This window comes from Enterococcus avium ATCC 14025, from assembly GCF_000406965.1.
Taxonomy (GTDB): Bacteria; Bacillota; Bacilli; order Lactobacillales; family Enterococcaceae; genus Enterococcus_A; species Enterococcus_A avium.
Window position 1 is genome coordinate 87,445 of sequence record NZ_KE136366.1, and the last position, 57,671, is coordinate 145,115.

56 protein-coding genes (1 of these 56 running past the window's edge) are annotated in these 57,671 nt (G+C 40.0%); 47 read left to right on the top strand and 9 right to left on the bottom strand.

Going from position 1 to position 57,671, the window contains the following annotated elements; all coding sequences use genetic code 11:
- From OMU_RS23210 to OMU_RS18025, 31 genes are all read left to right on the top strand, one after another.
- A partial coding sequence (locus tag OMU_RS23210; protein ID WP_155857591.1) for a transposase occupies positions 1 to 120 on the top strand: 120 nt, incomplete at its 5' end.
- A 132-nt stretch (positions 121 to 252) separates the two neighbouring features.
- On the top strand, positions 253 to 1,557 hold the full coding sequence (locus OMU_RS17880; protein WP_016181261.1) for a DEAD/DEAH box helicase family protein: 1,305 nt from the start codon (positions 253 to 255) through the stop codon (positions 1,555 to 1,557).
- Positions 1,558 to 1,750: 193 nt separating this feature from the next.
- Complete coding sequence (locus OMU_RS17885; protein WP_227132166.1) at positions 1,751 to 2,212, top strand: ComF family protein; 462 nt, start codon at positions 1,751 to 1,753, stop codon at positions 2,210 to 2,212.
- A gap of 138 nt (positions 2,213 to 2,350) precedes the next feature.
- Positions 2,351 to 2,896 carry a ribosome hibernation-promoting factor, HPF/YfiA family gene (gene hpf, locus OMU_RS17890; RefSeq protein WP_034876815.1) on the top strand — a complete coding sequence of 182 codons (546 nt, stop codon included), beginning with the start codon at positions 2,351 to 2,353 and terminating at the stop codon, positions 2,894 to 2,896.
- Between the two features lie 267 nt (positions 2,897 to 3,163).
- The gene (gene secA, locus OMU_RS17895; protein ID WP_016181264.1) at positions 3,164 to 5,695 is read left to right on the top strand and encodes a preprotein translocase subunit SecA; all 2,532 of its coding nucleotides are present in this window, start codon (positions 3,164 to 3,166) and stop codon (positions 5,693 to 5,695) included.
- 185 nt (positions 5,696 to 5,880) lie between these two features.
- Positions 5,881 to 6,991 (top strand): peptide chain release factor 2 gene (gene prfB, locus OMU_RS17900; RefSeq protein ID WP_176746215.1). Its coding sequence is split into 2 segments (ribosomal slippage): positions 5,881 to 5,952 and positions 5,954 to 6,991, totalling 1,110 coding nucleotides; the frame shifts between segments, so codons are not numbered across the junction.
- A 97-nt stretch (positions 6,992 to 7,088) separates the two neighbouring features.
- Positions 7,089 to 7,778, top strand: a complete 690-nt coding sequence (gene ftsE, locus OMU_RS17905; protein ID WP_016181267.1) for a cell division ATP-binding protein FtsE — start codon at positions 7,089 to 7,091, stop codon at positions 7,776 to 7,778.
- Positions 7,771 to 8,655 (top strand): permease-like cell division protein FtsX, encoded by an 885-nt coding sequence (ftsX, locus tag OMU_RS17910; RefSeq protein ID WP_016181268.1) that lies wholly within the window; start codon positions 7,771 to 7,773, stop codon positions 8,653 to 8,655. Before ftsE ends, ftsX begins: the two co-directional genes overlap by 8 nt.
- 318 nt (positions 8,656 to 8,973) lie before the next feature.
- Positions 8,974 to 9,294: a DMT family transporter gene (locus tag OMU_RS17915; RefSeq protein ID WP_016181269.1), complete on the top strand. Its 321-nt coding sequence runs from the start codon at positions 8,974 to 8,976 to the stop codon at positions 9,292 to 9,294.
- Between the two features lie 47 nt (positions 9,295 to 9,341).
- A complete protein-coding gene (locus OMU_RS17920) occupies positions 9,342 to 9,779 on the top strand; it encodes a GNAT family N-acetyltransferase (protein ID WP_016181270.1) in 438 nt (145 codons plus the stop codon).
- A gap of 60 nt (positions 9,780 to 9,839) precedes the next feature.
- On the top strand, positions 9,840 to 11,288 hold the full coding sequence (gene cls / locus OMU_RS17925; RefSeq protein ID WP_016181271.1) for a cardiolipin synthase: 1,449 nt from the start codon (positions 9,840 to 9,842) through the stop codon (positions 11,286 to 11,288).
- 260 nt (positions 11,289 to 11,548) lie between these two features.
- Positions 11,549 to 12,397 carry a phosphate ABC transporter substrate-binding protein PstS gene (locus OMU_RS17930; RefSeq protein WP_016181272.1) on the top strand — a complete coding sequence of 283 codons (849 nt, stop codon included), beginning with the start codon at positions 11,549 to 11,551 and terminating at the stop codon, positions 12,395 to 12,397.
- A gap of 70 nt (positions 12,398 to 12,467) precedes the next feature.
- Positions 12,468 to 13,244 carry an AraC family transcriptional regulator gene (locus OMU_RS17935; protein WP_016181273.1) on the top strand — a complete coding sequence of 259 codons (777 nt, stop codon included), beginning with the start codon at positions 12,468 to 12,470 and terminating at the stop codon, positions 13,242 to 13,244.
- Between the two features lie 68 nt (positions 13,245 to 13,312).
- Positions 13,313 to 13,705 carry a VOC family protein gene (locus tag OMU_RS17940; protein WP_016181274.1) on the top strand — a complete coding sequence of 131 codons (393 nt, stop codon included), beginning with the start codon at positions 13,313 to 13,315 and terminating at the stop codon, positions 13,703 to 13,705.
- A 6-nt stretch (positions 13,706 to 13,711) separates the two neighbouring features.
- Entirely contained in the window at positions 13,712 to 13,966 is a 255-nt protein-coding gene (locus OMU_RS17945) for a helix-hairpin-helix domain-containing protein (RefSeq protein WP_016181275.1), read from the top strand.
- 249 nt (positions 13,967 to 14,215) lie between these two features.
- A complete protein-coding gene (gene pstC, locus OMU_RS17950) occupies positions 14,216 to 15,148 on the top strand; it encodes a phosphate ABC transporter permease subunit PstC (RefSeq protein WP_016181276.1) in 933 nt (310 codons plus the stop codon).
- Positions 15,141 to 16,028: a phosphate ABC transporter permease PstA gene (gene pstA / locus OMU_RS17955; RefSeq protein WP_016181277.1), complete on the top strand. Its 888-nt coding sequence runs from the start codon at positions 15,141 to 15,143 to the stop codon at positions 16,026 to 16,028. The genes pstC and pstA overlap by 8 nt, the downstream gene beginning before the upstream one ends.
- A gap of 72 nt (positions 16,029 to 16,100) precedes the next feature.
- The gene (pstB, locus tag OMU_RS17960) at positions 16,101 to 16,901 is read left to right on the top strand and encodes a phosphate ABC transporter ATP-binding protein PstB (RefSeq protein ID WP_016181278.1); all 801 of its coding nucleotides are present in this window, start codon (positions 16,101 to 16,103) and stop codon (positions 16,899 to 16,901) included.
- A gap of 315 nt (positions 16,902 to 17,216) precedes the next feature.
- A complete protein-coding gene (gene pstB / locus OMU_RS17965; RefSeq protein ID WP_016181279.1) occupies positions 17,217 to 17,972 on the top strand; it encodes a phosphate ABC transporter ATP-binding protein PstB in 756 nt (251 codons plus the stop codon).
- Positions 17,973 to 17,991: 19 nt separating this feature from the next.
- Positions 17,992 to 18,669, top strand: a complete 678-nt coding sequence (gene phoU, locus OMU_RS17970) for a phosphate signaling complex protein PhoU (RefSeq protein WP_016181280.1) — start codon at positions 17,992 to 17,994, stop codon at positions 18,667 to 18,669.
- 181 nt (positions 18,670 to 18,850) lie between these two features.
- On the top strand, positions 18,851 to 20,398 hold the full coding sequence (gene liaX, locus OMU_RS17975) for a daptomycin-sensing surface protein LiaX (protein WP_016181281.1): 1,548 nt from the start codon (positions 18,851 to 18,853) through the stop codon (positions 20,396 to 20,398).
- 25 nt (positions 20,399 to 20,423) lie between these two features.
- Positions 20,424 to 20,744, top strand: a complete 321-nt coding sequence (locus tag OMU_RS17980; RefSeq protein WP_016181282.1) for a PspC domain-containing protein — start codon at positions 20,424 to 20,426, stop codon at positions 20,742 to 20,744.
- Positions 20,744 to 21,106, top strand: coding sequence for a phage holin family protein (locus OMU_RS17985; protein ID WP_016181283.1), 363 nt, complete (start codon positions 20,744 to 20,746; stop codon positions 21,104 to 21,106). Before OMU_RS17980 ends, OMU_RS17985 begins: the two co-directional genes overlap by 1 nt.
- A 243-nt stretch (positions 21,107 to 21,349) precedes the next feature.
- The gene (gene hprK, locus OMU_RS17990; protein WP_016181284.1) at positions 21,350 to 22,285 is read left to right on the top strand and encodes an HPr(Ser) kinase/phosphatase; all 936 of its coding nucleotides are present in this window, start codon (positions 21,350 to 21,352) and stop codon (positions 22,283 to 22,285) included.
- 1 nt (position 22,286) lies between these two features.
- Positions 22,287 to 23,117: a prolipoprotein diacylglyceryl transferase gene (gene lgt, locus OMU_RS17995; RefSeq protein WP_016181285.1), complete on the top strand. Its 831-nt coding sequence runs from the start codon at positions 22,287 to 22,289 to the stop codon at positions 23,115 to 23,117.
- A 162-nt stretch (positions 23,118 to 23,279) separates the two neighbouring features.
- A complete protein-coding gene (locus OMU_RS18000) occupies positions 23,280 to 24,299 on the top strand; it encodes an NAD(P)H-dependent glycerol-3-phosphate dehydrogenase (RefSeq protein ID WP_016181286.1) in 1,020 nt (339 codons plus the stop codon).
- A gap of 19 nt (positions 24,300 to 24,318) precedes the next feature.
- Positions 24,319 to 25,212, top strand: a complete 894-nt coding sequence (gene galU / locus OMU_RS18005; RefSeq protein WP_016181287.1) for a UTP--glucose-1-phosphate uridylyltransferase GalU — start codon at positions 24,319 to 24,321, stop codon at positions 25,210 to 25,212.
- 166 nt (positions 25,213 to 25,378) lie between these two features.
- A complete protein-coding gene (locus OMU_RS18010; RefSeq protein ID WP_016181288.1) occupies positions 25,379 to 25,939 on the top strand; it encodes a TetR/AcrR family transcriptional regulator in 561 nt (186 codons plus the stop codon).
- Positions 25,940 to 26,057: 118 nt separating this feature from the next.
- Positions 26,058 to 26,495, top strand: a complete 438-nt coding sequence (locus tag OMU_RS18015) for a DUF948 domain-containing protein (protein WP_016181289.1) — start codon at positions 26,058 to 26,060, stop codon at positions 26,493 to 26,495.
- A gap of 4 nt (positions 26,496 to 26,499) precedes the next feature.
- Positions 26,500 to 27,066, top strand: coding sequence for a YtxH domain-containing protein (locus tag OMU_RS18020; protein ID WP_016181290.1), 567 nt, complete (start codon positions 26,500 to 26,502; stop codon positions 27,064 to 27,066).
- Positions 27,067 to 27,562: 496 nt separating this feature from the next.
- On the top strand, positions 27,563 to 28,045 hold the full coding sequence (locus OMU_RS18025; RefSeq protein WP_016181291.1) for a helix-turn-helix domain-containing protein: 483 nt from the start codon (positions 27,563 to 27,565) through the stop codon (positions 28,043 to 28,045).
- Between the two features lie 50 nt (positions 28,046 to 28,095).
- On the opposite strand, the gene OMU_RS18030 is transcribed toward OMU_RS18025, so the two are convergent.
- Positions 28,096 to 29,196 (bottom strand): M24 family metallopeptidase, encoded by a 1,101-nt coding sequence (locus OMU_RS18030; protein ID WP_016181292.1) that lies wholly within the window; start codon positions 29,194 to 29,196, stop codon positions 28,096 to 28,098.
- A 195-nt stretch (positions 29,197 to 29,391) separates the two neighbouring features.
- Here OMU_RS18030 and ccpA point away from each other — a divergent pair, with 195 nt between their 5' ends.
- Positions 29,392 to 30,396 (top strand): catabolite control protein A, encoded by a 1,005-nt coding sequence (ccpA, locus tag OMU_RS18035; RefSeq protein ID WP_016181293.1) that lies wholly within the window; start codon positions 29,392 to 29,394, stop codon positions 30,394 to 30,396.
- Positions 30,397 to 30,445: 49 nt separating this feature from the next.
- On the opposite strand, the gene treR is transcribed toward ccpA, so the two are convergent.
- Positions 30,446 to 31,168 (bottom strand): trehalose operon repressor, encoded by a 723-nt coding sequence (treR, locus tag OMU_RS18040; RefSeq protein WP_016181294.1) that lies wholly within the window; start codon positions 31,166 to 31,168, stop codon positions 30,446 to 30,448.
- Between the two features lie 372 nt (positions 31,169 to 31,540).
- Between treR and treP the strand changes: the two genes are divergently transcribed.
- Complete coding sequence (gene treP / locus OMU_RS18045) at positions 31,541 to 33,487, top strand: PTS system trehalose-specific EIIBC component (protein WP_034876808.1); 1,947 nt, start codon at positions 31,541 to 31,543, stop codon at positions 33,485 to 33,487.
- Between the two features lie 16 nt (positions 33,488 to 33,503).
- A complete protein-coding gene (gene treC / locus OMU_RS18050; RefSeq protein ID WP_016181296.1) occupies positions 33,504 to 35,126 on the top strand; it encodes an alpha,alpha-phosphotrehalase in 1,623 nt (540 codons plus the stop codon).
- A 32-nt stretch (positions 35,127 to 35,158) separates the two neighbouring features.
- On the opposite strand, the gene OMU_RS18055 is transcribed toward treC, so the two are convergent.
- The 4 genes from OMU_RS18055 to OMU_RS18070 all read right to left on the bottom strand — a co-directional run bounded on the left by OMU_RS18055 (position 35,159) and on the right by OMU_RS18070 (position 39,249).
- Positions 35,159 to 35,665: a QueT transporter family protein gene (locus OMU_RS18055; protein ID WP_016181297.1), complete on the bottom strand. Its 507-nt coding sequence runs from the start codon at positions 35,663 to 35,665 to the stop codon at positions 35,159 to 35,161.
- A gap of 119 nt (positions 35,666 to 35,784) precedes the next feature.
- Positions 35,785 to 36,537, bottom strand: coding sequence for a 3-oxoacyl-ACP reductase (locus OMU_RS18060; protein WP_016181298.1), 753 nt, complete (start codon positions 36,535 to 36,537; stop codon positions 35,785 to 35,787).
- Complete coding sequence (locus OMU_RS18065) at positions 36,534 to 36,755, bottom strand: DUF2829 domain-containing protein (protein ID WP_016181299.1); 222 nt, start codon at positions 36,753 to 36,755, stop codon at positions 36,534 to 36,536. Before OMU_RS18065 ends, OMU_RS18060 begins: the two co-directional genes overlap by 4 nt.
- Before the next feature lie 121 nt (positions 36,756 to 36,876).
- Positions 36,877 to 39,249, bottom strand: a complete 2,373-nt coding sequence (locus tag OMU_RS18070) for a transglycosylase domain-containing protein (protein ID WP_016181300.1) — start codon at positions 39,247 to 39,249, stop codon at positions 36,877 to 36,879.
- A gap of 331 nt (positions 39,250 to 39,580) precedes the next feature.
- Here OMU_RS18070 and tyrS point away from each other — a divergent pair, with 331 nt between their 5' ends.
- From tyrS to OMU_RS18085, 3 genes are all read left to right on the top strand, one after another.
- Positions 39,581 to 40,843, top strand: a complete 1,263-nt coding sequence (gene tyrS, locus OMU_RS18075) for a tyrosine--tRNA ligase (protein WP_016181301.1) — start codon at positions 39,581 to 39,583, stop codon at positions 40,841 to 40,843.
- A gap of 93 nt (positions 40,844 to 40,936) precedes the next feature.
- Positions 40,937 to 41,842, top strand: coding sequence for an AEC family transporter (locus tag OMU_RS18080; protein ID WP_016181302.1), 906 nt, complete (start codon positions 40,937 to 40,939; stop codon positions 41,840 to 41,842).
- A gap of 21 nt (positions 41,843 to 41,863) precedes the next feature.
- The gene (locus OMU_RS18085) at positions 41,864 to 42,754 is read left to right on the top strand and encodes a deoxyribonuclease IV (RefSeq protein WP_016181303.1); all 891 of its coding nucleotides are present in this window, start codon (positions 41,864 to 41,866) and stop codon (positions 42,752 to 42,754) included.
- Positions 42,755 to 42,883: 129 nt separating this feature from the next.
- On the opposite strand, the gene OMU_RS18090 is transcribed toward OMU_RS18085, so the two are convergent.
- Positions 42,884 to 44,131 carry a glutamate-5-semialdehyde dehydrogenase gene (locus tag OMU_RS18090; protein WP_016181304.1) on the bottom strand — a complete coding sequence of 416 codons (1,248 nt, stop codon included), beginning with the start codon at positions 44,129 to 44,131 and terminating at the stop codon, positions 42,884 to 42,886.
- Positions 44,124 to 44,933 (bottom strand): glutamate 5-kinase, encoded by an 810-nt coding sequence (gene proB, locus OMU_RS18095; protein WP_016181305.1) that lies wholly within the window; start codon positions 44,931 to 44,933, stop codon positions 44,124 to 44,126. The genes OMU_RS18090 and proB overlap by 8 nt, the downstream gene beginning before the upstream one ends.
- A gap of 301 nt (positions 44,934 to 45,234) precedes the next feature.
- On the opposite strand from proB, the gene OMU_RS18100 reads away from it, so the two are divergent.
- The 10 genes from OMU_RS18100 to OMU_RS18145 all read left to right on the top strand — a co-directional run bounded on the left by OMU_RS18100 (position 45,235) and on the right by OMU_RS18145 (position 57,289).
- Positions 45,235 to 45,453, top strand: a complete 219-nt coding sequence (locus OMU_RS18100) for a YneF family protein (protein WP_010740033.1) — start codon at positions 45,235 to 45,237, stop codon at positions 45,451 to 45,453.
- Between the two features lie 290 nt (positions 45,454 to 45,743).
- Positions 45,744 to 46,658, top strand: a complete 915-nt coding sequence (trxB, locus tag OMU_RS18105; RefSeq protein WP_016181306.1) for a thioredoxin-disulfide reductase — start codon at positions 45,744 to 45,746, stop codon at positions 46,656 to 46,658.
- Positions 46,659 to 46,824: 166 nt separating this feature from the next.
- Positions 46,825 to 49,212, top strand: a complete 2,388-nt coding sequence (locus OMU_RS18110) for a DEAD/DEAH box helicase family protein (RefSeq protein WP_016181307.1) — start codon at positions 46,825 to 46,827, stop codon at positions 49,210 to 49,212.
- Positions 49,213 to 49,390: 178 nt separating this feature from the next.
- A complete protein-coding gene (locus OMU_RS18115) occupies positions 49,391 to 51,115 on the top strand; it encodes a phospho-sugar mutase (protein WP_016181308.1) in 1,725 nt (574 codons plus the stop codon).
- Between the two features lie 18 nt (positions 51,116 to 51,133).
- The gene (locus OMU_RS18120; RefSeq protein WP_016181309.1) at positions 51,134 to 51,421 is read left to right on the top strand and encodes an ArsR/SmtB family transcription factor; all 288 of its coding nucleotides are present in this window, start codon (positions 51,134 to 51,136) and stop codon (positions 51,419 to 51,421) included.
- A gap of 126 nt (positions 51,422 to 51,547) precedes the next feature.
- Positions 51,548 to 52,837 (top strand): homoserine dehydrogenase, encoded by a 1,290-nt coding sequence (locus OMU_RS18125; protein ID WP_016181310.1) that lies wholly within the window; start codon positions 51,548 to 51,550, stop codon positions 52,835 to 52,837.
- A gap of 2 nt (positions 52,838 to 52,839) precedes the next feature.
- A complete protein-coding gene (thrC, locus tag OMU_RS18130; protein ID WP_016181311.1) occupies positions 52,840 to 53,898 on the top strand; it encodes a threonine synthase in 1,059 nt (352 codons plus the stop codon).
- The gene (gene thrB, locus OMU_RS18135) at positions 53,895 to 54,758 is read left to right on the top strand and encodes a homoserine kinase (protein ID WP_016181312.1); all 864 of its coding nucleotides are present in this window, start codon (positions 53,895 to 53,897) and stop codon (positions 54,756 to 54,758) included. The genes thrC and thrB overlap by 4 nt, the downstream gene beginning before the upstream one ends.
- Positions 54,759 to 55,084: 326 nt before the next feature.
- Positions 55,085 to 56,356, top strand: a complete 1,272-nt coding sequence (locus OMU_RS18140) for an O-acetylhomoserine aminocarboxypropyltransferase/cysteine synthase family protein (protein ID WP_016181313.1) — start codon at positions 55,085 to 55,087, stop codon at positions 56,354 to 56,356.
- Positions 56,357 to 56,359: 3 nt separating this feature from the next.
- Complete coding sequence (locus tag OMU_RS18145; protein ID WP_016181314.1) at positions 56,360 to 57,289, top strand: homoserine O-succinyltransferase; 930 nt, start codon at positions 56,360 to 56,362, stop codon at positions 57,287 to 57,289.
- A 2-nt stretch (positions 57,290 to 57,291) separates the two neighbouring features.
- On the opposite strand, the gene OMU_RS18150 is transcribed toward OMU_RS18145, so the two are convergent.
- On the bottom strand, positions 57,292 to 57,671 hold the end of the coding sequence (locus OMU_RS18150; protein WP_016181315.1) for a pyruvate, water dikinase regulatory protein. 475 nt of this gene lie beyond the right edge of the window; only the last 380 of its 855 coding nucleotides appear in the window; its start codon lies beyond the right edge, outside the window; it ends in the stop codon at positions 57,292 to 57,294.

Below are 57,671 nucleotides of genomic sequence, written 5' to 3' on the forward strand. Positions count from 1 at the left end.
AAACTTGAAGGGAAGAATAACTTGATTAAAGTGATTAAGAGAGTGGCATTCGGTTTTAGAACCTTTCGCCACCTTCGTATGCGAATTCTGATTCAACAGAATCTTTGCGACATTATTTGAGCAAAAAAACAAAAAGAAAAAAGGAAACGCCGAAGCATTTCCTTTCAGTGATTTAATGAGAACAACACGATTTGACTTAGAGCCAAAACTTAGAGTCGTTTGCGTATCTTTCTGAAAAAGAGGGGGAGACAAATGGAAATAACAGGTCAGCGTTTATTATTAGAGGAGTGGCGTACATTTTACCCTAAGATTGATCTGACTCAAGCTGAAAAAATTCCTGCAATGGTGCAGATTGATAAGAACTGGGTGTGTCAGCGATGTGGTGAAGTCTCTCAAGAAAAGGTACCCGCAGGATTTTTTTATTGTCCGTCTTGCTTGGCCTTGGGACGTGTGGATAGTAATAGTTCACTGTATTTCTTTCCTATTAAAAAGGCCGTTCCGAAAAAAGTGGTTCTCACGTGGTCGGGAAAACTTTCAACTGCGCAACAGAAAATTGCTGATGGCTTACTTGAGGATCAACTTAAAAAGCGTTCCTTTCTACTTTGGGCAGTCACTGGTGCGGGGAAAACAGAGATTCTTTTTCCGCTTTTAAAGAGTCTTTTGGAGAAAGGCAAGAAAATTGCTGTGACTTCTCCGCGGGTAGATGTTTGCAATGAGGTCTTTCTTCGTTTTCGCCAAGCCTTTCCTGATGAAAAAATCAGTCTTTTTCACGGACAGGAACGAAAAGATGCAGGTGATCAGTTTGTCGTGTGCACCGTTCACCAGCTTTTACGTTACCACGAATTTTTTGATTTAGTGATTGTTGATGAAGTCGATGCCTTTCCTTACGCTGAGGACCCTTTGCTGCATCGAGCAGTGGACATCGCGCAGAAAAGAGAAGGAAAACGTGTATATTTAAGTGCGACACCGGATAAGGTGTTAAAAAAGACAGTTGACCGGGTTTATTATTTGCCAGCACGTTATCATCGCCGCAAGCTGCCCGTTCCGCAAGTATTGTTTTCTTGGTGTTTAGAAAAACATTTACTTGCAGGACAGTTGCCAAAGAAGGTTTTAGCTAAAATAACGGATTTACTAGAGAAAAATAATGTTTTATTTTTTTGTCCCAACATCTCCTTATTAGCAAAAATAGCAGCGTTTATCCAAGGTGTATACTCAGATATTCGATTGACGACGGTTTTTTCACAGGATCAGGAGCGTCTAATTAAGGTCGAAAACATGCGTGCAGGAAAGTATCAATTACTTTTAACAACGACCATTCTAGAACGTGGAGTAACCTTTGAGAGGGTATCGGTCATCGTATTGCAGGCTTCTCATCGGGTCTTTAAAAAATCCGCACTGGTGCAGATTGCTGGTCGAGCGGATCGTAAAGGAGAGTATTCTCAGGCAGAGGTGATTTTTGTTACCAGTGAACGAACCACAGCAATCAAATCAGCAATTAGGGAAATTAAAAAGAACAATCAGCAAGCGTTGAAAGAAGGATTGATCAATGCGCTGTAGCTGTTGTCAAAAAGAGTTAGTGAGAAATCTCACCCTACGAGAATTGTTCCACTCTGCAAATTTGAGATGTTATCATTGTGAGAAATTATTTACAAAAATCGATCAAGCCACTTCTTGCCCTGGTTGTGGAAGAGCAGATTCATCAAAACTCTGTTCGGATTGTCGATTATGGCATCAAGAGCTTGGATTTGTCATGAAAAATAGGAGTCTCTTTCATTATGATGAGGGATTTCGCAAATGGATCGAAGCCTATAAATTTACTGGAGATTACCGATTGCGAGGGGCGTTTGTCAATGAGCTTGCACAAATTTTACAAAACTATCGTGACTATTTAATCTGTCCGCTGCCTCTTTCGAAGGAACGATTTGAACAAAGAGGGTTTAATCAAGTTCGCGGCTGTTTAGAACTGACGAAAATGCCCTTGAAAGATTTGTTGCGACGCAAGGAGTTAACTCCACAGTCAGAAAAATCACGTAAAGCTCGCTTGGAAATGGAGCAGCCATTTGAGTTAAGGGTAGCAAATGGAAAAATTAGAAATCAAAAAGTTTTATTAGTTGATGATGTTTATACAACGGGGCGAACCCTTTTTCATGGTGCCGAACTGCTTTATAAAAATGGTGTGGAAGCGGTAGAAAGCTTGACTTTTGCTCGTTAAAATGCATCATTTAGGATTATGAAATTGATAGCGATTTACTTTGCAAAAGGATTAGATTTCGATATAATAGAGTTAAGAAGAAGAGGTAAGAGTGGTCCTTCCTTCTCTTCAGTTGGCAAGACGAAAGGGGCAATACGTATGTTCAAATATAATGTTCGTGGGGAAAACATCGAAGTTACTGAGGCTATCCGCAATTACGTTGAAAAGAAAGTAGGAAAGTTAGAACGCTACTTCACTGATGTTCCGGACGCAACTGCTTATGTCAATTTGAAAGTATACACAGAAAAAACGGCAAAAGTTGAAGTAACGATTCCATTACCTTACTTAGTTCTTCGGGCGGAAGAAACTTCACCAGATTTATATGCAAGTATTGATTTGGTTGTGGATAAATTAGAACGTCAGATTCGCAAATTTAAAACAAAAATTAATCGCAAAGCTCGTGAAACGGGCATGCCTGAGCGTGAAGTAGAAGTGTTAGTGAACGCAGAAGATTCAGAAGAATCTGAATTAGAAATCGTTCGTACAAAACGCTTATCATTGAAACCAATGGGTAGCGAAGAAGCTGTTTTACAAATGAACATGCTTGGACACAACTTCTTTATTTTTGAAGATGCTGAAACAAATGGTACAAGCATTGTTTACCGTCGTAAAGATGGCAAATACGGCTTAATTGAAACAGATTAATAAGCGTTTATCGCCTTCCAGCTGATGCTGGAAGGTTTTTTATTTTCAATAAAAATAAAGTTTTGGGAGATAGAACTGTTTATTGTAAGAATTGTTCCTTATTCGACTTGGTCTTAAAGAAAATCACAAAAAAAGATTAATCATTATATAAGACGCGCTTTATTCGCCGCGAGAAGTTTCTTTTCTCAAGGACTAATGATAAAATATACTAGCGGGTTTCTATCAAAAAATAGAAAATGAAAAGAAATAAAGGAGTAAGGTAAACGAATGGCAAACTTTCTGAGACGAATGATTGAAAATGATAAAAAAGAATTAAAACGATTGAGCGGGATTGCTGACAAGGTCGAAGAATATTCTAGCGACATGGAAAAATTGTCTGATGGACAATTACGTGGCAAAACCGAAGAATTTAGAGGACGTTATCAAGCGGGGGAAACGCTAGATGACTTATTGCCAGAAGCTTTTGCGGTGGTCCGTGAAGCAGCTAAGCGTGTTCTAGGCTTGTATCCATACCACGTTCAGTTAATGGGCGGGATCGTTTTACATGATGGGAATATTCCTGAAATGAAAACCGGTGAAGGGAAAACGTTGACAGCAACGATGCCGGTTTATTTGAATGCCTTGACTGGAGAAGGAGTCCACGTCGTAACTGTTAATGAATATCTAGCTACACGTGACTCCACAGAAATGGGTGAATTGTATAACTTCTTAGGTTTAAGCGTTGGTTTAAATATCAATTCAAAAACTTCTGAAGAAAAACGTGAAGCGTACAATTGCGACATCACCTACAGTACAAATAATGAACTAGGATTTGACTATCTGCGTGACAACATGGTAGTTTACCAAAGCCAAATGGTTCAACGTCCATTAAATTATGCAATTGTCGATGAAGTAGACTCAATCCTGATTGATGAAGCGCGGACACCGTTGATTATCTCTGGTGCGGCTGAAAAATCGACAGCTCTTTATACACGAACTGATAATTTTGTGAAGCGTTTGAAAGAGGATGAAGATTTCAAAATCGATATCCAATCGAAAACGATCGGGCTGACTGAACAAGGGATTGAAAAAGCAGAAGAAAACTTTGGTTTAGAAAACTTATACGATTTAGACAATACTGCGTTGACCCATCACTTAGATCAAGCATTGCGCGCAAACTTCATTATGATTCGCGATATTGATTACGTTGTGCAAGAAGGCAAGGTTTTAATTGTTGACCAATTTACTGGGCGTATCATGGATGGACGTCGTTATTCTGACGGTCTGCATCAAGCAATTGAAGCAAAAGAAGCGGTTGAGATCGAAGACGAAACGAAAACGATGGCGACTATCACCTTCCAGAACTATTTCCGTATGTATAAAAAATTAGCCGGAATGACTGGTACTGCTAAAACGGAAGAAGAAGAATTCCGCGAAATTTATAATATTGAAGTTATTCAAATTCCAACAAACCGTCCGATTATCCGGGAAGACCATGCAGATTTGTTGTATCCAACTTTGGAAAGCAAGTTCCATGCAGTGGTACAGGACATTAAAGAACGTCATCGCAAAGGCCAGCCGATCCTAGTTGGTACAGTTGCTGTTGAAACGTCTGAGCTGCTTTCAAATATGCTGGATCGTGAAAAGGTGCCTCATGAAGTCTTGAACGCGAAAAATCACTTTAAAGAAGCAGAAATTATCATGAACGCCGGACAAAAAGGCTCGGTAACGATCGCTACCAATATGGCCGGTCGAGGAACTGATATCAAGTTAGGCCTAGGGGTCGTTGAATTAGGCGGTCTAGCTGTAATTGGTACCGAACGTCATGAATCTCGTCGTATCGATAATCAGCTTCGTGGACGTTCAGGTCGTCAAGGAGATCCAGGGGTTTCACAATTCTACCTTTCATTGGAAGATGATTTGATGAAACGTTTTGGTTCTGAACGGATCAAAGCCTTCTTGGATCGTATGAAGGTAGAAGACGAAGATGCCGTGATTCAAAGTAAAATGCTGACTCGCCAAGTAGAATCTGCTCAAAAACGAGTAGAAGGAAATAACTATGACACGCGTAAAAATGTCTTGCAATACGATGATGTGATGCGGGAGCAGCGGGAAGTCATTTACAAACAACGTCAAGATGTTATTATGGGCGAAAAGGATTTGTCTCCGCAATTGTTGAACATGGTGCGTCGGACAATTTCTCGTGTGGTTGACAGCCATACTCAATTAGATAAAGATAATTGGAATCTTGAAGCTTTAGCGGATTTTGCTGGAGCAACATTGGTTCATGAGGATTCTGTTTCAAAGGCTGATTTTGAAGGCAAAACACCAGAAGAAATGAAAGATTATCTATATGGTCGCGCCAAAGAAGTATTTGATACAAAAGCGTCACAATTGCAAAGTCCAGAACAATTGTTGGAATTTGAAAAAGTGGTCATCTTGCGTGTGGTGGATACGAAATGGACAGATCATATTGATGCGATGGATCAATTGCGTCAATCAGTCGGCTTACGGGCTTATGGACAAAATAATCCGTTGGTAGAATACCAAACAGAAGGCTACAAGATGTTTGAGGATATGGTTGGAGCCATCGAGTTTGAAGTAACACGTCTATTCATGAAAGCGGAGATTCGTCAAAATGTTCAACGAGAGCAAGTTGCTCAAAATCAACAAGAACATCCTGTAGAAGCAGATGGAGATCCGAAGAATTTGACCCATACTAAGCAAAAACCGGTTCATGTGGAAAAGGTTGGTCGGAATGATCCATGTCCATGCGGCAGTGGTAAAAAATATAAAAATTGCCACGGTAAGGGACAATAATTTTCTACGATAAGTAAGGAACCTTTTGAACGGGACATAGCCGCTATGTCTCGTTCTTTGCGAGTTCGTGACGCTGTTCTATTTCTACAAGTTGTCACAGAAGCTTAAAAAATGTATATAATAAGAGTTAGTTTTAAATGTTTGGTTTTACGGATTGTTTTATCCGCAAGAAAGAAGGAATAGATTTGGAAAATGCAGAAATACGTAATTTTTTAGATACGATGCAAGAGCAAGTCGCAAGCTTCAGGGGGTCTCTTTGACCTAGAGCAGTTAGAAGAGGATATCGCCGAAGCAGAAAATCAAATGTCTGCACCAGGATTTTGGGATGACTCGGAAAAAGCTCAAGCTTTAATTAATCGCAACAACGCAGCGAAAGAAACATATGATCAATTTCAAGCGATTGCTAACGAAACAGATGAGTTAAATCTGATGTGGGAAATGCAACAAGAAGAGTTTGATAGCGATTTGCAAAAAGAGCTGGAAGAACGCTTAGTACAATTGCAGGAAAAGATTTCTGGCTTTGAGTTATCGCTGTTACTTGATGCTCCCTATGATAAAAACAATGCAATTGTTGAATTGCATCCAGGTGCTGGTGGAACAGAATCACAGGATTGGGGATCAATGCTTTTACGAATGTATACGCGCTGGTCAGAGCAGCACGGATTTTCAGTTGAGACGATTGATTATCAATCAGGTGATGAAGCAGGAATCAAGAGTGTTACACTGATGATTAAAGGGACGAATGCGTATGGTTATTTAAAATCAGAAAAAGGTGTCCACCGATTAGTGCGAATCTCGCCGTTTGATTCTGCGAGTCGCCGTCATACTTCATTTTGTTCCGTTGAGGTCATGCCTGAATTAGATGAAAATATTGAAGTTGAGATTAATCCAGATGATTTGAAGGTCGACGTTTATCGGGCAAGCGGAGCAGGTGGTCAGCATATCAATAAAACCTCATCAGCTGTACGGATTACGCATTTGCCTACGGGAACGGTTGTTGCTAGTCAAGCACAGCGTTCGCAATTTCATAATCGCGAGACAGCCATGCAAATGTTAAAGGCGAAACTCTATCAGTTAGAAATTGAGAAGAAAGAGCAAGAAGCTGCTGCCTTGCGAGGGGAACAAAAGGAAATCGGTTGGGGCTCACAAATTCGCTCTTACGTTTTTCATCCATACTCTATGGTAAAGGATCACCGTACCGAATATGAGACGGGAAATGTCCAAGCAGTAATGGATGGCGACTTGGATCCTTTCATCGATGCTTATCTGAAATGGCGTCTGGCACAAGAGTCCTAAGTTTAAAATGAAATCAAATTGTAAAGTAATGAAAGCCTGTTGCAATGTTGGCATGCTATAATAGCAAAGAATTTAAGAGGATTTGGAGAGATAAAGCATGATTGAAATGCAGGATGTAACAAAAAAATATCCTAATAAGACAACAGCTGTGCGTGGGATTTCGGTCCGTATCGATCAAGGTGAGTTCGTCTATGTCGTTGGTCCCTCTGGTAGCGGAAAATCTACCTTTATTAAGTTGATGTATCGTGAAGAAAAAGCCACATCCGGGAAAGTATTAGATGTTGCCCGTCATGATTTATTAAAGATCAAGAATAAAGAAGTGCCTTATTTACGTCGTGATGTCGGCGTTGTGTTCCAGGACTTCAAATTATTGCCCCGAAAAACTGTTTATGAAAATGTTGCTTACGCTATGCAAGTAATCGGTCGTAAACCACGGGATATCAAAAAACGTGTTATGGAGGTTTTAGACCTTGTTGGTTTGAAACACAAAGTCCGCGTATTCCCAAGTGAATTATCCGGAGGAGAACAGCAACGGGTCTCGATTGCACGTGCGATTGTAAATACACCAAAAGTCCTGATTGCTGATGAACCAACTGGTAATTTGGACCCAGATACTTCTTGGGAAATCATGCATTTATTAGAACGAATCAATAATCAAGGTACAACGATCGTTATGGCGACTCATAACAAAACGATCGTAGACACCATGCGCCATCGTTTAATCGCGATTGAAAATGGCTTGATCGTTCGAGATGAAGCGGAAGGAGAATACGAGTTTGATGATTAGAAATTTCTTCCGACACCTGTTGGAAAGTATCAAGAGTGTGAAGCGTAATGGCTGGATGACTCTGGCATCAGTCAGTGCGGTAACGATCACGTTAACAATGGCGGGAATTTTCCTGGCTGTGATTATGAATGCAACCAAGTTAGCTCAAGATGTTGAGGGCAACGTTGAAGTGACAGTCTTTGTTGATATCGGTACAAAAGATAAAGAATTAAAAGAATTGAAGTCTGAATTACAGGATATCAATCATGTGGACAAAGTGACTTTTTCTAGCAAACAAGATCAATTGAAGAAGTTGCAAAAACAAATGGGCGATGCATGGGACCTTTTCGAAGGCGACAGTAATCCACTCTATGATGTATATGTAGTAAAGGCGACCGATGCACAATATATTCGTCCGGTGACTCGAGAAGCCAGTCAATTAAGTAATGTCTTTCGTGCAAATTACGGCGGAAATTCAGCTGACCGAATCATCCAGATGGCAAAAGTTGTCCGGACTTGGGGCTTAGCAGCCGCTGCCTTATTAGTTTTCGTAGCAATTTTCTTGATTTCGAATACGATTCGGATCACGATCATTTCACGTAAAACGGAGATTCAAATCATGCGTCTGGTAGGTGCGAAAAATGGTTATATTCGTTGGCCATTCTTCCTCGAAGGCGGATGGATTGGATTGATTGGTTCCATTGTGCCAATCTTGATCTTAACTTATGGCTACTCGCAAGTTTATGGCTTAGCTGCCCCTTATCTATTGCAATCAAACTTAGAATTGCTGCGTCCAAACCAAATCGTATGGATATTAGATATCACGATGGCGGTCGGCGGCTACTTGATTGGTTCATTAGGATCAGTTATCTCGATGCGTCGTTTCTTAAAAATCTAACAAATCAAAGCTTCTTCGAAAAATTTCGAAGGAGCTTATTTTTTGCCAGAATTAGTAAAGAATTCTATCCCTTGATTTTTTTAGTAAAAGCTCCTAGAATAAATATCAATTAAATAAAACGCTACCGAGCAAGGGAGCCAATTTCGTTAGGTCATTGAAGAAATTGGACTTCCTTGTTTTGCGTGTTCAACTTCTTCCAGTTTAATCATGTATGAATTGAAGATTAAACCCAATTATTAATATTAAATGTTTAAACGGTTTCGTTGAACTGTATGCGTAGCGCCTATTTAGATTATTAATCGAGGAGGAATATTGATTATGGCATGGGTATCATTGATTGTGGCAGGAGTTTTTGAAATGTTTTGGGCGACGATGATGAAATTGAGTGAAGGTTTTAGTAAAATGAATTATTCGCTTTTGACGATAATTGGCATGATAGCCAGTTTTTATTTTTTGTCGAAGTCGTTACATTCGTTACCGATGAGTTTAGCTTATCCTATTTGGACAGGAATTGGCGCTGTCGGCTCTATTTTAATTGGGGTTCTTTTATTTAAAGATCATTTGTCGCTTTTAACTAGTTTCTTTGTTGTACTTTTGGTAGCAGGAATTATTGGAATCAAGATTACTAGCGGACATTAAGCCAAAATTAGGTTAAACTATTTTTAGCAAAAGCTCAGGAGGATCTTATGATTAAAAGAACGGATGAACTAACACCACAAGAATTATTGACAATATTGCAGGCTCGTACGGCGGTTTTTGTTGTAGAGCAGGAGTGTCCTTATCAAGAAGTCGATGAAGCTGATCGGTCGGCGTTACATGTGTGGATCGAAGAAAATGGCAGATTGCAGGCCTATGCGCGAATTCTAGCCGAAGAAGAAACGATCCATTTTGGGCGTGTACTAGTCGTTAAAGAATATCGTGGACAGCAATTAGGACGAACAATCGTATCGAAAACGCTAAAAGAAATTGAGACTCGCTATCCAAAGCGTCCGGTGGTCATTTCGGCACAGGCCCACTTAGTTGATTTTTATCACTCATTTGGGTTTGAAAAAAACTCTGGAATCTATTTAGAGGATGAAATCCCTCACATTGAGATGATTTTGAGAAATGAAAAAAATCACTAAGGTCCATTGTTTACAATCAACATTATCTCGGCTATCCTTTAGTAGAAGGAGTGTGGGAGAATGTCATTTGTGACAGGGCACTTGGGATTACTTTTCCTAATTATCAATACTATTTTATCATTTATCATTGTTTTTCGAGAACGTAAGGATACGGTTAATACGTGGGCATGGCTATTAGTTTTGACTTTTATCCCCATTCTCGGCTTTATTTTATACGTTTTTTTTGGAAAGGGAATCTCCAAGGAACGGATCTTTGATTTAAAGATGCAGACCAAAATCGGGATGAACGTAGAGGTCCAGCAGCAACAAAGAGCACTAGCACGAGGACTTTTTCCAAAACCGACAACAAACCAAGTCGATCCGAAACAGTTGATTTATATGCTGACGATGTTTGAGAGTTCGTTGTATACCACCAATAATGAAGTCATTCTATATACCGATGGACGTGAGAAGTTCGATGCTTTAATTAAGGATATTAATCGGGCAAAGTACCATATTCATATGGAATACTATATTTATCGCGCAGACGACTTGGGTCTTGAGGTTCGAGAGGCATTAGTAGCGGCTGCTTTACGTGGTGTAAAGGTCCGTTTGCTCTTAGATGCTTGGGGCTCAACACAAGTAAATCGCCGGTTTCTCTCTCCGCTGATCGAAGTCGGTGGAGAGGTCGATTTTTTCTTTCCGCTGTTTTTACCGTATTTGAACCCACGAATGAATTATCGCAATCATCGAAAAATCGTCGTAATTGATGGAGAGATTGGGTATACGGGCGGCTTTAACGTTGGCGATGAATATCTTGGCTTAGTCGAAAAATTTGGCTATTGGCGGGATAATCATTTACGGATTCACGGCCATGCTGTGTACACATTGCAGAACCGATTTTTAATGGATTGGAATTCTCAGCAGAAACACGAGCTGGTCTATCAGCCTGATTATTTTCCTGAGATTAAATCAGAAGGAAAATTAGCGTTGCAAATGGTGAGTAGCGGGCCAGACAGTGAGCATGAACAGATTAAATTGACTTATTTAAAAATGATCAATTTAGCAAAAAAAGAAATTTTGATTCAGACACCCTATTATATCCCGGACGCACCAATTCATGAGGCTCTAAAGCTGGCATTATTATCAGGTGTAAAGGTACGGATGCAAATTCCGAATAAGCCGGATCATATTTTAGTTTATTGGGCAACTTACTCCTTTGCGGCTGAGTTACTGGAATATGGCGCAATTATCGAAACCTATGAAAATGGTTTTATTCATGCGAAGACGATGATCATCGACGGTGGTATTGCTTCGGTAGGGTCAGCCAATATTGATGTTCGTTCATTCAAGTTGGATTTTGAAGTAAACACGATTGTTTATGATGCAGAATTTGCTGAGGAATTACGAGACGCCTTTTATAAAGATTCGATGAAATCTGAACTTCTTACCCAGGAAAAATATGATCAGCGCGGAATCGTTATTAAGTTCAAAGAAGGAATTGCACGTCTGATTTCACCACTTCTGTAAAAATCATTTGCGCTTTCATGGGTTGATAGTATAAAATGAACTAGCTTGTTTAGTAAGACTATCGTTTAGAAAATGATTACGTTAAAATGAATAAGGATGCCAGTTCAACTTTTCGCAGTATACTCAGAAGTATAAGCTAATTAAAATGAACAAGTGAACTCAAAAAATAGTCGCTAGTTGAATGGTATACGGCATGAAAATAAGTATCATTTTTCGTTTTTTGAAAAATGATTACGTTAAAATGAATAAGGAGATTTTTCATGAAGAAATGGTTAATTCCTCTTTTAGGTACGCTTTTACTTTTGTCCGGTTGTTCGAAATGGATCGACCGCGGCGAATCAATTACTGCTGTCGGTTCATCGGCCTTGCAGCCTTTGGTTGAAACGGTAGCTGAAGAATATCAAAGTAAAAATCCCGGCAGATTTATCAATGTCCAAGGCGGAGGAAGCGGTACTGGATTGAGTCAGGTTCAATCAGGGGCAGTTGAGATCGGAAATTCTGATTTATTTGCGGAGGAAAAAAGTGGCATCGATGCAGATAAGTTAGTTGATCATAAAGTAGCAGTTGTTGGGATCACGCCTATTGTTAACAAAGGTGTTGGCGTAACCAATATTTCGTTAGAGAATCTGCGTAAAATTTTTCTCGGTGAAATCACAAACTGGAAAGAGCTTGGCGGAAAAGATCAGGAAATCGTTATTCTAAACCGAGCAAGCGGAAGTGGGACGCGCTCTACTTTCGAACAATGGGTCTTAGATGGAAAAACAGCGATACGTGCGCAGGAACAAGACTCAAGCGGAATGGTTCGCCAAATTGTTGCTGACACACCTGGTGCTATCAGTTATACAGCTTTTTCATATGTTACAAAAGAGGTTCAAACACTGAATATTGACAATGTTGAACCGACAGATGAGAATGTGACGACTAATCATTGGAAAATTTGGGCTTATGAGCACATGTATACCAAAGGAAAGCCAACAGAACTAGTTGCCGATTTTCTTGATTATATGCTTTCAGATGAGGTTCAAGGAAAAGTCGTTTCACAGCTTGGGTATATTCCGATCTCTGAAATGAAAGTTGAACGTGATTGGCAAGGTAATGTAATAAAATAAGTTGAAATACCGTTTCGAATGTTTTCGAGGCGGTGTTTTTTTATAATAGATGCAATAGGAGGGATGAAAGATGTACTATCCAATTCAACTGCCTTTTTTGTTAAATGAAGAGTTTACGCGCGTCATGAGTTATCATGAAAAAGTAGTGCCTGAATGCAAGGAGTTTGTCTTGTGTTTTTGGTCGATGTGGTCGAAAACACAGGATCAAGTTCGTGTGAAGAACGTCATCATCGCAGATGGCTGTATTGATCTGATTGTGGACTTCGACCAAAAGCTGATTTTTTTCACAGGAAATCAACAAACAGATTTTGATTATGAAATTGAGGTACCGGCACGCTTTTTTGGCGCACGCATGATGCCAGGGGCTTTTCATCAATTAACTGGTTTATCAGCAGAAGCGGCAATGGATACCTTCATTTTACTACAGGATATTTTTGATGATTTTGATCAGAAACAGTTTTTTACAAATATGTTTGAGAATGCGCAAGAAATTTTTCAAAGCTATTTGATAAAAAAATTTAAAGAGCTAAAGCCAAATGAGTTTACTCAGCTTTTTCCGCGATTGTCTCAAGCAATCCCACAAACCACAAAAAATTTGTATGAGCTACTTTATTTTAGTCCGCGTCAATGCCAACGTGCTTTTATGAAAAATTTTGGATTAACACCTAAAATGGTTTTAAGCATTCTGCGTTTTCAAAAATGCTTGGAGATACTGACCTCGGAGCAAGCAAAGCCAGCAGATATTTTAACCGTCACCAATTATTATGACCAACCGCATTTTAACAAAGATTTTAAGCATCATTTAGGAATCACACCGCTGGAATTGGTGGATCGATATAAAAATTGACGCATTTTTACAATACGTTTCGACCTGTCCTTGATAAAATTAGCCTATAAATTGAGGAGGCGGTTAGAATGTACAAAAATATTACAACGAATTTAATGGTGGCAAGTGTGGATGCATCGGTGAAGTTCTATCAAGAGATTTTAGGACTAGAAGTGGTGGCTTCTGTCCCAGCGAAGGATCAGACATTGCAATTTGCAATTATCGCTAAAGAAGCCATGACATTGATGCTGCAGGAAAAAGAGAATTTGAGTGAAGAGTATCCGATATTAGCCGCGGAAAAAATCCAACCATCCATCACATTATATATTACAGTTGAAAATTTTGAGGAGTTCTATACGACTATTAAAAGTAACTATCCAATTTATACTGAACCTCATAAAACCTTTTATGGAGCCAATGAATTTGCTATTACAGATCCGGATGGGTATGTGTTGACCTTTACTGAATATAAAGAAGGATGATCAAAGATGAAAAGTGATCTACAAGTGATTCCGGGGATTGGAAAAAATATGGCTCAACATTTAATAAACGCGGGTTATCCGACTGTTGAGTCATTGAAAAAGCAAGATCCGGAGGAAATCTACCTAAAGGATTGTGTGAATATGGGGGAGAAGGTCGATCGTTGTGCTTTGTATGTTTATCGTTTAGCCGTACATTATGCGAATCATGATGGTGTACTGCCACAGGATAAGCAGAATTGGTGGGATTGGAAGGATAACTAAACAAAAAGAAAAAATCTCGTGAGACATCACGATCAAACTTTGCCAGTCTTTGGCTTAGCTTGATCGTGTTTTTTTGTTTTCAAGCAGTTCAGTTGCGGTGATGCTCTCATCTGGTTTACACTTTCTTTACAAATGTCATGGAAGCGTTACAGGAGGTTAAAAAGAAATTGATTTTCAACAGGTAAAATGATTTTGTTGGTTTGTAAAAAACCGAATGGATTAGTTTGTAGGAATCAGGAGGAGTAGGCCTTGGAAAATGAAGATGTAAAAAAAGCGCTGACGACAAAATCAAAGCGCGCGAGAATCGAACAACGAGGACGTTTTGTTAGTTTTATTTGTATCGCGTTGATCGTGTTTGTGGTTGGAGCGATTTTCTATTTTGTAGCAAGCAAAGGGTTATCAACCTTTTTTGTAGATAAGATTAATGTTTTTGACTTTTTATTTGGTACAGTCTGGAATCCTAGTGCAACAGGACCAGATGGCAAGCCGCTAGTTGGTGCTTTACCGATGATCTTAGGATCGTTTATGGTTACCTTTTTATCGGCTATTGTAGCAACGCCTTTTGCAATCGGGGCGGCGGTCTTCATGACTGAAATTTCTCCAACCAAGGGACAGCGATTTTTACAGCCGGTCATTGAGTTACTTGTAGGGATTCCTTCGGTTGTATATGGGTTTATTGGTTTAACAGTGATCGTACCGTTTATTCGTTCGATTTTTGGCGGCACGGGATTTGGGATCTTATCTGGGACATTTGTTTTGTTCGTCATGATTTTACCAACTGTAACTACGATGACCGTGGATACGTTAAAATCAGTACCACGTCATTATCGGGAAGCCTCACTGGCTCTTGGCGGCACACGCTGGCAAACGATTTACAAAGTTGTCTTGCGTGCGGCAATACCAGGAATTTTGACGGCGGTCGTTTTTGGTATGGCTCGTGCCTTTGGTGAAGCCTTGGCCATTCAAATGGTTATCGGGAATGCGGCATTGATGCCAACAAGCCTGACCACTCCAGCATCAACATTGACTTCGATTTTGACAATGGGAATCGGAAATACGATTATGGGCACAGTAGAAAATAATGTTCTGTGGTCATTGGCACTGATCCTATTATTCATGTCTTTAGTTTTCAATATCTTGATTCGCTACATTGGAAAGAAGGGGGAGATCAGCAATGGATAAAGCAAAACGTGCAGATAAAATCGCAACGGGTATTCTATATGCCGTCTCTGGCCTGATTGTCGCAATCTTAGCTTTTCTATTACTTTATATTTTAATTCGCGGCTTGCCGCATGTTTCGTGGGAGTTCTTGACCTCGCCTTCGAAAGCTTATCAAAAAGGCGGCGGGATTGGTATTCAATTATTTAACTCGATCTACTTATTGCTGATAACGATGATTATTAGTCTACCTATCTCATTAGGTGCAGGTATTTACTTATCTGAATATGCGAAGAAAAATTGGGTTACTAATCTTATTCGTACCTCAATCGAAATTCTGAGCTCGCTACCTTCAGTGGTTGTCGGTTTGTTTGGCTTCTTGATTTTTGTTATTCAGTTTGGTTACGGCTTTTCAATCCTTTCAGGTGCGTTGGCTCTAACATTGTTTAACCTACCATTATTAACAAGAAATATCGAGGAATCACTAAGAGCGATTCATTATACTCAACGGGAGGCAGGCTTGGCTTTAGGCTTGTCACGTTGGGAAACTGTTACAAAAATTGTCGTACCGGATGCTTTACCAGGAATTTTAACAGGGGTTATTCTAAGCTCTGGCCGAATCTTTGGCGAAGCGGCAGCCTTAATCTATACAGCAGGACAAAGCGCACCAGCTTTGGATTTTACCAACTTCAATCCATTAAGCGTTTCGAGCCCGTTAAGCATTTTCCGGCAAGCAGAGACCTTAGCAGTGCACATTTGGAAGATTAACACTGAAGGCACGATGCCTGATGGAACTTCTGTTTCAGCAGGGGCTTCAGCGGTCTTAATCTTAGCAGTTTTATTGTTTAATTTTGGAGCACGGGCAATCGGTAAACGACTGCATCGAAAAATGACTTCAGCTTAAAATAGTTACATTAGTGTGAACTAGGATGTCAGTTCTGCTTTTCGCAGGAAATATCGAACTAGGAGAAATTCAATGAAAGAATACAATTGGGAAGAGCGTAACATCATCAGAATGCCTGGTGAAATCGCCTTGCATACGGAAGATTTACATGTTTATTATGGAGATAATGAAGCCATTAAGGGTGTTGATCTTGAATTTGAAAAAAATAGAATCACCGCTTTAATTGGACCTTCTGGTTGTGGAAAATCAACTTATCTACGTTCGTTAAATCGGATGAATGATGGAATTGCTAGTGCCAGCGTGACTGGAAAAATCGTATATAAGGATGTTGATGTCAACGCCTCAAATATCGATGTTTATGAAATGCGCAAACGTATCGGCATGGTGTTCCAGCGTCCGAATCCTTTTAGTAAATCGATTCGCGACAACATCACTTTTGCGTTAAAGCAGCACGGAATGCGTGATAAACAGCAATTAGAAGAAGTGGTTGAAACAAGTCTGAAGCAAGCGGCTTTATGGGATCAAGTAAAGGATAATTTAGATAAAAGTGCTTTGGCTCTATCTGGGGGACAACAACAACGTCTATGTATTGCACGAGCAATTGCGATGAAGCCGGATATTTTACTATTAGATGAACCCGCTAGTGCGCTGGACCCAATCTCAACAGGTACCGTTGAAGAAACCCTGGTTCAATTAAAAGAAAACTATACCATCATCATTGTGACCCATAATATGCAGCAAGCTGCTCGGATCAGTGACTATACTGCCTTTTTCTATTTAGGTCATGTTATTGAGTACGACGAAACAGCCAAAATCTTTACGCGACCGAAAATCCAAGCTACAGAAGATTATGTATCAGGTCACTTTGGTTAATATCAGTTCCTCTTTTGCAGTTGGTAATAATTGAGTAAATTACTTTATAAGTAGCCGAACCATACAAAAAGCAACGTAGAGGAATGATATACGGCTTGAAGATCAGACTAATTTTTCTGACAAGAAAAATTAATTCCTAAATATGAAAAAGGATGTCAGTTCCTCTTTTCGCAGTTTGTAATAGTTGAAAGAGGTATATATTGAGTAGCCGAACCATACAAAAACCAATCTAGAGGAATGATATACGGCTTGAAGATCAGACTAATTTTTCTGACAAGAAAAATTAATTCCTAAATATGAAAAAGGAGCGAACGAATGTCGAAGATTATTACTTCCAAAGACCTTCATTTGTATTATGGTAAAAAAGAAGCCTTGAAGGGCATCAACATGGAAATAGAAAAAGGCGAGATTACAGCGATGATCGGACCATCGGGTTGCGGCAAATCAACCTATTTGCGGTCACTAAATCGCATGAATGACTTAATTCCAGGTGTGACGATCACAGGCAGTGTGATGTATAAAGACAAAGATATTTATAGTCCGAAAACAGATACTGTAAAGTTGCGTAAAGAAATCGGCATGGTGTTCCAACAACCGAATCCTTTTCCATTTTCGATTTACGAGAATGTCATCTATGGGTTAAAATTAAAGGGTGAAAAGGATAAAAGCAAGCTCGATCAAGTCGTGGAAGAAAGCTTGAAAGCTGCTTCGGTTTGGAACGATGTCAAAGATAAGCTGCATGAGAGTGCGTTATCCTTATCAGGCGGACAGCAGCAACGAGTTTGTATCGCACGAGTATTAGCGGTCAATCCGGAAGTGATTCTGATGGATGAACCGACAAGCGCATTGGACCCAGTTTCAACAGGAAAAATCGAAAACATGCTATTGGAATTAAAAGAAAATTACACTATCATTATTGTTACCCACAATATGTCACAGGCATCACGGATCTCAGACCGCACTGCTTTCTTCTTGCAGGGTGAGCTGATTGAATTTGACAAGACCAAGAAGATATTTTTAGACCCAGCAAAACAAGAAACCGAAGACTATATTTCAGGAAAATTTGGTTAGAGATAGAAGGAGGGCAACGATGTTACGTACACAATTTGAAGAAGAGCTGTTGAATCTTCACAATCAGTTTTATGAAATGGGCATGATGGTCTCAAGCGCTGTGCACAAATCAGTCCGTTCATATATTGATCATGATAAGAAATTAGCACAAGAGGTTATTGATCATGACATTGAAATCAATGACATGGAAGTTCGTTTGGAGAAAAAAAGTTTCGAAATGATTGCCCTGCAGCAACCAGTTACGACTGACCTGCGTACGATCATTACAATCATGAAAGCCAGCTCTGACTTGGAACGTATGGGAGACCATGCGGTGTCAGTAGCAAAATCAACAATTCGCCTAAAAGGCTTGCCGCGAATATTAGAAGTTGAAAAAGAAATTAATGAAATGTCTAATTACGTAAAAAAAATGGTAGACAATGTTTTAATTGCGTACGTGAAGACAGATGAAAAAGATGCTCGTATGATCGCAAAAATGGATGAGCGGGTCAATGATTATTTCCAAAAAATCTATGATATGACGACCAATACGATGGAAAAAGAATCTGATACCATTATCAGTGGAACGGATTATCTGCATGTTGCCGGCTACTTAGAACGTGTGGGAGATTATGTGACAAACATTTGTGAGTGGATCGTTTACTTAGCGACAGGAAAAATTACTGAACTGAACAGTAATCGTAACGAAACATTTTAAAGTAAGTGCCAGTTAGAGAATTTTCTAGCTGGTTTTTTTCATTTTAAATAGGAAGAAACACAATCTTCAAAAAGTCGGATAAAAAGATGGGTCTTTAGTCCTATGACAAATACCCAAAAACATTGCATAATATGAATGTAACCAAAAGTAATGTATTTGCTTTTTGAAGGAGGCAATTTCTATGAATGAAAGACAACGAATTTTAGAATTAGTTAAAAAAGGTATTTTATCAACTGAAGAAGGTTTAGATTTATTAGAAAGCATGGCGAAGGCGAAGGATGAAGCGCAGATTAAACAAGCTGCGGATAAAGTGGATTCTTATCACCGCGACCAAGCAACCAATTTAGTTGATGAGTGGGAAACAGGACAAGATACAGAAGAAGCTAAAGGTTCTGAAAAACAGGACTTGGAAGACCTTGAGGCTTACTTCGATGATTTAGCGACAGAAGCGAATCAGATTTCTGCTCGAATTGATGAAATCAATCAAAAGAAAAATGAATTGAAAGCCGCGCTTCATGAAAAACAAGAAGTTTTGATGGAGTTGGACACGAAAGAAGAATTAGATACATTATCAGAAGAAGATGATGACATTCGTGAAGCAGTAGAAGATGAAATCGATGACTTGAAAGAAAAAATCGCTAAGTTAGAAGAAAAAGTTGCTGAAGAAGAAGAACTGAAAAATGTTCAAGACAACCAAAGTGAAAATCGCAAAGAACGTAATCGTACACGTTTTGATATTCCAGACGATTTGAAGGATCAAGCAAGCGAAACTTTCTCGCAAGTTGGTGAAAAATTGGGAGAAGCCGGCGTTCAATTGAGCCGCTTGATGAAAAAGACCTGGAAAACCGTTTCTGATACGGTAGAAGAAAATGTTGATTGGAAAGACTTCAACGTCAAAGTTCCTGGTTTAGTAACGTCTAAGTTTGAACATCAATTCTTATATACTGATGTTGAACCAACCTTGATCGATATCAAATTAGCAAATGGTAAAGTTACCTTAAAAGCTTGGGATGATGCGGCTATTAAAGTAGATGCCAAAATCAAACTTTATGGTAAAATGAATGAAGCAACGCCATTACAATCATTAATGGAACGCAGCCAGATCGAAGTGAATGATGAACATATCTCATTCCAAATCCCGAATAAACGTGTTCAAGCAGAATTAGTCTTCTACTTGCCAAGACGGACATACGATCACGTTGCAGTAAAATTACTAAATGGTGATTTGAACGTTGAAGAGATGGATGCCAAGGATGTATATGCCAAATCAACTAACGGCAATATCACCTTCAAACATATTGATGCGACAATGCTTGAGATCCAAGGGGTCAACGGCAACATTGAGATTCGTGAAGGCGCGATCCTAGATTCGATTATCGAAACCGTTAATGGAAATATCGTTACGAAAGCAGCGATTCAAAATTATGGCATTTCGTTAGTCAATGGCGATGTGAAATTGACGGCTGGTCATGATAGCCTACAAAAAATCAAAGCCAGCTCAGTGAATGGTAATGTTAAAGTTTCTTTAGGAAAAACAATCGGCTTGGAAGGCTTGGCCAAGACAAGTTTAGGCAGTATCAATGATCGCTTATCAAACTATGAAGTGATCAGAGAGAAAAAAGAAAAGACCAATCGTTTATTACAATTCCGTCGAGTTGCCGATGACATGGCGAAGATCGATGTTTCGACAACGACTGGTAGTATTTTCTTGAAAGATTTCGACAATTAGGAAATAATAAGGAAGGAAGATTCATATGCAAAAGAGATTACAAAAGTCACGAACAAATGTGGTACTTACAGGTACCTTAGCCGGGATCGCCGAATACTTCGGGATCGATCCAACAATCGTGCGTGTGATTTATGTTTTCTTAAGTTTCGGCTTAATCGGCGCACCGGTTGTATTATATGTCTTGTTAGCATTGGTGATTCCCGCAGCTCCAAGAGGGGGACGGGATTCATATGGACACAATAATCCATACTATGGAAACAACGACTACAACAATTATGAGAAAAAAGCGTCACGCCAACGTAAGAAAGCGGACAAAATCGACGATGATGACTGGAGCGACTTTTAATGACTTACCTACAGCGCTTAATAGCTAATGCACTGATCTTTATTTCACTGTCAGTGCTCTTTCCTGATCATGTATATGTGGAAAGTCTGATGATGGCTATTACTGCAAGCTTTGTCCTATCCATTTTAAATACCTTAGTGAAACCGATTCTGATTTTACTTTCACTACCGTTGAATATTATGACTTTGGGACTGTTTAGTTTTGTAATTAGCGCTGGTATGCTGCAATTGACTTCCAACTTATTAGGAAATTATCGTTTTGGCTTTTCCAGCTTTGCCATCTCAATTCTGGTGGCTGTCGTCATGGCGATTGTCAATGCGATCGTTTCAGATCATAATATCGATAAGTACACGGATAGGTAATTTACCTATCCGTTTTTTGGAAAAATAATTCCTTAAAAGTGAGCTAGCTGTCAACCAATATGCTATTTTGCAGATAAGTATACTATAAAAAATCTGATTCTTTTAGGAGAACAGCACCTAAATCGTGGCTTTACAAAATATTTGTAAGGCCTTTTTTTATTCTTTCTTGGAAAGTTGTCTCTACCTAGTCACTCCATGGATAAAATGATAAAATAGAGCGGAAGTGTAGAAAAGAGGGATTATATGGCTGAAACAGTAAAAGTAAAAGAACTAGTTGATAAGCTTTCGTTGGAAGTAGTAACTGGAGATGAAGAAAGTCTTGAACGGGTCATCACCACTGGCGATATTTCACGTCCCGGGTTAGAATTGACCGGCTATTTTAATTATTATTCGCATGATCGTTTACAACTTTTTGGAAATAAAGAAATTACCTTCGCAGAACGCATGATGCCAGAAGAACGATTGATGGTTCTACGTCGCATGTGCAGCGATGATACACCTGCTTTCATTGTTTCTCGGGGGTTGACACCACCAAAAGAAATGATCGAAGCAGCTAGTGAACGGAATATTCCGGTACTGAGTTCTCCAATCTCAACCTCACGTTTATTAGGGGAGATTTCAAGTTTTTTAAACGGCGGCTTAGCGCCTCGGACGAGTGTTCATGGGGTATTAGTCGACGTTTATGGATTAGGTGTGCTGATCCAAGGGGATAGCGGTATCGGTAAAAGTGAAACCGCATTGGAATTAGTTAAACGCGGCCATCGTCTGATCGCAGATGATCGTGTCGATGTCTACCAGCAGGATGAACTGACATTAGTTGGTGAACCACCAAGAATTTTACAGCATTTAATCGAAATTCGTGGAATCGGAATTATCGATGTGATGAATCTATTTGGGGCTAGTGCTGTTCGGGGATCAATGCCTGTTCAATTAGCCGTTTACCTAGAAAGCTGGTCCAAAGATAAAAAATATGACCGCTTAGGCAGCGGCAACACAGAAGTAGAAATCGCAGAAGTAAAAATTCCGCAAGTGAAGATCCCTGTGAAGACTGGCCGAAATGTCGCGATTATTATTGAAGTTGCGGCAATGAATTTCCGTGCGCGTACTATGGGCTACGATGCAACGAAGACCTTTGAAGATCGTTTGACCCAATTAATCGAAGAAAATTCTGGGCAGTAAGATGGTTGCTCAAATAAATCGTGTGGCCTTTGAATTGTTTGGTCTTCAAATTTATTGGTACGCGATCATCATCGTCTCTGGAATTGCACTTGCTCTATGGATGTCTAATCGTGAAGCAGTAAGAGTCGGGCTAAAGGAAGATGATATGACGAATTTTATTTTATGGGCACTGCCGATCGCGATTATCGGTGCTCGCTTGTATTACATCTTGTTTGATTTAGAACCCTATCTTGCTGATCCAATCCAAATCTTCAATACACGAAGCGGTGGTCTAGCTATCTATGGTGGATTGATTGCAGCAGTCATCGTATTGATTGTATATACTCGCCATAATTTTATTGATCCATGGCTGTTTTTAGATGTAGTTGCGCCAGGTGTAATGCTGGGGCAAGCGATGGGTCGTTGGGGGAATTTCACGAATCATGAGGCTTATGGCGGAGAAACAACGCGTCAATTTTTAGAGAGTCTACATTTGCCGCAGTTTATTATTAACAATATGTATATTGACGGCGCTTTTCGTCAACCTACCTTTTTCTATGAATCAATGTGGAGCCTATTAGGACTTATCCTAATTTTGATTATTAGGAAAAAAGTCGCGGTTAAACGTGGAGAATTGTTCTTAGGCTATGTGACATGGTACAGCTTTGGTCGTTTCTTTGTCGAAGGAATGCGAACAGACAGTCTCTATTTCTTTGGGGGACTTCGCGTCTCTCAAGTATTATCACTCGTTCTTTTTGTTGGAGGAATCGCTCTATTATATTACCGACGAAAAAAACGAACAGACATCAAGTTATATGAACGTGATCAAGGAACTAATCAAGCCTTGATATGAGAACCTATTATCAGTTTATGCTATGATAGTAAAAAGAACTTTCTTACGAAATAAATTATTTACTATGTTATCAATTCGATGAAGTATTTAGAAAATTGTTATCTTGTTAGCTATCTTCTATTTACAATCGAATGCGCTATTATGAACTAGGAGGAAATTTCTTTGAAACAAAAAGTTGCAGTTTTAGGCCCAGGATCTTGGGGAACGGCGTTGGCACAAGTATTAGCCGAAAATGGACACGAAGTAAGACTTTGGGGGAACCATGCGGCACAGATTGATGAAATCAATACTTACCATACGAATCGCCATTATTTACCGGATTTAAAAATTCCTGAAAGCATTAAAGGTGAGAAAAATCTTAAGGATGCTGTGAAGGACGCGGATGCTGTTCTTTTCGTAGTTCCAACAAAAGCGATCCGTTCAGTCGCTCAGGAATTTGCTCAAGTGGCAAAGAACAAACCTGTGATTATTCATGCTAGTAAAGGGCTTGAACAAGACACGCATAAACGAATCTCTGAAGTTTTAATCGAGGAGATCCCAGAAGCGCATCGCCAAGGAGTCGTCGTTTTATCTGGACCAAGCCATGCAGAAGAAGTAGCGGTTCACGATATCACTACCATCACTGCTGCCTGTAAAGACGAAAAATTAGCAGGGTATGTACAAAAGCTGTTCATGAACGAATATCTTAGGATTTATACGAATCCAGATGTGATTGGTGTTGAAATGGGCGCGGCATTAAAGAATATCATTGCTTTGGGAGCCGGAGCTTTGGCGGGGCTTTCTTATGGGGATGATGCTAAAGCAGCGATTATGACTCGGGGATTAGCGGAAATCAGTCGTTTAGGCGTTAAAATGGGTGCGAATCCATTAACGTTCATCGGTTTGAGCGGTGTTGGTGATTTGATCGTAACCTGTACTTCCGTTCACTCACGTAACTGGCGCGCTGGGAATCTATTAGGAAAAGGCCATAAGCTAGATGAAGTTCTAGATAATATGGGCATGATCGTCGAAGGTGTTTCAACGACGAAAGCTGCTAAAGAGCTAGCTGATAGTATGGATGTCAGCATGCCGATTACAGAAACGATTTATGATGTTTTATACAATGACAAAGACGTACGTCAGGCTTGTCGAGACTTGATGATGCGTGAAGGTACGTTTGAAAATGAATTTACTTTAGAATAGAAAGAGTGGGATAAGATTTATGCGAGTAAAAAAAGCAGTTATTCCAGCCGCAGGGTTGGGAACAAGATTTTTGCCAGCTACAAAAGCAATGGCTAAAGAAATGTTGCCTATCGTCGATAAACCAACAATTCAATTCATCGTTGAAGAAGCGCTGAAATCTGGGATTGAAGATATTTTGATCGTAACTGGCAAAGCAAAACGACCAATTGAGGATCATTTTGATGCAAATATTGAATTAGAAATGAATTTACAGGAAAAAGGTAAAACCGATTTGTTGAAGTTGGTTGAAGAAACAACTGATGTGAATCTGCACTTTATCCGTCAGTCACACCCTAAAGGACTAGGTCATGCAGTTTTACAGGCGCGGGCATTTGTCGGCAATGAACCATTTGTTGTCATGTTAGGTGATGATTTAATGGAAGATCGTGTGCCGTTGACGAAACAATTGATGAACGATTACGAACAAACGCACGCATCAACAATCGCAGTGATGCGCGTACCTGAAAAAGAAACGTCAAAATATGGAATTATTAATCCAGGCGAAGAAGTTTCTAAAGGATTATTCAATGTAAAAAACTTTGTAGAAAAACCAAAACCAGAAGAAGCACCAAGTAATCTGGCAATCATTGGCCGTTACTTGCTGACACCGGAAATTTTTGAAGTGTTGGCAGCGCAAAAGCCAGGCGCGGGTAATGAGATACAATTAACAGATGCAATTGATACGTTGAATCGCACACAACGCGTATTTGCTCATGAGTTCAACGGAAAACGATTCGATGTTGGTGATAAATTTGGCTTCATGACAACGAGTATTGAATACGGCTTGAAGCATCCTGAAATCAAGGACAAATTACATGATTACATCATCGCCCTAGGCAAAGAATTAAGCGGACAAAACAAAGTAAAAAAATAATTTCCTAAAGCGCAGTTTTGAAACTGCGCTTTTTATATTGATAGTTATTTAAAAAAATAAATTATTAGTTTTTTAAATGCCAATCATCACTATTACTAATAGAAAAAATTAGTCTTTTTGTTATATAATGTCTCTTGAAAATAACTAAATACAAAGAGGAAAATGAATGAAAAATTCCCGCTTAACGAGAGAAATCGTGATTGATTGCGCAATGAGCTTGGTTCATGAATCTGGCCTTCACGGCTTGAGACTAAATAAAATTGCTGAACATCTAGAGGTCAAGTCCCCTTCACTGTATACGCATACTGGGAGTATTACTGAATTGCGTCAAGCGGTGGTCAAAAGAGCAATGGAGGAATTTCGTGAGGAGTTAGTGGATTCCTTACTTGGCAGAGCAAATCTTTATGCATTTATCGAATTAGGTAAAACTTGGGCTGCTTATGCGAAAAAAAACAATGCTTTTTATATTGTTTTTTATGAAAAAGATTACATAGACTTTTATGAAGAAAACATTTCTTTTTTCCTAAGAGCGGCATTTGAACGAATTTTTCTAGAATGCGACCTGACTGATCAAGAGGTTCTTCAAGTTGAACGTGTTTTAACGAATTATTTCCGCGGCCACGCAGATAGCTTCGCTGACAGCAGTTTTGATGAGTCGGATTTGATTAGTGATTTAGAGATTATTTACAGTGGTATCCTGCAAAATTTTATGAAGGTATCTCAATGAATTCGTTGAGATATTTTTTTTATTAGAGTTTATTACAATTCTTTCTCTTTCATTAATTTCTTTGGGAATGGTATAATTTAAGTTAGCATAATGAGTGAAAAATGAGAGGAGCGATTGAATGAGTTTAGGCGGTATTGCGGCAATTATTGCGGCACTCGCATTTGTTGTGTTGGTCATCTTTTTAGTGCGTGTCTTGAGTCAGGTTTCAAAAACAGTTGAAAAGGTTGAGACAACAGTAACTGAGGCGAATACAACAATCGATGTTCTTACAAAAGATGTTGATTTACTCATGCAGCAGGTGGAAGGATTACTAGTTAAAGGAAATCACTTGCTGAATGATATTAATGGGAAAGTAGAAACGATTGATCCATTGTTTACGGCGGTGGCTGATTTGAGTCAGAGTGTTTCTGATTTAAATACGACGAGTCGAAATCTGGCTGGAAAAGTTGGCGGTGTCGGAAAGAATGCGGCAAAGGCGAGTGTCGCAGGAAAAGTTGGCGCGACAACGATGAGATTCTTTAGAGATCGTAAGACAACAACGAAAACGGAGGGATAACAACATGACTAAACGTGGAAGATTTTTTGCAGGAGCCTTAATTGGTGGAACGGCAGCAGCTGTAGTAGCATTGCTATTAGCACCAAAATCGGGCAAAGAGATGCGTGAAGATTTAGCGAAGAAGACAGATGAGTGGTTAGACTTAGCTTCAGATTATACCGATGATTTTGTATCAAAAACCAGTGAAGTGGGATCTATTGTAAAAGAACGTGCTTCTGATTTGGGCGATCAAGCCAATGACTTAGCTTCAAACGTGAAGAGTAAAGTAAGTGATTCGATGGATGACATGGATGATATTACTTCTGATACGTTAGAAGATTTGAAACGCCAAAGCTCTGATTTATCTGATCGTTTCCGTAAAGCAGCCGGCGATGCCAAAGATGTTGCAGAAGATGCTTCAGAGGATATCGTGATCGATGTTAAGGAGACAAAAGAAGAGGCGAAGGAAACCGTTACTGAAGGCGCCGATGAGTTAGCAGATAAAGCCAAAGAAGTAAATGAAGAAAAACCGGCTTTCGAGGAAGTCAAAGAAGAATTAAAAGAAGAAGTCGAAAAAAATAATCCAGAATAAAAAATCTAGTCCTCAGCTTTGAGGGCTATTTTTTATGCGGAAAGTATAAAAGTTTCTCATGAATAAATCGCTTTACAGCAGGAGTATCCATGTCCGGCTTCACGAACTAGCTTTTCTACGCATACAGTTACTGCTAAACTCCGTTAAGCAGAACTAGCATTTCGGCAATAAGCAAAAATATTTCTAAATTTGAGAAGCACCAAGTAGGTACCAATCAACATCAGTTCTCTTCGATCACTGTGTTTCTTGGCAATTTAGAAATATTTTGGTCTTATTGCTGAGACACACAGCGACTGCTTGCAGAGCTGATGTGGAACAGTACCTACCTGGTGCTCAAAAGCTGAGCGAGTTCGTGAAGCCTTTTTTATGCAGAAAAATCGGTTTGCTTAAGAAAATCTTTCAAGAAATAGACTCATTTTAAAAGTGTTGCGTGCGCAACGCCTGTTGTTGCTGTAATCTCAAGATATAGTAAATAATAATAGAGGAGTAACGAAAATTGGAAATAGGAAAAATTATTCGTTCAAAAAGAGAAGAATTGAAGATGACCCAACAGCAATTGGCGGATCAACTTTATGTTACAAGACAAACGATTTCAAAATGGGAGCTAGGAAAAAGTGAACCAGATGCGCTTTCAAAAAAAAGTTTGGAAAAAATTTTGGCCGTTCAATTAGTGCAGGAGTCTTCTTCAAAAGAAAATGAGGAGGAACATGTTATGAAGAAAATTCAGTGGTTTGTGGGGTTGTTTTTATTTGGTATTGCTTTTTTACCATTGCGCTTTTTATGGGTTACGATACGTCGATACTGGAGGCAGCCTTGGATTCGTTTTGCTGTGATGCCAGTGCTGTTATCCTTTATACTATGGTATTTGCATTCGCTTAAGGACAATGTCTTCTATTTGTTTTTAGCAATGATTGTAGCGGCATACTTGATTACCAGTTATTACTTTTTTGGCGATCGTGAAGGAGTAAGGGATAATTAAAAAAAAGTGATCCTTATCAATTAAGATAGATAAGGATCACTCGCTTTTTTCTATAAGATAATCAACTCTTTTGATGTCTTAGTAAATGGAATGCATCCGTCTTTTGTCACATAGATGCAGTCTTCGATTCGAACGCCTACATCATCTGGTAAATAGATGCCTGGTTCAATTGAGAAGCACATACCCTCTTTAACCACTAAATCATTACCGCCTACAATTTGTGGAAATTCATGGATCGTTGTTCCGATTCCATGACCTAGGCGATGATTGAAGTATTCTCCATAACCATGGCTTTCAATGACATCACGTGCGATTTTATCAAGTTCGCCACAAGTAATACCCGGTTTTACCGCTTCTTGTGCGCTTAGTTGAGCCTCTAGGACAATATTATAAATATCCTTTTGATGATCGGTTGGTTTTCCGCAGGCAACAGTTCTTGTCGCATCACTGCAGTAACCGTTAACGATCGTCCCTAAATCAAACAAGACCAATTCGTTTTCTTTACACGTATTTTTCCCTGGTGTGCCATGAGGACTAGCAGCGTTTGGTCCAGCGAGTACTTCGGTTGGGAAGGACATTTGTTTGATGCCTTTTTTCTTCAATTCATATTCGATTTCTGCCACGATCTCTTCTTCAGTAATACCTGGTTTTACGTGTCTGAAGCCAATTTCAAAAGCAAGATCCGCAGTTGAGCCAGCTTCAATCAACTGTTGGCATTCCTCTTCGGTCTTATATAATTGCAATTCTTGAACTAGCGGAGTCAAGTCAGCTGAAAAATCAGCAGCTGGGAACGCTTCGCTTAATCGCAGGTAGCGGTCTAGAACTAATTGATTTTTTTCTAACGCAATTTTTTTAGGAGAACCGTAACGTTTTTTGATTTCATCCACGATGATAGAGAACGGGTCTTGGCTGTCTAAGTAGCCCACAACATCATATTCGAAGCTGCTGGCTTTAGCATCTTCTACTTCAAGACCGGGTGCAAATAGAAAAGGGTCTTTTTCAAGTGGAATGAATAACGCTAATACACGTTCCATCGGATTGCTGTCAAAGCCTGAGAAGTAGCCAATATGGCTGGCGTCAGAAATATAGGCTAGATCGACATTGTTTTTTTGCATCCAATTTCGTAATTCTGAAACTTTTTCTTGGTTCATTAAAACTTCCTTCTTTCTTTCAGCATTATTATTATTGTAACACTGATAAATTTTATTGGAAAACGATTTTTATAAAACGCTTACAAAATTTTGAGAAAAAATGTGTAAAACGGTTGCAATCAATGAAACAACGTGCTATTATCTTTTAGAAATGTAAATGATATTTTCTGAAAACAATTTTAAAGGAGCATATCCATGGAAAAGCAAACAATTACGATTTATGATGTTGCCCGCGAAGCTAATGTTTCAATGGCGACCGTTTCTCGTGTGGTCAACGGCAACCCCAATGTGAAACCAACAACACGTAAAAAGGTGTTAGAAGTTATTGAGCGTCTCGATTATCGTCCAAACGCTGTCGCACGAGGACTAGCAAGTAAGAAAACAACGACAGTCGGTGTAATCATTCCGGATGTCAGCAATATGTTTTTCGCGTCATTAGCACGGGGAATCGACGATATTGCAACAATGTACAAGTACAATATTATTTTAGCTAACTCAGACGGCGAAGCACAAAAAGAAGTAAATGTGCTGAACAACTTATTAGCAAAACAAGTTGACGGAGTGATTTTCATGGGTCATCGAATCACTGATGAAATCCGTGCGGAATTCTCACGTTCAAAAACACCGATCGTTTTAGCTGGTTCAATCGATCCAGATGAACAAGTCGGCAGTGTAAACATCGACTACAAAGCAGCAACGAAAGAATCAATCGACTTATTAGCAAAACATGGCAATAAGAAGATTGCCTTCATTAGTGGCGCCTTAATTGATGCCATCAATGGACAAGCTCGTATGGGCGGCTACAAAGAAGCATTAGCTGAAAATGGTTTAGACTATAACGAAGGCTTAATCTTTGAAGCACCTTACAATTTTAAAGAAGGTTTAGCATTGACTGAACGCATCTTAAATAGTGGAGCAACAGCCGCTTATGTAACCGATGATGAATTAGCGATTGGTTTATTGGATGGTTTAATCGACAAAGGCGTGAAAGTTCCTGAAGACTTTGAAATCATTACAAGCAATGACTCATTACTGACAGAAGTAGCTCGTCCACGCCTAAGCAGTGTAACACAACCGTTGTATGATATCGGTGCTGTCGCAATGCGTCTATTAACAAAAATGATGAACAAAGAAGAGATTGAACAAAAAACGATCGAATTGCCACATGGTATCTTCGAAAAGGGTTCAACAAAAGAATAATTTTAAAAAAAGCTGTGCCGATTTAGGCGCAGCTTTTTTTGTAAGTATTCTACATCGTCGAAGGATGACGTCGAGCAAAATCAAAGAAACGAAATTTATCCACTTGATGACGACTTTCAGTATATTGGAATTGGCGGGCATCGCTGGTAAAAACGCGGCTCTTTACTGAAACGATATTGATGTCATGCTGATTGAGATCAAGCAGTTCACGATCTTCATCAGTCAATGCATCAATCGTAATTTCTTTTTCAGCGAAAGAAATAGTCAATCCAAGTTGGTTTTCAAAATAGCGATAAATTGAGTCTTTTGCAATTTCAGTATCTAATTCTGGTACGATAGTTGTTAGTAGTATGTCCTTGTCGAGGATTACTTTCTTTTGATCAATGGCACGCGTACGGATCAATTTCCAACAAACGGCGCCTGCTTCAAAGCCTGTCACATGGGCTGTTTTATCATCAATCACAATTTTTTTAAGACTAACAACTTCGGTACTACTTTCATAGCCATAAGAATTCTGCAATTCTTTGTAGCTGGTCAGACCTGATACAGGAAATCGCAATTGCTCCCGTTTCAAGACAAGTGACCCCTTGCCTTGGATTTTCTGAATATAACCGTTAGCCATTAAAAGAGATAAGGCTTTGCGTATCGTGTCACGAGAGACATGATAGCTTTGCCGTAGTTTGTTCTCGCTGGGTAGGAAATCTCCTGCTTCATACACACCCTTTAGAATTCCTCGCTCAATCGCCTGATAAATTACTTCATAGTTTTTCATCGTGTCCTCCTTCTATATAAGAAACTAATTTTGTATTTTGATGAACGATCATTTGTTAACTTGTCCGTATAGGTATTTTTATTATACGAATAAAGATTTAGAATGTAAAACGCTTTCTGCTGCTTTAACAAAATTAAAATGAGTAAATTTTTATTTTATAGCTAACTTGTTTGGTAACATCCAAACCTGTTTGTAGTTGCAATACCGATATTCTATGTTTAATCTTAGCTAACTCTTTTTTTAATGAGTATTTTCTCATAAAACAAAATTCCATTAAGATGTAAGCGATTTACAAAAAAGCAAAAACCTTTTATAGTTAACTTATCAGCTGAACTTATCCATACAAGTTAAAATTATTCGGAGGGAAAAATGATGGGAAAATATGAAAAGGATTCAAAGGACCTGCTGGCAGCAATTGGCGGAAAAAAGAACATTTCCGCGGTCACCCACTGTGCTACACGAATGCGGTTTGTCTTAAATGATCCAAAAAAGGCCGATGAAGCTAAAATTGAAGAAATACCTAGTGTTAAAGGAATGTTTACCAATGCCGGTCAATTTCAAGTGATTATCGGAAATGATGTCGCCGTATTTTATAACGAGTTCGTTAAAATATCTGGAATTGAAGGAGTATCGAAAGAAGCAGCCAAATCAGCAGCAAAACAAAATCAGAATCCAGTTCAACGCGCCATTACTGTTTTAGCAGAAATTTTTACACCGTTGTTACCAGCAATTATTGTCGGCGGTTTGATTTTAGGATTTCGTAATATTCTAGAAGCTGTACCGATGGGTTGGCTAGATGGTCAAACGATTGTTGAAGCTTCAACTTTTTGGAGTGGTGTTAATGGTTTCTTATGGCTCCCTGGTGAAGCAATCTTCCATTTCTTACCAGTTGGTATTACCTGGAGTATCGCTCGTAAGATGGGGGCCACGGAAATCCTTGGAATTGTGCTTGGGATTACACTGGTTTCTCCACAATTGCTAAACGCATATGCAGTGAACGGAACGACTGCTGCAGAAATTGCTAAGAACTGGACATGGGATTTCGGCTTTTTTACAGTCGATAAAATTGGGTACCAGGCGCAGGTTATTCCAGCGATGCTGGCAGGTTTCTTATTAGTTTATCTGGAACGCTTCTTCCGCAAGCATATACCAGAAGCAGTCTCGATGATTTTTGTACCATTTTTCTCGTTGATTCCAACAATTTTAGCCGCGCATATTATTTTAGGACCCATTGGCTGGAAAATCGGAACGGCTATTTCCGCAGTCGTAAATGCAGGGTTGACTTCTAGCTTCAGCTGGTTATTCGGTGGTATTTTTGGAGCACTTTATTCGCCTCTGGTCATCACAGGTTTGCATCATACCACCTTGGCGATTGATTCACAGCTGATTGCCGACTTTGGTTCAACGAATCTTTGGCCAATGATTTGTTTATCAAATATTGCTCAAGGAGCCGCTGTTTTAGCAATAGTGTTTGCTCATCGCGGCAACAAAAAAGAAGAACAAGTATCGATTCCATCGGTTATCTCAGCTTGGCTAGGTGTAACTGAACCAGCAATGTTCGGGATCAATCTGAAATATACTTATCCATTTATTGCAGCTATGATCGGCAGTGGAATCGCTGGATTGTTCGTTACACTTTTCAAAGTACGAGCGCTATCGATCGGAGTCGGCGGATTGCCAGGGATTCTAGCAATTCGTCCACAGGATTATCCAATCTTTGCCATCGGTATGGTGATTGCGATCGCCGTTCCATTCTTGCTGACCTTGACTTTCCGACGCATCGGTCTATTTAATAAAATCGATCGTGTGGAAGAAGGCAATGTACCGACTTTAGGCAGCGAGACAACTAAAAAAGCTGGGGCTGTCGTTGAATTATTTGCTCCAATTGCTGGTATGCTGCACCCATTAAGCAGTGCCAAAGATCCTGTTTTTGCTGAGGGGATGATGGGACAAGGCGTTGTGATTGATCCTAGCGAAGGCAAACTATATGCGCCATTTGATGGTCAAATCAGCTTACTATTCCCAACGAAGCATGCAATCGGATTAGTCAGTACAGAAGGTACTGAAGTGTTGATCCACATCGGAATCGATACAGTACAGCTGGATGGAAAATACTTTACCAGTCATGTGAAGCAGGGTGACAGCGTCAAAAAGGGTCAGCTCTTGATGGAATTTGATGTGGAGGCGATCAAAGAGGAAGGGTATGAAGTGCAAACACCAATCATTGTGACAAATTCGACCGATTTTCAAGTGGATCCTTTGTTGGAAGAAGCAGCAGTCACAAGTAATGAAAAAATCTTAACCGCAACAGAATTATAGAAAGCTGGAGGGCGACATGAGTTTTAAAGAGAAGGTAATTTACCAGATTTATCCCAAATCATTTTTGGATACCAATCAAGATGGAGTAGGGGATCTGCCGGGAATTGAAAAAAAATTGCCATACTTAAAGCGTCTGGGTGTTGATATGGTTTGGCTAAGTCCAATCTATCCGAGCCCACAAAATGATAATGGCTATGATGTCGCTGACTATACAGCGATCAATCCAATGTTTGGAACAATGGATGATTTTGAAAGCCTGATGGCAACCGCCAAAGATAATGGTATCGAAATCATGCTGGATATGGTCTTCAATCATGTTTCTATTGAGCATGATTGGTTTCAAAAAGCATTAGCCGGTGATCAGAAATACCAAGATTACTTTATCTTAAGAGACAAACCAACTGATTGGGTTTCTAAATTCGGCGGAAATGCTTGGGCGCCCTTTGGTGATACAGGGAAGTATTATCTGCATTTATATGATGTTACCCAAGCTGATTTGAATTGGCGAAACCCAGAAGTTCGTGAAGAGCTGTTTGAAGTTCTGCGTTTTTGGATGGATAAAGGCATTAAAGGCTTCCGCTTTGATGTAATCAATGTTATTGGTAAAGACGAAGTGTTGATTGATTGTCCAGAAAATGACGGCAAACCAGCTTATACTGATCGTCCAATTGCCCATGAATTCATCCGTATGATGAATCAAGCGACCTATGGTGAGGATGCCGAGATCGTCACAGTTGGTGAAATGAGTTTTACTACAGTGGAAGATTGTATCTTATATACAAATCCTGAGCGTGAAGAATTAAATATGACTTTCAATTTCCACCATTTAAAAGTGGATTATAAAGATGGAAAAAAATGGACGCAAATGCCGTTTGATTTTGCGAAATTGAAAGAATTGTTTCATACATGGGGAACGCAAATGAGTGAGGGGAATGGCTGGAACGCACTTTTTTGGAATAATCACGATCAGCCTCGTGCGCTAAATCGTTTCATCGATGTGGATAACTATCGAGTAGCAGGAGCTAAAATGCTCGCTAGTTCGATTCATTTAAATCGAGGAACGCCTTATATTTACATGGGAGAAGAAATCGGGATGCTTGATCCAGATTTTGACATGATGGAACAATATGTTGATGTAGAAAGTTTGAATGCTTATCAAGAGCTGTTGATTGCTGGCAAGTCCGAACAAGAAGCCTTCGAGATCGTCAAAGCCAAGTCTCGTGATAATTCTCGTACACCGATGCAGTGGGATAGCAGTGAATACGGTGGTTTTTCAAAGACTGATCCGTGGTTAGGATTAGGGAAATCTGCTGATGAAATTAATGTAGCAAAAGAACTGCAAGAAGGTTCGATTTTTACCTACTATCAACAATTGATCAAGTTGAGAAAAGACTATCCAGTGATTGCAAAAGGCAGCTACGAGGCTTTTTTACCTGAGCATCCGCAAATTTACGGTTTTGTACGCCGCCTAGAAGAACATTCACTGCTGGTGCTTAATAACTTTTTCCCAACGGAAACTACGATCAATATACCAGAAGAATTTTTGACTGGAAACATATTGATTGATAATTATGAGACGCAAGCTGTTGAAGAAGTAATCACACTGAAACCGTATCAAACAATCGCCATCTATCATTAAAAAAACGCGTGAGCAAATCTGCTCACGCGTTTTTATTTCGTCAAATCAATTCGTTTATTCACTAAGTAAATCAATATACCGCCTAAAGACATTGAAAGCAATTCGCCTAACCCGATAATTAACCAATTGAAGAAAAACGGTGCTTGATAAAAGAAGGTCAATTGACCTGCGACCGTAAACATGGAAAAGGCAAAAATCAACGTGGTAACGATCATTTTTTTCTTAAGGCTGGTGATTCTTTTGGTGACAGCTCGACAGATCAGTAAAACGATCAATGTAGAGACACTGCCGAAGAGCACATCGACAATCCCAAGCGGGGAAGCCAGGTTGGCGATCGCTACGCCTAAAGTTACTGCGATCGTATAGCGTTTGTTGAAGAGGGGTAAAAAATTGAACATTTCTGCCAAACGAAATTGGATCGCGCCAAAGCTTATAACAGATAAAACAATCGTGACAGCGACATACACTCCTGTCACAACGGCCATTTTAGCCGTATCCGCAGTCGTCCAGCGTTGTGCGGCACTTTTTTCAAGATGCATTTTTATCATTCTCCTTTACAAGACATTGTCTCGTTAATAACTGCGACCAAAGGATTGAAGTGTCGCAGTGCGAATTTCTCGCTATCACTTATCTTAGAGGATTTTATAAAAAATGCAAGCTATTTTAATAGCCAGCCGCCGTCAATTGGTAAAATATTTCCTTGCATGTAGCGTGTTTCTTCACTAGCTAGGAACAAGGTGGCATAGGCTACTTCCTCAGGCTTGGCCCAACGTTTAACAGGTGTTTCTTCAGCTACCCACTTAGCCATTTGTCCATCGCCAGCAAAGTCTGCTTGATTCATGGGTGTCTGAATCGCACCAGGTGCAAGGGCGTTGACATGGAGTCCTTCAGCAGCGTAATCTAATGCAAGCTGTTTAGTGAAGCCGACAATGGCATGCTTGCTAGTGGTGTAAGCAATACCACCTCCGCCAGCTACCAATCCGGCAATCGAAGCCATGTTAATCACCGTTCCTCGATTTTCCAGTAGCTCAGGTAATAATAGCTTGGTCAATATAAACATGCTTTTTAGATTGGTATCTAAAATCTTTTCCCAAAGGTCATCCTCCGTATTAGCCAAGGGCAAATAATTATCCAATACTCCAGCAGTATTCAACAAGATATCGACCTTGCCAAAAATTCCGTGACATGTTTCGATAGCTGCTTTCAAGCTATCTTTATCTCGAACATCCCCGAGGCAATAGGCAAAATGATTGGGATAACATTTTTGAATTGCTGATAAATTCATTTCTTGCTGATCAAAAGCAAAGACGCGAGCACCAGCCTTTAAAAAAGCTTGCGCTTGAGTAGTACCGATGCCTGAGGCTGCGCCAGTGACGAAAACAGTTTTATCAGTAAAATCAAAGTTCATCATTCGACGATTTTCCAGTCTTCTGCAAGAATATCACAAACTGTCGGAGCAAAGCTTGAAAAGCCTTCATCAGCCGTTTTAATCAAAAAGTAAGGCGTCACTGGTGCACCGTCAAACACTTCACCTTCAACTAATGTGACATATAACTCGAAACCGCCCCAGCCTTCACGAATAATTTTTGCGCCTTTTTTCAATTCGGGTAATATTTCTTCAAACGTCAATTGTTGTTCCTCCATTCAAAAAGTTCTTTCTTTTGGTAGAATACCAAAAAGCCAGGAACGTCACAAGAAGTTTAAGAGGAGAGAAAAAGACCTCTCCGAAAAAAGAGAGGTCTTAGAAATATTAATCATCTGTTTCTGTATCATCCTTGTTCTTGGCGTTGACTTTGTTACGAGTATTCCAATAGGACTTGTAATCTTCGTCATTTCCGCCAATCCCAAATTCATAGGCATTATCTGCTGGACCATCTTTTGCCCAAAGGGAAGTAGTTTCGCCACTAGGAACTTGGTAATTTGTTCCATTATGACTGACTTTTCCAGGCTTTAGACCAGTGAAGTCAGAAACTTTAATTTGCTTCACATCATCAGACAATTCAAATTTTTCGTCTTCACCGAAAATCGTCGGGTTGACTTGATAAATTCTCGCGGCAAGATAGGCCATATAGGTCGCTGTCCGATTTCCCGCGCCATCATTCATTGGTTTGTTGTCATCACGACCGGTCCATGTTCCTAACGTAATAGTCGGTGTGGAGACAATCAGCCAGTTATCGGCATAATTATCTGTGGTACCAGTTTTACCAACCCAATCCGCAGTACTTAATGGATAATTTACTCCACTTAAGATGGATTTGAAAGGAGTGGTGTGCTGTTCATTGATTACACTGCGCATCATATCATTCATAATCGATGCGGTTGCTTTTGAATAGACTTGAACGGGATTGTCCTTGTGCTTATAGATTTCCTTGCCGGTGCTGTCAGTAATAGAGTCAATCAAGTAGCCTTGCTGATAAACGCCATTATTCGCCAAGGTTTGGAAGCCGTTGATTTCTGTTAAGGTTGAAACGTTTGTTGTTCCTAATGGTGCGGCTTCAACACCCCAGTCATTAGAAGTTGGATAGTTCATTTTTTTCAGATAATTGTCATAAGCAAACTGGTCAGAGCCTTTATTCGTTAATAAGTCTTGATATACATGATAAGCAGTAATATTAGTTGATTCGACAAGTGCTTCTCGCGTAGTCTGGAAGGTCTTAGAACCTTTGTTTTCGGCATTCTTCAATTCCTTACCAGCATCGTCGCCATGCTGATATTTCATTGGGTAATCGGCAATACGTGACGCGCTCCCTAATAATCCTTGGTCGATCGCAGGACCGTAAACCAATACGGGCTTGATTGAAGAGCCTGCTTGTCGTGCAGTGTCAAAAGCGTGATTATTTTGGTTTGTATTGTAATCACGACTGCCGACAAAACCATATATTCTACCTGTGCTGTTATCCATCATAACCGTTCCTGGTTCAACAGTAGCCCCTGAACCATCGTCTAAGTATTGGCCGTATTCAGCGACTCCTAATTGCATTGCGTCATAAATATTTTTATCAATCGTTGATTTTACAACCAGTCCTTGATTTTGCATTTTAACTTTGGCTTGCTCGACATAACGATTGCGAACATCGTCTTTGTTATAATCAGCATCGCTGACCCCATCTTCTTTGGCCTGCTGTTTTGCCACGATGCTGATGGCTTCGTTATAGACGGTGTAATACAAGAATCCGTGTTGTTGAACCTCTACATCTTGACGTCCTTGGAAGTCTTTTGAAAGGTCATATTTTTTTGCATCTTCATATTCCTTTTTAGAGATCATCTGTTCACGGTACATATTGAACAATACATCATCTTTTCGATTCATCCCAAGGGAATAATCTTGCTTCAGGTCGCCAGTATTCGTGTAAGGACTGTATACAATCGGACTTTGCGGCAGACCTGCAATAAAAGCAGATTGCGGCAGATTCAAGTCTTTTGCATGAACCCCAAAGATTCCAATCGCGGCTTCTTCAACGCCGGCAATATTTTGTCCCTTGTTATTACGACCAAAAGGCGAAACATTCAAGTAGGCTGTCAAAATTTCATCTTTACTTAAATATTTTTCCAAATCTAACGCTAAGACGATCTCATTTGCTTTCCGTTTAAAAGAAGTCTCATTAGTTAAAACCTGTTGTTTGATCAATTGCTGTGTCAGAGTAGAACCACCTGATCCAGCACCAAAGCCTACAACTTCTCCCAAAAGAGCACGTACCACAGCTTTTGGGACGACACCACGGTGTTCATAGAAGTTTTCATCTTCAGTTGCGACCAGAGCTTTTTTCACCCATGGAGAAATCTCGTCAGAATTGATTTTTTCACGAATTGGATCAGCTTGGATCGTTGCTAATTCGCGATCATCTGCATAAAGCAATTTTGATGACTCTGCGATATCGCCGACTTTTTGCTTCATTTCCGATTTTGTAGGTGTCGGTGTTCCTTCTACAAGATGGGCAAAATACCCAGCACCGATTCCGACGACGAGCATGCCGCCTAAAAAGAGCACAACAACTAAGCCAAGCAGCAATGACTTGACTACTCGCAAAGAGACATTTAATGCAAAAGGCCCTCCAAGACTTGTTCTTGATTTGCTTTTGCTGCTCTTCTTCGGTTGCTTATTTACTTTTTTCTTGTGAGCCAAAAAGTCCACCTCATTAGATTCTATCATTTTAATTATCTGTTGAATTATAGCAAAGTTTTACTTCTATTAACAAGCGGATGCAATGTTTGTAATCAAAACTTCAACTAATTGTTAAGTAAAACAAAACAAACATGATTATATTGTCCGGCTTTCTTTTTACTGCGGACTCTTTTTTCTTGATCTAGAACTTCGAAGAAATCTGACGAATGGCTTTTATTTCACTGTTATTTCGGTTAATATGGGAAAGTATAAGTCATTTAGAAATGATATGCGTAATGAGTATATGCCTAACGGTTAGTTAGCGCATCAAAAATAATTAGGAGGAAAAAACATGCATTCAGACTTTTTTCAAGAACTAAAAGCCCGTGGCTTAATTTTTCAAGTAACAGATGAAGCGGCCCTAGAAAAACAATTAAACGAAGAGTCTGTTAAACTATATATTGGCTTTGATCCAACAGCAGACAGTCTGCATATTGGTCATTTATTACCGATTTTAACGTTGCGACGTTTCCAACAAAACGGACACGTACCCATTGCTCTAGTTGGCGGCGGTACCGGAATGATCGGAGACCCTTCATTTAAAGATGCAGAGCGCCAATTAAACACCTTAGATACCGTTCAAAGCTGGTCGCAAAGTATTAAAAATCAGCTTTCGGGGATCATTGACTTCGAGAATAAAGAGAATCCAGCAATCGTTGCTAATAACTATGAATGGTTAGGCGAGTTGAAGCTGATCGACTTTTTACGTGATGTTGGTAAGAACTTTACGATCAATTACATGATGAGCAAAGAAAGCGTCAAACGCCGGATCGAATCTGGAATTTCATACACAGAATTCGCTTACCAGCTACTACAGGCCTACGACTTCTATGAATTGAATAAACGTTACGGTTGCCTGCTACAATTAGGTGGTAGTGATCAATGGGGCAACATTACTTCTGGGATCGAATTGATCCGTCGAGAAGAAGGCAAGCAAGCATTTGGTATGACGATGCCTTTGATTACAAAAGCAGATGGCACAAAATTTGGTAAAACAGAAGGAAATGCGGTTTGGTTAGACGCAGAGAAGACCTCTCCATATGAGTTCTACCAATTCTGGATTAATACAGATGATCGCGACGCTGTTAAATTCTTGAAATACTTTACCTTCTTGAGTTTAGAAGAAATTGACGTGATCGAAAAGGAATTTACTGCAGCTCCAGAACAACGAGCAGCTCAAAAGGCCTTAGCCAAAGAAGTGACTGTTTTAGTTCACGGAGAAGAAGCATACAATCAAGCGGTGCATATTTCTGAAGCGTTATTCAGCGGTGATGTGAAAAACTTAAATGCAGCAGAAATCAAACAAGGCTTCAAAAATGTACCCAATTATCAAGTTCAAGCAGGCGATGACTTGAACTTAGTTGAGATTCTGATAACAGCAGGCATCGAAGCGTCTAAACGCCAAGCTCGCGAAGATATTAACAATGGTGCGATTTATATCAATGGCGATCGCGTACAAGATGTAGCCTACACATTAAGTGATCAAGATAAATTAGCTGATGAGTACATTGTTGTACGTCGCGGGAAGAAAAAATATTTTGTTTTGCAATTTTAGTTGTGATTAGGAAAGGGATTGTACCAATTTTGGAGCAATCCTTTTTCTATGTAGTGATGGGAAAACGTTTTAGAGGTTAGGAAAGGTGAGCATGTGGGAGCAATTTTATTAAACTCGTTAGGATTATTTGTTATTATCTTGATTGGCTATCTAACGAAACGCTTGAACCTATTAATGAAGGCAGATGGCTCGATGATCTCAAAGATTGTCGTCAACGTCACACTGCCGGCTGCGATCATTGTGAATCTGCAATATTTGGCAGTAAAAAACCAGTTACTATTGCTAATTGTTGCTGGTTTAGTATTAAATCTGGTTATGATTCTAATCGGTCACTTCTTATCGAGAAAACAAGAACAGGTAGAGCGAGAATTTTTGATGTACGGTGTTTCTGGCTACAATATTGGAAATTTCGCGATCCCCTTTGTTCAGAGCTTTATACCGCAGGCGATTCCGATTCTATCCTTTTTTGATATTGGCAATAGTGTTATGCTGGCTGGCGGCTCGAATGTAGTAATCGAAGGCATCAGTGGCAGCGATGAAGAACGTCCGAGCGTAAAAAAAGTTCTCGGAAGATTGTTTCGATCGGTGCCGTTTCTTTGTTACTTGATCATGCTGTCCTTGCGAATTCTAGAGCTTGATTTACCAGAAGCAGTTTTTCAAATTGCGCAGCCAATTGCTGATGCTAATACATTTTTGTCGATGTTTATGATAGGCTTGTTTTTGGAACTTCGTTTGCCGAAAAAGGATTTAGCATTAGTTGGACGTGTGTTAGCAATCAAATATGGTGCGGGCCTATTGCTGGTGGCTTTTTTTATGCTGTTACCGTTTCCGGCAATGATCAAAATTGTTTTATGTCTTGTTTCAGTCGGACCGATTCCGACATTTGGCGTGATCAACAGTGTAGCTGCAGGAATGCGTGCAGAAGTGGTGGGGTTCACTTCTTCGCTTAGTTTCTTGATCAGTTTGCCGTTAATGACGAGTTTGTTGATATTCCTATAAATAGAAAATTTGGAGGTTTTTATGTTAATTGGTTCTCATGTAAGTATGAAGGGAAAAGAAATGCTACTAGGGGCGGCACAAGAGGCAGCTAGCTATGAAGCATCAACATTTATGATTTACAGCGGTGCACCGCAAAATACTCGCCGCAAGCCAGTTGATGAGATGAATATTCCAGCTGGAGAAGAATTTATGAAGGAGCATGGCTTGTCAAACATTGTCATGCATGCGCCGTATATCATTAACCTTGGAAATACCAAAAAGCCTGAGATGTTTCCTTTTGCAGTACAATTTTTACGCGATGAAATTATGCGAGCAGAAGCACTGGGAGCGATGCAGATTACGTTACATCCAGGAGCTCACGTTGGTGCAGGAGAAAAAGCTGGCTTAGATCAAATCATTAAAGGACTAAATGAAGTACTGACTAAAAATCAGCGAGCTCAAATTGCTTTAGAGACAATGGCTGGCAAAGGAACGGAGTTAGGTAAAACTTTTGAAGAGTTGGCTTATATCATTGATGGGGTTTTATTGAATGAAAAGCTTTCAGTGACTTTTGATACCTGTCATACAAATGATGCAGGATACAATGTCAAAGAAGATTTTGATGGCGTATTAGAGGAATTTGATCGTGTGATCGGTTTGGAACGTTTAAAAGTCGTTCATGTGAATGATTCGAAAAATCCAATGGGCTCTCATAAGGATCGTCATGCAAATATTGGTTTTGGTACGATTGGCTTTGACACCTTGAATGCTATTGTTCATCATGAAAAGTTGAAAGACTTACCAAAAATCTTGGAAACACCTTATGTGGGAGAAGACAAAAAGAACCAAAAACCACCGTATGGTTTCGAAATCGCTATGTTGAAATCGCAACAGTTCGATCCAGATTTATTAGCAAAAATTCAAGCGCAATAAAATAAGAGGTTGTGACAGAAGTGGTCAGCTTCAAGAAATAAGAAGGAATTTCCGAAGAAGCTACTTCTGGAACACCGTTTATTCAGAAAAAGAAGCTATGACAAGTCTTTTGTCACAGCTCCTTTAAGCTTATTCTCTAACTTGTCCATCGCCATAAATAATGTATTTACTGGAAGTTAATTGCTCCAATCCCATAGGCCCGCGAGCATGCAATTTTTGAGTAGAAATGCCAATCTCCGCACCAAAACCAAATTTGAAACCATCTGTGAAACGAGTCGAGGCATTGATGTAGACGGCTGCCGCATCAACTTCTTTCAAAAATTTTTGTCCGTTCTGATAATTATCCGTCACGATTGCCTCGGAATGCTTGGAATTATAATGATTGATGTGCTCAATGGCTTCTTCGATAGAAGCAACAACTTTGATTGCCAAAATATAATCCAAAAATTCTGTTGACCAATCTGCTTCGGTTGCTAGATCCGCTTGTTTCAAATGCTTTAGCGCCTGCGCATTTCCGCGTAGAGTAACCAGTGATGTTAGTTCTTTTTCTATCAGAGGTAAAAACTCTGCCGCGATTTCCTCGTGAACGAGTAACGTTTCGATCGCATTACAAACAGAGGGACGTTGAACTTTAGCGTTTTTTACAATGTTTAGTGCCATGTCCAATTGTGCGGCAGAATCAACATACACGTGATTGTTACCAGTTCCCGTTTCGATCACTGGCACCGTCGCGTTGCTTTTCACGCGTTGGATTAAACCTGCACCACCACGGGGAATTAACACATCTAAATAGTCGTTTAGGCGCATCATCTCATTTGCGACATCATGTGAAATGTCGCTGACAAACTGAATCATAGCGGGATTCAACTGACAGTTGCATAATGTCTTTTGCAGAAGCTCCACCAAGGCTTGATTTGAATGGAAGGCTTCTTTGCCGCCACGTAAGATGACCGCATTTCCTGATTTGAAACATAAACTAGCCGCATCGGTCGTCACGTTTGGCCGAGACTCAAAGATGATTCCGATCACACCTAAAGGGACGCGTTGTTGACCAATCATCAATTGATCCTCTGTCCGCCACATTTTCTCTACGACACCAATTGGATCAGGCAAGGCTGCTACTTGGCGGATACCTTCAGCCATTTCCTTGATTCTTTCATCGTTTAAACGTAAACGATCAATCATTGGATCAGAAATCCCGTTATCCTTTGCTCGGCATAGATCTTGTTGATTTGCAGTCAAAATAACTGCGGTATTGTTTTCCAAATCTTCAGCCATCTGCAGCAAGCAGTCATCTTTTTGAGTAGTTTCCAGCTGCCCCAATTGTTGCGCAGCGGAGCGGCTCTGTTGCCCTAAGGTATTCATCAAGTTATCCATGTTTTTCCTCCTTAAATAATGTTCCGACATCTACTCCAGCTAAAATATCAAAAATTATTCTGGGAGGTTTCCCATTCGCTAAAACCATGGCACTTTTTGCTTCTAGAATTCGTTGAGCTGCTTTCAATTTGCTGACCATACCGCCAGTGCCAAAGCGGCTGCCTTCACCGCCTGCCTGATTCATCAATGTTTGATTGATGGTCGAAATAGTCGAGTATAAAATCGCTTGTTTATTTGTTGCGGGATTGTCTGAATAAAATCCGTCAATGTCACTTAACATAATCAGCACATCTGCTTCCATTAACTGTGCAACGATTGCGGAAAGCTCATCATTGTCTCCGAACTTTCTCGTATGATCCATTTCGTCTACTGCGACGGTATCATTCTCGTTAATAATCGGAACGATTCCCATTGAAATGAGCTGTTCTAGTGTATTGATTACATTTTTACGACTTTCAGGAAAATCTACTACATCTCGTGTTAGGAGAACTTGAGCGGTTTGTTGACTATACACTAAGAAACGTTGGTTGTAGATATGCATTAATTCTGATTGACCAACGGCTGCAACCGCTTGCTGAACAGGGATCTCCTGCGGCCGTTCGGGGATTCCAAGTTTGTCCATTCCAACGCCAATCGCGCCAGAAGAGACCAGTATTATTTCTTTGCCTTGATTTCGAAGGTCAGTTAATACGAATGCTAATTGATCAATTCCAGCGAAATTGATCTTGCCATTTGGATGGATCAAGGAACTTGTCCCAATCTTCACCACGATCCGATTGACGGATCTTAAAAAATCTCTCATGCTTCCACCTCTTCACTTAGCCACCAGCGAGGAAGATATTGTTTTGCATTTTAGCATATTCTAATCAATATTTCATCAAATGTTTAAAATTTACTGGAAATTTTTTTGGATCATGAAAATTTATTTCAGTTACTAGCTGCTAAGATATTGTTAAAAGGGAAAATTCTTTCTTTTTCAAGGCCAATTAGTAAGATTAGACTAAAAATCTTGTGGATTGATTTGAAGTTTCTTAAAACGGCTTTTCTTTTAGGGTATCTTTTAGTAAAATATACGAGAATGTGTCAGGAAAGGAGCGGTGAAAATGGTATCAACTGGAATTGTAGTATTGATCGCAGTAATCGCTGCACTATTAGGTGCTGTCGGCGGTTTCTTCTTAGCCCGTAAATATATGCAAGACTATTTTAAAAAGAATCCTCCGATCAACGAGGATATGTTACGTCAAATGATGATGTCAATGGGACAAAAGCCTTCAGAAAAGAAAGTTCGTCAAATGATGCAGCAAATGAAAAATCAACAATAATGATGAAAGGACAATCGTCTCAGGATGGTTGCCCTTCTTTTTTGGTAGTTGCACTTTTCGAGTATGATGGCGTTTGAGATGAAATCAATTTGTTAAAACAGATAAAATTACACGAAGTTTAGTTAGATCGTAAGCGTGATGAGAACCAAACTAATTTTCTCGTCTTTTGAAAAAAATAATCCTTATTACTGACTTAGCTGCGAATTTGCAAAACTGACAATTAGTAAGCAGATTTGTCGACATAATAAATTTAGGGTTGTAAAGTAAAGGCGTATGGGAGGAATGTCTGAATGTATGATGTAATAGTTATCGGTGCGGGCCCAGCTGGGATGACCGCTGCCTTATATGCTTCACGCTCGAATCTAAAGGTGCTTTTGATTGAACGGGGGGCGCCAGGCGGACAAATGAACAATACCGCTGAAGTAGAAAATTATCCAGGCTTCGAGTCAATCATGGGTCCAGAGCTTGCGATGAAAATGTATGATGGAGTCACAAAATTTGGCACGGAAAATGCCTATGGAATCGTTCAAGATATCGTTGATCACGGTGACTACAAGGAAGTTATCACTGAAGATAAAAGCTATCAAACCAAAACGATCATTATTGCTACAGGGTGTGTCCATCGTAAATTAGGCGTGCCAGGTGAAGAATCTTTCGCAGGACGCGGAGTCTCTTATTGTGCTGTATGTGATGGTGCTTTTTTCCGTAATAAACGCTTGATTGTTGTTGGCGGAGGAGATTCAGCGGTAGAAGAAGCGATTTATTTAACACGTTTTGCTTCTGAAGTCGTGATCGTTCATCGTCGTGATGAATTACGCGCACAAAAAATTATTCAAGATCGTGCCTTTGCAAATGAAAAAATTTCATTTATTTGGGACAGTGTTGTGGATGAAATCGTCGGTAACGAAATGGTCGTAACAGGCGCACAAATACGCAATGTAAAAACTGATGACGTTCATTTAGAACCAGCAGATGGTGCTTTTATTTATGTTGGTTTAGAACCATTGACTGAGCCATTTAAAAATAGTGGTATCACGAATGCTGCAGGCTGGATTGAGACAGATCAAGAAATGAAAACTAAAATTCCAGGTGTTTTTGCAATTGGAGATGCCCGTGAAAAAGATCTACGTCAAATAACGACCGCTGTCGGTGAAGGCGGGATCGCAGGCCAACAAGTCTATAAGTATATCGAAGCACAAAATTAATAAGTAAAAGGTAAGAGAATCTGATCATTGGTTAGATTTTCTTGCCTTTTTTTTATAAAAAACATTGGATTTGAAAAAATGCTACAATTGATTGAGACGATTTTGCTGCTTTTCTGCAAGGTATTAAGCCTCATGTAATTAACTAAAACAATAAGGAGGGAACCAATTGTCAGCTATCAAACTACGAGCGTACCAGCAGCGAGTCATCGATCAATTAGCTAGTTATTTGGATAATGACAGTATCCATATTGTTGCTCCGCCGGGATCAGGGAAGACGATTTTAGGAATGGCGCTTGTTGAGAAGATTCAGCGAAAAACATTGATCCTTGTTCCTTCAATCCTGTTGAAAAAGCAGTGGATTGAAGTGATTCAGCATTACTATCCGCAATGGGAAATTTCCGAGGAACTGCTTCAACCTGCAAATATAACAGTTACTACGTATCAATACTTGTACAGTAAGAGGAAAGAATTAGACAATCACTTTACTGAACATGGGATTGGTTTTCTAGTGCTGGACGAATCCCACCACTTAAAGAAAAACTGGTCAGATTTGCTGCTGGACTTAAAAGAAAAAGCTACTGAGCTGCAAACGTTAGCCTTAACGGCAACACCTCCTTTTGACGCGAATCAAAAAGAATGGGGCAACTATATTCGGCTGACCGGTGCTATCGATGAAGAAATTACTGTCTCCGAATTGATTAACGAGGCGGTTCTTGCTCCATATCAAGACTATGTTTACTTAGCACCAGTCACGAAGGAATCACAGAAACAATTTACCGAATTCTTAAATGAGCAAAATCAAATCGTATCGCATCTTTGCAGTCAACCAGAAGTGACGGATTACCTCTTGGCTCAAGAATTCATTCAGCAGCCGTTAAATCAAACAGAATTTATCTATCAGAATTTTGACAGCTATTTAAGCTGTTTACTTTATTTGAATGAACAGCAGTATCAGTTCAGCGACGATCATTGGCAGGTTCTGGGTATAAAACGAAATAAAATAAAAATTCCGCAGCAAACAAGAAAAAGTATTATTGATTTGTATCAGTATCTTTTTCAAGTTGTTCCACAATTGGAAATATTTCGCTATCTTTCAAAGAAGGGCTGGTTATATGAGGACAAGCTCCGACTTTTTCCAGATTTCGAAATAAACAATCAAGCAAATATACCGTTAATGAAAGAGGCCATCGAGCATATTGTGGTAAAGGAGGAAAGCTATCTAGGGAATGAACTGCGGTGTGTACTGCTGTTTGATTATATCAAGCAGGAGGTTTTAGCCGGAAAAGAGGACTATTTAGAGTATGGTGTTGTGCCTACCTTCTTATCATTGAAGGAACTGATTCGGCCTGAAACATCTCTGGCTGTCGTTTGCGGCGAATTTCTGATTGTCAGTCAAAAAATATTTCAAACTCATTTTCAAACTTACGCAGAATTTCGCAGAGAGAAAAAGCTGGCTGGTTATATCTACTTAGCGATGACGGATAAAAAACGCAGTGAGCTGTTAGCGTTGACTACGCAGCTTTTGGATTCAAGCGAGATCAATCTATTGATCGGGACGGTCAGCTTGTTAGGCGAGGGCTGGAATTGTCCCGCCGTTAACACGATTATTATGGGAAATGCGGCCGGCTCGTATGTTCAAACTCAACAGATTCGCGGTAGAGGATTGCGGTGTTCCGGGGATGAGAAGCTGACCAATATCTGGCATATTGCTTCGATTTATCCGAATATTCCAGTGACAGAGCAGCCGCTTTTTGCTGCTATTTTGAAGCGTTTATCATTTATCGAAGGCTTGAATCTGATGGATGAACCTGTGATCTCAACTGGCAGAGAACGGTTTGAATTACCTGATATCCTAGATCTGAGGACAATCGCCGGCTATACTCAAAATAATCTTTATCGCGCGAAAGAACGGAAGCAGCATTTTATGCTTTGGGAGACGGCTTTAAAGCAGGGGACCCATTTGGCAATGCCTCTGTTCATTCGAAGCCGGCCTAAAGAAACGGAAGTACATTTAGAGTCGAATGCCTTTAAACTTGATAATGTGGATCAGCTCAATCTTATTCAAGCATTCCTGCAAGGAGCGTTAAATATCTACTTTAAGGAAAGAAAAAGGAAAAAGCATTGGCATAAGGCTTGTCAGGTTCGGCAGAAACTAGTTCAAACGCTCTATCAGTTACTGCTAAATGAGGGTGTACTCTCAGAAAGCATCCCATTAGTCATTGATTGGAATAATCATTCTTTTTCTTGTGAAATTGTCGCGAGTTATCATCAGGAAAAACTTTTCAATGAGCTGATTTGTGAGTTATTAGGAGAGATTCATTCACCACGATATCTGCTAAAAATTAAACAGGATTATTTTGTGATACCTGGTCGTTATAGCAAAAATAAAAAAGCGGTGCTAATTTTTTTGACCGCAATTAAACAACAAGGATTAACGGCCGACTTTTTTTATACGAAGAATATTTCTGGACGTAAACAGCTGATTAAGGCACGATTGAATTCACTACAAGCTTCCGATACGCTGGATATTAACGAACGAAAAATTTGGCAATAATAACTTGAAATTACTATGGCAGTCAGGATCACTGTATTAAATCAGGTCGGATCTTCATTTATGTAAAAAATAGCGCGACTTTTTATTGCATGTTGAATAAGATACAAGTTTGCTTTGCTGAATATAACAGTAATGGTATACTTAAATGGTAAGAAAAATTTTGAAAGAGGTGCGTTTCATGTCTTGGGAACAAGTTTATGAACAATGGATTGATTCAGATAAATTAGATGAAAAAATGCGTAAAGAATTACAAGACTTAGGCAAAGACCGAGAGTTGAAAAAAGATGCGTTTTATAAACAACTAGAATTTGGAACAGCAGGCATGCGAGGTGTCTTAGGTCCTGGTGTCAATCGAATGAATATTTTCACTATTCGTCAAGCAACTGAAGGCTTGGCTCGTTTCATGGATACGCAAGATCCCGAAACGAAACGTCGCGGTGTGGCGATTGCTTATGATTCACGCCACATGTCACCAGAATTTGCAATGGAAGCCGCTAAAACATTAGCAAAGCATGATATTCCTTCCTTTGTATTTGAGAGCTTACGCCCCACACCAGAATTATCGTTTGCCGTTCGTTTTGAAAATGCCTTCACCGGCATTATGATCACGGCATCCCACAATCCAGCTGAATATAATGGCTACAAAGTTTACGGCGAAGATGGTGGACAAATGCCGCCAGAAGATGCAGATGCATTGACAAAATTTGTTCGTGACGTAGAAAATCCATTAGAAGTTGAAGTGCTATCTGATGATGAAGTTAAACACAGCGGTTTAATCAATATTATTGGTGATGAAGTCGATTCAGAGTATTTGAGAAAAATCAAATCGGTGACCATCAATCAAGAACTGATCAATGAAATGGGTAAAGAGTTAAAATTGGTTTACACACCATTACATGGAACAGGGAAAATGCTAGGTGAAAAGGCTCTAAAACAAGCTGGTTTCGAAAAATTTGTTTTAGTTCCTGAACAAGCAATCGCTGATCCAAATTTCTCAACAGTTAAATCACCAAATCCTGAAGAACACTCTGCCTTTGAATATGCGATCAAGCTAGGTGAGCAAGAAGGAGCAGACCTGTTAATTGCGACGGACCCTGATGCCGATCGTCTTGGTGCGGCTGTTCGTTTGCCAGATGGACGATATGAAGTGTTGACTGGAAATCAAATCGGGGCTATCATGATTCGTTACATCTTGGAAGCTCATAAGCAAGCAGGAACTTTACCAGACAATGCAGTCGTACTTAAATCAATCGTATCAAGTGAATTAGCAACAACGATCGCAGATGCCTACAATGTAAAAATGGTTGATGTTTTAACCGGCTTTAAATTTATTGCTGAAAAAATCCAACAATATGAAGATGACCATTCACAAACCTTTATGTTTGGTTTTGAAGAAAGCTATGGCTATTTGATTAAATCCTTTGTACGTGACAAAGATGCGATCCAAGCGTTAGTCTTGTTAGCAGAAGTGGCCGCTTACTACAAAAAACAAGGCAAGACGCTATACGATGGCTTGCAAGATATTTTTGAAGAGTATGGCTACTATGCTGAAAAAACTATCTCAGTGACCTTGAGCGGTGCTGAAGGGGCCGAACAGATCAAAACGATCATGGGCAATCTGCGTAACGAAGCACCAAAAGCTTTTGCGGATGTTGCAGTAACAATGACAGAAGATTTCAAAACTTCGAAATCAATTGATGCCAATGGGGATGAAACAGCGATCGACATGCCTGCTTCAGATGTCTTGAAGTATACTTTGGCAGATGAAACATGGATTGCCGTTCGTCCTTCTGGAACAGAACCAAAAATCAAGTTCTACATCGGTGTAAAAGGAGATTCCCATGATGCGGCTGCTGAAAAGATTGCCGCATATGAAGAAGCGATCCGTAAAATCGCCGAATAGAGTAAATGAGGGCTGTAAATGAAGGAACAAGAAGAAGTTCGAGCGGTCAGTCAATTTTTTAAAATTTTGAGTGATCCTACACGATTAAAAATATTAATGTTTCTAAAAGAGGGCGAGCGCAATGTCTCATCTATCAGTGATACGCTGAAGATGGAGCAATCCGCGGTTTCTCATCAACTAAAATTATTGCGTGACAATCGCTTAGTCAAAGCACGTCGTGATGGAAAGGCCATGCTTTATAGTTTAGATGATCAGCATGTCCTGGATGTTTTAGAGCAGACCTTTCGCCACGTTACGCATCAATAAAAAGAGCTTTTCCAAATTTTTTGGAAAAGCTCTTTTTTTTTACAGAAATTTTGTTATACTGATAGCTAACTATTAGAATACGATGAAATTACTTTTAATATGAATGTAATTTAACGGAGGCGGATTATGGAAAAAGCAGTCAAGGTAGGTCTATTAGGTTTAGGTGTAGTTGGTACCGGTGTCCTAGAAATTTTGGCAGATCACAAAGATAAAATCGAAAAAAGTATTGGCGGCCCCTTGGTTGTAACAAAAGCCTTGATCCGTCCAGAAGAAGATAAATCTGCTTTAGCAGAAAAATATCAATTGGAATTGGTTACTGAATTGGACGCAATTTTAAATGATCCAGAGATCGCTATTGTAGTAGAGGTGATGGGACGGATCGAACCAGCCAAGACCTTTATCAAAAAAGCACTTATGGCTGGTAAAAATGTTGTCACTGCGAATAAGGATTTATTAGCACAGCACGGGACTGAGTTAGTTAATCTGGCGCGTGAGCAGCAGCGAAATTTGTATTATGAAGCTAGCGTTGCTGGTGGTATTCCGATCTTACGAACGATCGCTAACAGCTTAGCAGCAGATGATATTACCGAAGTTCTTGGAATCGTCAATGGAACAACCAATTATATGCTGACTAAGATGGTTCAAGAGCATCGAACATATGATGAGACCTTGAAAGAAGCTCAAGAACTAGGCTTTGCGGAAAGTGATCCAACCAATGATGTGGACGGGATCGATGCCGCATATAAAATGGTTATTCTAAGCAAATTTGCTTTTGGAATGTCGATCACAATGGATCAAGTCAAGATCAAAGGTATTCGCGGATTGGCAGCAGAGGATGTGTCGATTGCCGATCAGCTAGGCTACACCGTGAAATTAATCGGCTCGACCATCAAAAATGACGATACGATTTCGGTGGAGGTTGGTCCGGTCTTAGTGCCGCATGAACACCCGCTGGCTTCAATCCATAATGAAATGAACGCTGTTTTTGTTAAAAGTTCAGGAATTGGCGAATCAATGTACTATGGTCCGGGAGCTGGTGCACGCCCAACGGCTACCAGTATCGTGGCGGATTTGATGACGATCGTTAATAAGATGAAGAAAAATACTGTTGGTCATCGCTTTACTGGCTATACCCAACCAACCAAAATTACTTCACCAGATGAAAACATCAGCAAGTACTTCTTATCATTAGAAATGCCTGACGAGCCTGGTCAATTTTTGAAGCTGGCTGAGATCATGACTGAAACAAAAGTAGGGTTCGAACAAGTTGTCCAAGAAAAAGGCGATGGTGAAAATGCTCGTGTAGTCTTGATTACACACGAGACATCAGAAACGAAGATGGGAACAATTCAACAGGAAATCAAAGAAAAAACGAGTTACAAATTACTGTCATTGATGAAAGTTATGGGGGAATAAACATGTACGAAGGTCTATTGAAACAATATAAAGAGTATTTGCCAATCACTGATAAGACACCTCAGATCGCATTGGCTGAAGGAAATACACCACTGATTCCTTTGAAAAATCTATCAAAAGAATTAGGGATTACGCTTTATGGGAAATATGAAGGCTTAAATCCGACAGGTTCTTTTAAGGATCGAGGAATGGTGATGGCTGTGGCTAAAGCCGTGGAAGATGGTGCAAAAGCAATCATTTGTGCCTCAACTGGTAATACGAGTGCCGCCGCCGCTGCCTATGCAACACGTGCAGGCATCAAGGCGTATGTTGTGATTCCAGATGGGAAGATCGCAATGGGTAAATTGGCTCAAGCGATTGCTTATGGAGCAGATATTATTTCGATCCCCGGAAACTTTGATGAAGCCCTTAAAGCAGTTCGTGATATTGCGGAAACAGAAGCGGTTGCTTTAGTGAATTCAGTGAATCCTTATCGTTTAGAAGGACAAAAAACAGCGGCGTTTGAAATTTGCGAACAATTGGAAAAAGCGCCAGATGTATTGGCAATTCCTGTTGGGAACGCCGGAAATATTTCTGCCTATTGGAAAGGCTTCAAAGAATGGCATGAGCAAAAAGGCACAGAATTGCCACGGATGCACGGTTTCGAAGCAGAAGGTGCTGCGGCAATTGTCCAAGGAAAAGTCATTGAACAACCAGAAACAGTAGCAACAGCGATTCGGATCGGTAATCCTGCTAGCTGGAAATTAGCTGAAGAGGCTCGCGATGAATCAAATGGCTATATTGATTCTGTAACTGATGAAGAAATCTTAAATGCATATCGCAAAGTGGCTTCTCAAGAAGGTGTTTTTGTTGAACCAGGTTCAGCAGCATCATTGGCTGGTGTGATTCAGCATGTGGAAAATGGTCGGATCAAGCCAGGTGAAACCGTCGTAACGGTCTTTACTGGAAATGGGTTAAAAGATCCAGATACAGCGATCAACGAAACAGACATCAAAATCAATAAGATGAGTGATTTGGAGGATATGCGCCGACACTTACGTGAAGGAGTGGCTGCTCTATGAAAATCCGCGTCCCAGCAACCAGCGCCAATTTAGGGCCCGGCTTTGATTCGTGTGGGATCGCGTTGTCTCAATATTTGACGATCGATATCGGTTCGGAAACTAAAAGATGGCAGATCAAGCATCAGTTGGGCAGCAGCATCCCTTCGGATGAAAAAAATCTATTGATTCAAACGGCATTAGATTTGGCACCTAATTTGAAACCGCATGAACTCACGATGACTTCAGACATTCCAATCGCTCGTGGATTAGGCAGCAGCTCTTCTGTTGTCGTAGCGGGAATTGAATTGGCCAATCGTTTAGGAAATCTAGGAATGACGCCACAGCAGAAAGTGACCTACGCAACCAAGATCGAAGGCCATCCTGATAACGTGGCCCCAGCAATCTGTGGAGATTTTGTGGTAGCGAGCTATAATAACAATGAAGTAAATTTTGTGAAGCATACGTTTCCTGATTGCGATGTGATTGCCTTTATCCCGAATCATGAGTTGCTGACTTCAGAAAGTCGTTCGGTTTTACCAAAAGAGTTATCCTATCAGGATGCGGTCAAAGCCAGCTCGATTGGCAACGTAATGATTGCGGCAGTTTTGAATGGTAATTTGCCGCTAGCTGGGAAAATGATGGAAAAAGATATCTTACACGAAAGTCATCGCCAGCACCTTGTTCCGCATTTGAAAAAAATTCGAGAATTTTGCAAAGCTTATGGCGGTTATGGCAGCTTTTTAAGTGGCGCAGGTCCAACTGTTTTAGTATTGACCCCGCCTGAAAATACTGAAAAATTAGTCACGGCCTTGAAAGCCTTCGATCATGAAGCGTTGATTGATGTGCTTTCTGTTGAAAAAGAGGGCGTCCAAATATTTTAATTGCGTAGAAGAGAAGAGTACAACGAATCGGACTTGACAGAGAGCTTCGGTAATTGAGAAGAAGCAGCAGCGATTTGTTAGAAGATGGCCTCGGAGCAATTGTCAGTGAGACACGGGAATGCCCGTTACAGCAGTTCGCAGCAATGCGACTAAAGATCAGTCTTGTGAGAGGCTGATAAATTAAGGTGGTACCACGGCACTCCCGTCCTTTCAGCTATGAAAAGACGGGAGTGTTTTTTATATTACGAAAACAATTGAAAATGACAGGTATGAGAAAAATTATGAGCAACAATCGTGTTCAAAAAAAGCTAGTAGGAGGAATAATGATGGAATTTGAAACAAAGTGTTTACATGCAGGGTATCAGCCGGAAAATGGAGAACCACGAGTATTACCGATCGTTCAAAGTACGACCTATGCCTATGACTCGACAGAGGAAATTGGAAAGCTTTTTGATTTGGAGGCGGCGGGGTATTTTTATACACGTTTGGCAAATCCAACGACTGGTGCAGTAGAAGAGAAAATCGCGGCACTAGAAGGCGGTGTAGGAGCATTGTGTACATCATCCGGGCAAGCAGCCACCTTTTATGCGGTACTGAATATTTTAGAGGCTGGAGATCACATGATTTCTTCTAGCTATATTTATGGCGGGACCTACAATCTATTTGCTCATACCCTTAGAAAAATGGGAATTGAAGTGACATTTGTCGATCAAGATGCCTCAAAAGAGGAATTGTTGAAAGCGGCGAAACCAAATACGAAAGCCATTTTTGGCGAAACAATCGCTAATCCCGCGGTGAAGGTGTTGGATCAAGAAAAATTTGCATCTGTAGCAAAAGAGTTGGATATTCCTTTTCTTATCGATAATACGTTTGCGACTCCATACTTTTGTCGACCATTCGAGTTTGGCGCAGATATCGTGATTCATAGTACGACCAAGTATTTAGATGGTCATGCAGTGCAGACAGGCGGTGTCATCGTTGATGGCGGGAAATTTAATTGGAATAATGGCAAATTTCCTCAGCTCTCAGAGCCTGACGAAACGTATCATGGCATCGTTTATACAGAGAAATTTGGCCAAGCGGCGTATATCACCAAAGCACGTGTGCAATTAATGCGAGATTTAGGGGCTACACCTTCCCCGCAAAATTCATTCTTGCTTAATTTGGGGATGGAGACATTACCGGTTCGGATGGATCGCCATTTTGAAAATGCAGTGACAATAGCGAAATACTTAACTGAGCAAAAAGCGATCAAACACGTGTATTATCCTGGCTTAGAAAGTGATGAAAACTACAATTTAGCGCAAAAATATGTGCCAAATGGCCTTTGCGGTGTCATTTCTGTTGAATTCGCAGAAGGAAAAGAACAGGCGGCCAAGTGGTTAGACGCATTGGAACTTGTTTCATTAGAAGTTCACGTGGCGGATATTCGTACGTGTGCGTTGCATCCTGCAACCTCGACGCACCGCCAACTGACTGATGAAGAGCTGCAGCAGGCAGGAATTTCACCAGGGCTAGTTCGTTTATCTTGCGGAATCGAAAATGTGAACGATCTCCTTGCTGATTTGCAACAGGCCTTTGATAAATTGGAGGGATAACTCATGCCGATTCGCTTAGAGCCTGATTTTCCGGCAAAGTCTGTTTTAGAATCTGAAGATATTTTTGCGATTGATAATTCACGTGCGGAGCAACAGGATATTCGACCGCTAAAACTATTGATTTTAAATTTGATGCCGAATAAAATCGACACAGAAATTCATCTGCTGCGTTTGATTAGCCAAAGTCCTTTGCAGATTGATGTAGATTTCTTAAAAGTAGCTAGCCATGAGCATAAGCATACAAGTAAGAATCATTTAGATAAGTTTTATTTGGATTTTTCACAGGTAAAAGAGACTTGTTATGACGGCTTGATCATTACTGGAGCACCAGTGGAGCAGTTGGCCTTTGAGGAAGTCGATTATTGGCCGGAGTTAGTAGAAATCATGGAGTGGAGCCAAACGTCAGTTACTTCTGTTGTTCACATTTGCTGGGGAGCACAAGCAGGCCTGTATTATCATTTTGGAGTTGATAAGGTTCCTTTTGAAAAAAAATTATTTGGTATCTATAAACAAGATATAGAGCATCAATTCCGATTGTTTAGAGGCTTTGATGATCGTTTTTGGATGCCTCAGTCACGATATACGGGAATCAATGAAGAGCAAGTGCGTCAAGCAAAAATCAAAGTGATTGCTAAGGATGAGGAAGAACGGTCCGCGATCTTAATCTCAGAAGATGAGCACGATGTCTTTTTGATGGGACACTTTGAATATGCGACAGATACTTTAGAAAAAGAATATTTGCGTGATCATGAACGGGGAATCAATACGGCGAAGCCAGCGAATTACTATGAAGACGGGAAAATTTACAATTATTGGCGTGCGCAGGCACATTTGTTTTATCATAATTGGCTGAATGACGTTTATCAAATAACACCTTATCGCTTAGAAGAGATTCGTGAATTACAAAAAGAAAGAAAACTGAGATCGATTTGATCTCAGTTTTCTTCTTCCATAAAGTAGTAGCTATGGTCTTCTAAATCCAAGGCGCTCATGATCATCGCTGCCGTTTCCTCGATCGAAAGTGTGGCAACGTTAATAATCTCGCAGCCTAACTTGTGATAAAGCTCATTGGCGAATTTCAGCTCTGCTTGAATCTTTTCGCGATCGGAATAGGCCGTTTCAGGATTCAATCCGTAAGCTCGCATCCGTTCTTTACGGATACCAATCAATACTTCAGGATCGTTGGTCAGTCCAACGATTTTTTTCGGATCGATCTCAAATAGCTGTTTAGGAATATGTGCTTGTGGAATTAACGGTAGGTTAGCAACTTTTAAATTTTTATTAGCCAAATAAAGACTTAGCGGTGTTTTTGAAG

Coding starts and splice junctions, on each gene's coding strand:
- secA (WP_016181264.1), top strand. CDS start 3,164: ATGGCAAACTTTCTGAGACGAATGATTGAAAATGATAAAAAAGAATTA.
- trxB (WP_016181306.1), top strand. CDS start 45,744: ATGTATGATGTAATAGTTATCGGTGCGGGCCCAGCTGGGATGACCGCT.
- OMU_RS18100 (WP_010740033.1), top strand. CDS start 45,235: ATGGTATCAACTGGAATTGTAGTATTGATCGCAGTAATCGCTGCACTA.
- phoU (WP_016181280.1), top strand. CDS start 17,992: ATGTTACGTACACAATTTGAAGAAGAGCTGTTGAATCTTCACAATCAG.
- ftsE (WP_016181267.1), top strand. CDS start 7,089: ATGATTGAAATGCAGGATGTAACAAAAAAATATCCTAATAAGACAACA.
- cls (WP_016181271.1), top strand. CDS start 9,840: ATGTCATTTGTGACAGGGCACTTGGGATTACTTTTCCTAATTATCAAT.
- OMU_RS18115 (WP_016181308.1), top strand. CDS start 49,391: ATGTCTTGGGAACAAGTTTATGAACAATGGATTGATTCAGATAAATTA.
- OMU_RS18120 (WP_016181309.1), top strand. CDS start 51,134: ATGAAGGAACAAGAAGAAGTTCGAGCGGTCAGTCAATTTTTTAAAATT.
- OMU_RS17915 (WP_016181269.1), top strand. CDS start 8,974: ATGGCATGGGTATCATTGATTGTGGCAGGAGTTTTTGAAATGTTTTGG.
- treC (WP_016181296.1), top strand. CDS start 33,504: ATGAGTTTTAAAGAGAAGGTAATTTACCAGATTTATCCCAAATCATTT.
- OMU_RS18125 (WP_016181310.1), top strand. CDS start 51,548: ATGGAAAAAGCAGTCAAGGTAGGTCTATTAGGTTTAGGTGTAGTTGGT.
- thrC (WP_016181311.1), top strand. CDS start 52,840: ATGTACGAAGGTCTATTGAAACAATATAAAGAGTATTTGCCAATCACT.
- OMU_RS17945 (WP_016181275.1), top strand. CDS start 13,712: ATGAAAAGTGATCTACAAGTGATTCCGGGGATTGGAAAAAATATGGCT.
- OMU_RS17940 (WP_016181274.1), top strand. CDS start 13,313: ATGTACAAAAATATTACAACGAATTTAATGGTGGCAAGTGTGGATGCA.
- OMU_RS18145 (WP_016181314.1), top strand. CDS start 56,360: ATGCCGATTCGCTTAGAGCCTGATTTTCCGGCAAAGTCTGTTTTAGAA.
- ftsX (WP_016181268.1), top strand. CDS start 7,771: ATGATTAGAAATTTCTTCCGACACCTGTTGGAAAGTATCAAGAGTGTG.
- treP (WP_034876808.1), top strand. CDS start 31,541: ATGGGAAAATATGAAAAGGATTCAAAGGACCTGCTGGCAGCAATTGGC.
- OMU_RS18010 (WP_016181288.1), top strand. CDS start 25,379: ATGAAAAATTCCCGCTTAACGAGAGAAATCGTGATTGATTGCGCAATG.
- hprK (WP_016181284.1), top strand. CDS start 21,350: ATGGCTGAAACAGTAAAAGTAAAAGAACTAGTTGATAAGCTTTCGTTG.
- OMU_RS17980 (WP_016181282.1), top strand. CDS start 20,424: ATGCAAAAGAGATTACAAAAGTCACGAACAAATGTGGTACTTACAGGT.
- OMU_RS17920 (WP_016181270.1), top strand. CDS start 9,342: ATGATTAAAAGAACGGATGAACTAACACCACAAGAATTATTGACAATA.
- ccpA (WP_016181293.1), top strand. CDS start 29,392: ATGGAAAAGCAAACAATTACGATTTATGATGTTGCCCGCGAAGCTAAT.
- liaX (WP_016181281.1), top strand. CDS start 18,851: ATGAATGAAAGACAACGAATTTTAGAATTAGTTAAAAAAGGTATTTTA.
- pstA (WP_016181277.1), top strand. CDS start 15,141: ATGGATAAAGCAAAACGTGCAGATAAAATCGCAACGGGTATTCTATAT.
- OMU_RS17885 (WP_227132166.1), top strand. CDS start 1,751: ATGAAAAATAGGAGTCTCTTTCATTATGATGAGGGATTTCGCAAATGG.
- OMU_RS17930 (WP_016181272.1), top strand. CDS start 11,549: ATGAAGAAATGGTTAATTCCTCTTTTAGGTACGCTTTTACTTTTGTCC.
- OMU_RS18140 (WP_016181313.1), top strand. CDS start 55,085: ATGGAATTTGAAACAAAGTGTTTACATGCAGGGTATCAGCCGGAAAAT.
- OMU_RS18090 (WP_016181304.1), bottom strand. CDS start 44,131: ATGGATAACTTGATGAATACCTTAGGGCAACAGAGCCGCTCCGCTGCG.
- galU (WP_016181287.1), top strand. CDS start 24,319: ATGCGAGTAAAAAAAGCAGTTATTCCAGCCGCAGGGTTGGGAACAAGA.
- OMU_RS18060 (WP_016181298.1), bottom strand. CDS start 36,537: ATGATGAACTTTGATTTTACTGATAAAACTGTTTTCGTCACTGGCGCA.
- lgt (WP_016181285.1), top strand. CDS start 22,287: ATGGTTGCTCAAATAAATCGTGTGGCCTTTGAATTGTTTGGTCTTCAA.
- pstB (WP_016181278.1), top strand. CDS start 16,101: ATGAAAGAATACAATTGGGAAGAGCGTAACATCATCAGAATGCCTGGT.
- OMU_RS18030 (WP_016181292.1), bottom strand. CDS start 29,196: ATGAACCAAGAAAAAGTTTCAGAATTACGAAATTGGATGCAAAAAAAC.
- OMU_RS18015 (WP_016181289.1), top strand. CDS start 26,058: ATGAGTTTAGGCGGTATTGCGGCAATTATTGCGGCACTCGCATTTGTT.
- treR (WP_016181294.1), bottom strand. CDS start 31,168: ATGAAAAACTATGAAGTAATTTATCAGGCGATTGAGCGAGGAATTCTA.
- OMU_RS17880 (WP_016181261.1), top strand. CDS start 253: ATGGAAATAACAGGTCAGCGTTTATTATTAGAGGAGTGGCGTACATTT.
- tyrS (WP_016181301.1), top strand. CDS start 39,581: ATGCATTCAGACTTTTTTCAAGAACTAAAAGCCCGTGGCTTAATTTTT.
- hpf (WP_034876815.1), top strand. CDS start 2,351: ATGTTCAAATATAATGTTCGTGGGGAAAACATCGAAGTTACTGAGGCT.
- OMU_RS18055 (WP_016181297.1), bottom strand. CDS start 35,665: ATGCATCTTGAAAAAAGTGCCGCACAACGCTGGACGACTGCGGATACG.
- OMU_RS18085 (WP_016181303.1), top strand. CDS start 41,864: ATGTTAATTGGTTCTCATGTAAGTATGAAGGGAAAAGAAATGCTACTA.
- OMU_RS18020 (WP_016181290.1), top strand. CDS start 26,500: ATGACTAAACGTGGAAGATTTTTTGCAGGAGCCTTAATTGGTGGAACG.
- pstB (WP_016181279.1), top strand. CDS start 17,217: ATGTCGAAGATTATTACTTCCAAAGACCTTCATTTGTATTATGGTAAA.
- thrB (WP_016181312.1), top strand. CDS start 53,895: ATGAAAATCCGCGTCCCAGCAACCAGCGCCAATTTAGGGCCCGGCTTT.
- proB (WP_016181305.1), bottom strand. CDS start 44,933: ATGAGAGATTTTTTAAGATCCGTCAATCGGATCGTGGTGAAGATTGGG.
- OMU_RS17935 (WP_016181273.1), top strand. CDS start 12,468: ATGTACTATCCAATTCAACTGCCTTTTTTGTTAAATGAAGAGTTTACG.
- OMU_RS17985 (WP_016181283.1), top strand. CDS start 20,744: ATGACTTACCTACAGCGCTTAATAGCTAATGCACTGATCTTTATTTCA.